We start from the raw sequence: 57,671 nt of genomic DNA, 5'->3' as shown, positions 1-57,671 counted from the left end.
TTTGACTTAAATCAAAATTGTCAATAGCCTTCATTAGACCTATGCAACCTACTTGAAATAAGTCATCTACATTTTCCCCTCTGTTATTAAATCTTTGAATTACACTTAATACTAACCTTAGATTTCCTTTTATAAAATCCTCTCTACAGCCCTTATCACCTTGCTTTATCTTGATTAGTAGTTCCCTCATTTCCTTCTCTTTTAATACAGGTAGTTTCGAAGTATTCACTCCACAAATTTCTACTTTATTAATCATCATAAGGTCTCATTCCCTTCAGAATAATTACATTAAAATTATCTCCTGATGTAGCTTTTTTATACTAAAGACAACCTTATAACATTTTATTAATTTCTTTTTTAAGTCTCTTAATTATTCTTTTTTCCAGTCTCGAAATGTAGGATTGAGATATACCAAGCATATCCGCAACTTCCTTCTGGGTTTTTTCTGTAATTCCATTTAGTCCAAATCTCAACTCTATTATTTCTTTCTCCCTACTATTTAATTTATCCATAGCAATTCCAAGAAGTTGCTTATCTACTTCTTCTTCTATATAGTTATATACTACATTACTATCAGTTCCTAATATATCTGATAATAACAATTCATTTCCATCCCAATCAATATTTAATGGCTCATAAAAAGATATTTCTGTTTTTATCTTATTATTTCTCCTTAGATACATAAGTATTTCATTTTCTATGCATCTAGAAGAATAGGTTGCTAATTTAATCTTCTTTTCTGGTGCAAAGGTGTTTACAGCTTTTATAAGTCCTATAGTGCCTACCGATATTAAATCCTCTACATTTACTCCTGTATTTTCAAATTTTCTTGCAATATAAACTACCAATCTTAAGTTACGTTCAATTAAGATGGATCTTATGCTTTCATCTCCCATTTCTAAGTTTTCTACCAATACTTCCTCTTCTTCTTTAGTCAATGGTGGTGGTAATGCATCATTTCCCCCTATGTAGTAAATTGATTTTGCAAAGCCTTTAAACTTACTTAAAAATCTACTTAGTATGCTTTGCAACCCATTTCTCACTTCTAAAAACTTTTTTGATATTTTATTCATAAAAATTCCTCCTATTCTATAATCCCCCTTGGTAAAAGTCCATTATAATCACTATGTTTGCTAAGCTTATTATCACAAAATGCCAATATCAAACTTTCTTCTTTTATATTTCCATTAATGTTTATCTTCACACTATCTGGTCTAATTCCAATAAGTTTTCCATTACATCCACTTACCACAGAATAAGGAATGTTATATATGCTATGGTTCATTAAATTTAAATCTTTGAAAAACTTCCTTTCTACAATTATTACGGGCAAATTTGTTGCTGGCTCTCTAAGTTCATTACCTGTATCTAAAAAGGCTTTTATTATAGTCTTCACATTATCGATACATATTTCAGTAGTATATACATAATTAGTTAATGAGCGTCTATCTTTTACATATACAGTCAACTTATAAATTAACATATAAATAATCATTAAAGACAATATAAGATTTTTATAGGAAAAATTATATATCATAGCACTTGATGATAAAGATGGATTATCCTTTATGGCTATATAAAAAGACATTCCTGCAAGAAGTACAGAATACAATATAAATATTCCAGTAGCTTTTAATACTTCACCCATACTTTTATCTTTAATAGATATTATCATCATCAGTAGAGCTACTACTATTTTAAAGGGCGTAGATGTAAAAAACTGTAGTTTAGGAATAAGTATAGCAAAAACATATGAAGCACCAATAGCTGAACTTAGCATTAACCTACCCATTGAAACCTTCTTTTTTATAGTTTGCATAGTTATTGTTAGCAAAAATAAATTCACTAAAAAATTTTCTAACAAGAGCATATCTAAGTACACTACCATTTTATTTACCCCCTTAAAGATTATTATATAGGTTGTTTACGGTAAAATTTGTAAAACCATATGGTAAAATTTCATATTATTACTAGAAAATTATGTCATTTTACGATTTTTTTTTTAAATTAAGTGTCTGTTCAAAAATAAACTGTGTAATTTAAACAAAAGTCCTTGAAATAATAAAAGGCTGAAATAGAATACATTTCATTCTATTTCAGCCTTTACATGGAATTTAAAAAAATTAAATAAGAAGAGGCTATTGTAAAATGATTAAAAATCATTTTACAATAGCCTCTTAATAAAATACATATTAATCTTATATTATCTCATACTTTTTCTTAGCCATGTAGGAACTGTAAAGTCTTCACTTTCATCTTTTGAAGATGTAGCAGTATCGTTTGATTGAGTTGCTGCTACCTCTGATTTAGAACCTTGACTTTTAATAGTGTCAAAACTTACTCCACTTTCCATTTTAGCTTTCTCGCAATCAAATCCAGTAGCAATAACTGTTATTCTTATCTCATCATTTAAGCTCTCATCAATTACAGCACCAAATATAATATTTGCATCTGGATCAGCTTCTTCCTGTACTATTTGTGCAGCTTCATTAATTTCTAACAAAGACAAATCAGATCCCCCAGTAACATTTAAAAGTACTCCAGTTGCTCCTATAATTGAAGTTTCTAAAAGTGGACTTGCTATTGCTTCTCTTGCAGCATCTTGTGCTCTATTATCGCCAGTTCCAATACCTACTCCCATATGAGCAAGTCCTTTATTAACCATAATAGTGCTTATATCTGCAAAGTCCAAGTTAATTAATCCTGGTATAGTTATTAAGTCAGAAATACCTTGTACACCTTGTTTTAAAACATCATCTGCTTTCCTAAAAGATTCTACAAGAGTAGTTTTTTTATCCACAAGAGATAATAATCTTTCATTTGGAATTGTTACTAATGTATCAACTGATTCCTTTAAAGCCTTAATTCCAGCTTCTGCATGAATCATTCTTTTTCTTCCTTCAAATGGGAAAGGTTTAGTTACAACACCTACAGTTAAAATCCCCATAGATTTAGCTATTTCTGCTACTACTGGTGCAGCTCCTGTACCAGTTCCTCCACCCATTCCACAAGTAACAAATACCATATCTGCACCTTTTAATGCTTCAATTATTTCTTCCTTACTTTCTTCTGCTGCTTTTCTTCCTATTTCGGGATTTGCACCTGCACCTAAGCCTCGAGTAAGCTTGTCTCCTAATTGGATTTTAAACTCAGCCTTAGATAAAACTAATGCTTGTTTATCTGTATTAATACCTATGAATTCAACATTTTTAAGTCCTTCTTCAATCATTCTATTTACAGCGTTGTTTCCACCGCCACCGCAACCTACAACTTTAATTTTACATAAATCATCATTTTGAACATCGAAATCAATCACTTTATTACCTCCTCATTAGAAAAACTCTTTAGAATTCCTTTTAGTCTTGTTATAAACTTATTTTCTTTACTTCTATTATTGCTACTACTCAACTTTTCATTACAACTTTCACAGGAACTTTTTTCTTTATTAAATATTTCTTCTTTGCTTAAAACATCTCTTATGATTCCTGTAGCTGTTGAATATATTGGGTTTGCTGCTCCAACATAATTTGGAACACCTATTCTAACTGGCTTTCCTAATATTTCTGAAGCTATAGTCGTAATATCTCTAAATAAAGATATTCCACCTCCAACAATTACGAAACTGCCAATTTGATCACTTAATTGCTCTTTTTCAATGCGCTTATTTATTATTTCAAGTAGTTCTTTAACTCTTTCACCTATTATATCTACTAACATTTCATAATTAATTTCCACTATACTATTTCCACTAGTATTAATCTTTATTTTATGATTTTCAGTTGAATTATCTTTCAATAAAGTATTACATTTAAATTTTAATCTTTCACTATCTTGTAATGATAACTTTAGGCAAATAGAAATATCATTTGTAATATTATTACCACCTAAGGGTACTGAAAAGTAATCTAAGAATCTATTATTCTTAAAAACTGTAATTTCCATATTAGAACTTCCAATATCGATAATTGCTACACCTTTAGCAAGTTCAAGATCTTCAATTATATCCTTGCTTATACCTATAGCATTAACTACCCATCCCTTTATCTCGATTCCAGTTTCTTTTAAACATTTTTTATATCCATCAACATATTTTTTACTTAGTATAAATGCGTTGCCTTCTGATTCTAGTACCTTCCCTTTCATTCCTAATGGATTAGTAATATTCTTCATAGAATCAACTATGTATTCTTCAATATCAACTTGGACAATTTCTTGCTCCTTGCCAACACAAAACTTTGCAACTTCTCCTACATTTAATATATCCTCTTTGCTAATCTCTTTCATTTCTGAGAAAGACAAAACACCTTTAGTCTTTACGATTTCACATAAAGAAATTGGTACAGATAAGTATGCTTCTTCTAATGGTGAATTTACAATTTCCTTTAAACGCTCTACTACATTGCGTAAAATATAAGAAATATCCTCTTCATCCAACATTACATTATCCTTAACTCCTTCATAATCTGAAGTAGTAATCCCCATAATTTGTATTTTGTTTTCTTGGTCTAATCTCCCAACTACTCCACATACCTTTGAAGAACTTATATCTATTCCAACAATGTAATTATTCATATAACATATTCCTCCCACATTCTACTCCCTAAGAAGTTTACAGTGTACAAAGGTATATTCAACATGAAAATTGAAATTCCTTCAAAATAGTAGAATATTTTTAGAATATATTTATACAATGCCTAGTCTCTATAACACCTTACTACCATATGTAGGTAAATAACGAAATTACCTCAATATATTATAAGTACGCCATTTAATCATTTATATTCTATCTATAGTATAAAACTTAATTAAAAAAAACACAATGGCTAAATTCCCTATACCATTGATATTATAGGTTTTCGAAGAAGCAAAGAACTCTGCTTACAGTTCTTCTTTATCAATATATCTGTTAATTTTACTTATAGCCATTTCCATAGTCTGCATACCATATTTTGATGAAGTTTCCATAGTCGATGGTATTTGATGTATTTTCCCTTCTCTAATTAAATTTTGAACTGCTGGGGTATTAACCATTACTTCAAGAGCTGCAATTCTTCCACTACCATCCATCTTCTTAAATAATCTTTGACATACTATACCTTTTAATACCGTAGAAAGCTGATTTCTTATCCTTAATTGCTGTTCTGACGGAAAATAATTTATGATTCTATCAATTGTTTTGTAGGCACTTATGGTGTGTAATGTAGAAATTACTAGATGTCCTGTCTCTGCTGCTAGAAGTACTGCTGACATAGTTTCTAAATCTCTTATTTCTCCAACTAAAATTACATCTGGATCTTCTCTAAGTATGGCTCTTAGTCCACTATCATAGCTTTCCGTATCCCTTCCTATTTCCCGTTGATTAATTAGAGATTTCTTATGATTATGTAAATACTCTATAGGATCCTCCAAAGTCACAATATGAGTTTTTTTATTTGAATTTATCTCATTTATCATAGCTGCCATAGTAGTACTCTTACCACTTCCAGTTGGACCAGTTATAAGAATTAAGCCATCCTTTTTATTTGTAAATTCCTTTATAATTGTAGGCATATTTAAATCTTCTATAGTTGGAACTTTTACCGGTATTACTCTAATTGCAATAGTATCAAAACTTCTTTCTTTATATACATTAACCCTATACCTGCCTACATCCGGTAGAGTATATAGTATATCTCTCTCCCCTATTTCATTGTATATAACGTAATCTTCTCCAAGGATTTCCTTACTATATTTCTTAACTATTTCTTCAGATAAAACTTCTTCTATTACATTTAATAATTCTCCATTTTTTCGTAGAATAGGAGGTGCTCCTACAGACAGATGCAAATCTGAACCTTGATTTTCAACCACATATTTTAAAAGTTCCTTTAGTTCCATTTTTTATCTCCTTACATATAATAAAATACATTTCCACCTACATTGTTATATTTATAATTATCTACTTTACATTAACTTTACTATAATTTTAATTAGTATATCAATTTATATAATCGTATTAAATATATTTATATTTATATAATTCTTTAACATTAGTTAAAGTTTTCTAAAAAATATGATATGTATTGATTCATATTTCTTTATGAATCAATACATATCAATACCTTTTATAATATAAATATAATTATATAGTAAATATTTAATTAATATATATTATTAGCCTTCTCCAAAATTTAACTCTTTAAGTAGTTTCTTTAATGCTCTTTTTTCTATTCTAGATACATAGGATCTTGAAATACCTAATATTGAAGCTATCTCTCTTTGAGTTTTTGGTTTCCCATCTATTAACCCGTACCTCATTTCTATTATTCTTTTCTCTCTTTCTTGAAGACATGTTTCCAGTATACAATATAATTTTTTCACTTGTATCTTATTTTCCACTACCTCTAAAATGGAATCTTTATCACTACTTAATATGTCCATAAGGGATATTTCATTTCCTTCTTTGTCTAGACCTATAGGATCTTGCAAATATACTTCACTTCTAATTTTCTTATTGTTTCTAATAAGCATAAGAATCTCATTTTCTATACATCTTGCAGCATAAGTTGCTAACCTAGTTCCCTTATCCATATCAAATGAATCTATTGCCTTAATTAATCCTACTGTTCCAATTGATATTAAATCATCCACTTCTTTCCCAGGAAATGAATATTTTTTTACTATGTGTGCTACTAATCTTAGATTTCTCTCAACTAAGACACCTTTTGCTTCAGGATCTCCATCTTTTAATCTCTGTAAATATTCTTTTTCTTCTACTTCTGTAAGTGGCTGTGGAAAAGAGTTATTTCCTGAAACATATCCTGTAAGTAAGGCATATTCGCTAATTACATTCAATAACCAACTCAAGCAAAACATTTATGCTCCCCCTAATAGTGCTTATTATTATAATATGTTTACTTTAGGGGAAAAGTGACTATATGGTAATATTTATTTGAAATAAAATTTTAAATTTTAGGTATATTATATAATGTAAAATATAAATTTAATTTAATTTCATAATATCACTCTGAATTAAATTTACTACTATATCCTTAAATACAGAACATGCAACTTGACTACTACCACTTTTTTCTTCTACCTGTGGTAAATATATAACCATGGAATAATACTTGTTATCATATTTGAAAAATCCTGCAAACCAGCCATCAGAACACTTTTTATCTCCATTTAAATATTCAGTAGTTCCAGTTTTGCCGCCGATTTCTATATTATCTATTTTAGCATTGCTTCCTGTACCAAGCTCATCATTTACTACACCCATCATACCTTCTTTAATTATATTAGCAGTACTTTCACTGAATACCTCTGTAGATTCACTTTCATACTTCTTTAAAATTTTACCTTCTTCACTTATTATTTTATTTATAATTTTAGGTTTAATATATTTACCACCATTAACTACTGTATTAGGAATGGATAATGCTGCTAGAGGTGTAGTTCTCACCGTTTGTCCTATAGATGTATTAGTAATGATATCTAGGTTGTTTTCTACTTTATATCCTTCTATAGTTCCACTTTTCTCATCTTGAAGATTTAGCGTCTTATTAAATAAACCTAATCTATTAGATAATTCATATATTCTATCCATTCCAACCTTCCATCCAATCTGAGCAAAAGTATCATTAGATGACGCTATGTATGCTTGCTCCATATTATATGAACCTAACTTTTCAATACTTTTAGGGAAAATTTCCTTTAAATAGAACTTTTCATCTCTTCCAATTAGTTGATTTTCTAAAGCTGCTTCATATAGTATAGTTTTAAAGGTAGAACCAAGTAAAAAACCATTTCCACTAGGTATTCCAATATTTACATTAGATAAATTATCATTTTTCTGCGCCATTGATAATATATCCCCAGTGCTGCTTTCCATTAATACTGCTCCAATTTGACCGTATTCTTCATAATTTTTACTTTTTAAAATTTCTTCTACTTTTTTTTGAATATTATAATCTAGGGTTGTAACTACATTATTATTACCTTTTATGTCACTAAATACTTTTTTAATAATATTACCACTAACATCCTTTTCAAGCTTTAATTGCTCTTTTTTATTATTCTTAATATATTCATATATTTCTCTTTCTAGGGTTCCCTCATCTTTCAGCTTTGAGTTATCAGAATATTTTACTCCACTAGCTAGTATATTCTTTATATTCCAATCATTATACTTTTTATATTCAGTATATTCGTATACATACATTCCTCTTACATCTTGTATATTTTTTAACTTCTCATAACACTCTTTATCAATTTCATATTGTTTATTTCCATTTTCAATTTCATATTGTAATAAAGAAATATCATAATCTCTATTAAAACTTCGCAGTATATAGGATACATTTTTCATTGAAATAAAAGCTGCTTCCTCATTTAATGTATAAAAAGTTAATGGATCTATCACTACATAATAATTTAATGTACTTTCAAAAAGATTATTGTCATTTCGATCAAGCAACTTAAAGTTAATATTATTTATATCCTCTTCATAGTAATATTGTTCATTAGCAGACACTGAAAGTGTAGGACCCTCCATTAATTGAATATGGATAAACCTAATAATTAATCCTATAAACATTAATATCATAATAGATAATAGGTAATAATTTCTCTTAGTTACCTGCCCTTTATTACTTTTTTGAAACAATAAAAACACCTCCCTTAGTATAATCTTTGACTAAAGAAAGGTGTTTAATACCAAATTTTTGAACCTTATTTACATTATCTTTACTCTTGTCTTGCTAGTATCTGGCGGATATTTCCTTTAATAACTTCTATAGCTACTTTATTATGTCCACCTTCTGGGATAATAATATCTGCATACTTCTTAGTATTCTCTGTAAATTGTTCATGCATCTGCTTAACTACAGTTAAATATTGAGTTATTACTGAATCTACAGTTCTTCCTCTTTCATTAAGATCTCTCACTAGTCTTCTTATGAATCTTACATCTGCATCAGTATCTACATAAATTTTTATATCTAACATATCTCTAAGAGATTCATCCTCAAGAACAAGTATTCCTTCTACTATTACTATTTCTCTTGGTTCTACCAGTATAGTTTCTTTTTTTCTATTATGTACCTCAAAATCATACTGAGGCTTCTCAATAGCTTTACCATCAATTAAAGATTTTAAATGATTTACTAATAAGGCTGTATCGAAGGCATATGGATGATCATAGTTTGTCTTTACTCTGTCCTCCATAGTTAAATGGCTTTGGTCCTTATAATAACAATCCTGTTCTATCATAGCTATGCAATTTCCGTCAAAACTTTTGCATATTTCCTTTGCTATGGTACTTTTTCCTGAACCAGTTCCACCTGTTATTCCTATTATAACTGGACGTTTCATTAAACTTCCTCCTTAGCCTTTATTATAATATCATTTTCTTCTAATTCTTCATTAACTTTAGCCGTATATATCATTTTTGCACTAGGTGCTGACTCAATTTTATTTCCTTTTTCATCATGAAGGTCTCTAAGAACAACTTGCTTATTTTCTCCTATTGGTCTTAAAACTTCTACTTGAGCTCCTTCAACTACTTTATTTCTATGCTCAATTGTAACTATTCCTGTTTCTTTATTATAATCCTTAACTATACCTATAATGTCATAATTTCTTACATAGGCTGAACTATCTTGAACTTGTTTATTTTCTTCATTGAAATAGAATCCAGTATAGTATTGTCTATGACTAGGTTTATTTAAGTCTTCTAACCATCTTGGATTAAACTTATAGTCTTCTGGAGACTTCATATATTCATCTATAGCTTCCCTATAAGCTTTAACAACACTTGCCACATAGTAAGTGCTCTTCATTCTACCCTCTATTTTAAATGACAATGCTCCAGTTTCCATAAGTTCTGGAATATGCTCAATCATACATAAATCCTTAGAATTCATTATATATGTTCCCTTATCATCTTCCATGATAGGATAATATTCTCCTTCACGTTTTTCCTCTACTAGATGATATTTATATCTACATGGTTGCGCACAAGACCCTCTATTAGAATCTCTCCCTACCATATAGTTAGATATAAGACATCTTCCTGAATATGCCATACACATAGAACCATGAACAAATATCTCTAAATCCATAGTTTCAGGTATTTTCTCTTGTACCTTTCTTATTTCTTCAAGGGATAATTCTCTAGCTAAAACAACTCTTTTTACCCCCATCTTATGCCAAAACTCACAAGTCTTCCAGTTAACAGTATTTGCTTGAGTACTTAAATGTAACTCCATATTTGGTACAGTTTCTCTAGCCATCAAAATTATACCAGGATCTGATACTATAATTGCATCTACTCCTGCTTCAGATAATTCCTTCAGATAATCTTCTAAACCATCTAAGTCATCATTATGTGGAAATACATTTAAAGTTACATATACTTTTTTACCTTTTGAATGAGCAAATTCTATACCTTCTAATAATTCTTCATTGCTAAAATTATCTGCAAAAGCTCTAAGATTTAACTTGCTACCACCTAGATATACTGCATCTGCTCCAAAATTTATTGCTGCTTTAAGCTTCTCCAAGTTCCCTGCTGGAGCTAATAGTTCCGGTGTTTTCATTTTCATTCCTCCTAACTGTCAGTGCTATACCATCTCCCATTGGTATTACTGTTGTAAGTAAATTTTCATCCTTTGAGATTGTTTCCATATATTTCTTCATTCTTTTTACTATAGTAATTTTTCTTCTTATCATCAAGTCTTTACATGCAACCATACCTCTAAATAATACATTATCTGATATAATTATTCCATCCTTTGATAACATTCTTATGCAATGAGGTAAAAATTCACTATAATGACCTTTACCTGCATCCATAAAAATTAGATCATACTCATCATCTAATCCTTCAAGAACTTCCAAACAATCACCTTGTATTATTGATATCTTTTCATCTAAACCTGCTTTTTTTATATTTTCAGTTGCTATGGTTACCATTTTTTCATCTCTTTCAATGGTAGTTATAGTAACATTATTTTCCGATGCTAAGGACATTAAAATGGAGGAGTATCCTATTGCTGTGCCAAGCTCAAGTATCTTTTTAGGTTTTTTTAAATTAATCATAAACTCTATTAATCTAGCAGTTTCCTTTTGAACTATAGGCACTGCATTTTCTTCTGCAAAATCTTCTAACTCTTTTAACATCCCTTTAGAATCTCCTATGAGACCTCTTAAGTACTTTTCCATATAATCATATGTAATACCGCTCATTTCTTCCTCCATATAATCCTATATAATTTAATCATTGTTTATATACTCTATTTAAAATCTCTTATACATATCATATACATATCATATACATTTACTATTAAGAATATAATAATTTTATAATACAAAGTTATAAGCTCAAAATTATTGAGCTTACAACTTTGTATTCTAAATTTAATATCTTAGTATCCTAATTCTTTTTTCTTATTCTCAAAGTCATCATAATTATCAGTAAAATAATGATGAATTTTATCCTTTTTTAAAAGATAAAATAAATAGTCAGTATCTTCAGGATTAACTGCTGCTACAATTGATGATAAGCCTGGGCTAGATATAGGACCCATTGGCAATCCATGATTTTTATAAGTATTATAAGGTGAATCTATCTCTAGATGTTTATATAAAACTGTATCTACATGCTCACCTAAAGCATAAATAACTGTAGCATCAATCTGTAGCTTCTTCATATTATCACTGTTCAACCTATTATAAATAACTGATGAAACTAATGGTCTCTCTTCATCCACTCTAGTTTCATTTTCTATAAGAGAAGCTATAGTTACTATATCATAAATATTAGTTCCTTCAGGAATAATGCTATTAATTTTAGAATTAAAAGCATTATTCATAGTAGCTATAACTTCATTAGGTTTAACTCCTGGATTAAAGAAATATGTATCAGGAAATAAAAATCCTTCTAAATCATATCTCCTTCCTTCCTTTGCTGGAATATAATCAGGAGCTGCATATTCCTTTATAGCTTTTAAGAACTCATCCTTAGTAAATAATCCCTTTTCCTCAAATAATATAGCCATTTTTTCTATATCATATCCTTCTGGAATAGTTACGGATATAGAGCCTTCATTATTTTTATTCTCTAAAACAGCAATTATCTCCTCAAAGCTTAAATTACCTGATAACTTAAATGTTCCTGGTACAAGTTCTGCTGAAGTATTATGCAACTTCATATAAATCTTGATTAATGTTTTACTTTTTATAAAACCTTGATTATCTAACCTATCTAATATGTTGTAAAGCGAATCCCCTTCATTTACAACTACGGTGATTTCCTCACCTTTTAATGGAGACTTTGTCGCATAATTGTAATAAAAACCACTGACTGTTAATATTGCTATTAACACTATTACAATTATACCTACAATTTTCTTCATATTACACCCCCATGAACGGAAATATTATTTCTTTAATGCTGCTCTTTTTCTTAGGGTTGGATCTAATATTTTCTTTCTTAATCTTATAGTTTTTGGAGTAACCTCTACAAGCTCATCAGAAGCTATAAATTCTATACATTGTTCTAATGACATATTAGGTACTGGTATTAATTTAAGTGCATCATCTGATCCTGAAGATCTTGTATTTGAAAGATGTTTCTTCTTACATACATTAACTTCGATATCTTCATTTCTTGAACATTCTCCACAAACCATTCCTTGATATACTGGAACTCCTGGTCCTATAAATAATCTTCCTCTTTCTTGTGCATTGAATAATCCATATCCAATAGACTCTCCAGATTCAAACACAACTAGAGATCCTCTGTTTCTTTCTACTATATCACCTTTGTATTTTTCATAACCAACTAAAACGTGGTTCATTATTCCATTTCCTCTAGTTTCAGTCATAAACTCATTTCTTAATCCAATTATTCCTCTTGATGGAACTTTAAATTCAAGTCTAGTGTATCCATTAACAGCACTAGTCATGTTAACCATCTCTGCTTTTCTTGGACCCATTTTTTCCATAACAACTCCCATATACTCTTCTGGTACGTCCATTGTTAAGTTTTCCATAGGTTCTAAAAGTTCTCCATTTTCATGTTTGTATATAACAGATGGCTTAGATACTTGGAATTCATATCCTTCTCTTCTCATAGTTTCAATAAGAATTGAAAGATGAAGTTCTCCTCTTCCACTAACTTTAAATGAGTCTGCTGAATCAGTTTCTTCAACTTTTAAACTTACATTAGTTTCAAGTTCTTTCATAAGTCTATCCCTTAAGTGTCTAGATGTAACAAAATCTCCATCTTGACCTGCGAAAGGTGAGTTATTAACTATAAAGTTCATACTAAGAGTTGGCTCATCAATATCAACAAATGGTAATGCTTCTGGATTTGTAGCATCTGCTATTGTTTCTCCAATATTTATACCAGGAATTCCTGATATAGCTATAATATCACCAAGTTTAGCTTCTTCTACCTCAACTCTTTTTAATCCATCGTAAGTATAAACATTTGATACTTTTACATTTTTCTTTGATCCGTCCTTTGACATTTGAGCTACGGTTTGATTCTTTCTAATAGTTCCTCTTTCAATCTTACCTATTCCAATTTTACCAACATATTCGTTGTAATCTATTGATGTTACTAGCATTTGTAATGGCTCGTCTATATAACCTTTTGGTGGGTGCACAGTTTCAATAATTGCTTCGAATAATGGAACCATATCTACAGGTTCATCTTCAAGTTCTGATATTGCAACTCCATCTCTAGCAGATGCATATATTATTTTAAAATCTAATTGCTCATCTGTAGCACCTAATTCTACAAATAAGTCAAAGATCTCATCTATAACTGCCTCTGGTCTTGCATCTTTTCTATCAATTTTATTGATAACAACCATTGGATCTAATCCAAGCTCAAGGGCCTTTTTTAGAACGAATTTAGTTTGTGGCATAGCTCCTTCATAAGCATCTACTACAAGTAAAACACTATCTACCATTTTAAGTACACGCTCAACTTCTCCACCAAAATCAGCATGGCCTGGAGTATCTATAATGTTTATTTTAACTCCATTATACATTACTGCTGTATTTTTTGAAAGAATAGTTATTCCTCTTTCTCTCTCTAAATCATTTGAGTCCATAACTCTCTCTTGCATTACTTCATTTTCTCTAAATACTTTACTCTGCTTTAAAAGCGCATCCACTAAAGTTGTCTTACCATGGTCAACGTGAGCTATTATAGCGATGTTTCTTATATCTTCTCTTGTATATAAATTCATATTTTTCCTCCAAAATTTTATTTTAATAATAAACCACAAAATAAAATTGGATACTTAAGTATCCAATTTAAATTAACTATTTCAATTCTAATATTATGTGGATAAAAAGTCAATGTTATTAAAACATTATTAAATCCCAATACAGAATAGATTTATCATTAATTACTATTTGTGTAATCTTACTTATAGCAATTAATGAAAAATGAAGCTTTTTAAACTTCCATAATTATAGGTAAAATCATTGGTCTTCTCTTAGTCTTTTCATAAAGGTACTCTCTAAGAGCTTCTCTAATTGTTGCTTTTATAGTAGGCCATTCCGTAATGTGTTTTTCTTCACAATGTGCAAGGGCCTCTTTAACAACCTCTCTAGCCTTATCCATTAAATCCTCAGATTCTCTAACATAGACAAAGCCTCTTGAAATTATATCTGGACCTGCAATAACACTTCCAGTATCTTTACCCATGGTAACTACAACAGTTAGGATACCATCTTGTGATAGATGTTTTCTATCCCTTAGAACAATATTTCCTACATCTCCAACTCCAAGTCCATCTACAAAAACTTGCCCTGAAGCTACCGTACCTGCTTTTCTTATAGATGTTCTACTTACTTCAATAAGATCTCCATTTTCTCCTATATACACATTTTTTTCCGACAAACCTAACTTAACAGCTAGTTCACCATGTTGTTTTAAATGTCTATATTCACCATGAACTGGGATGAAGAATCTCGGTTTTACTAAAGAATGCATAAGTTTTAACTCTTCCTGACATGCATGACCTGATACGTGAACTTCTGCTAGTGATTCATATACTACTTCTGCCCCTTGTTTAAACAACTGGTTTATAACCTTAGAAACTAATTTCTCATTTCCTGGTATAGGGGTTGCAGATAATATTACTAGGTCTCCCTTTTGTATATTTACCTTCTTATGTTCAGAAGCTGCCATTCTTGAAAGAGCTGCCATAGGTTCTCCTTGACTTCCAGTAGTTATCATAACTATTTCATCATCACGATATTTCCCCATAGAATCTATACTTATTAATGCATCTTCTTCTATAGTAATATATCCAAGTTCTATAGCAACAGCGATTATATTTTCCATACTTCTACCAGAAAGTGCAACTTTTCTATTATACTTTCTAGCTGCTGTTATTATCTGTTGAACCCTATGAATATTAGAAGCAAAAGTTGCAACTATAACCCTTCCCTTAGCACCATGGAAAATCTTTTCGAAACTTTCTCCAACTATGCTTTCAGACATAGTGTATCCTGGTCTCTCTACATTAGTACTGTCTGCTAAGAGTACAGTTACTCCTTTTTTCCCTAGCTCTGCAAATCTAGTTAAATCTGTAACCTTGCCATCTATAGGTGTAAAGTCAATCTTAAAATCTCCAGTATGAAGTACTACACCTAATGGTGTGTGTATAGCTATAGCTACCGAATCTGCTATACTGTGATTTGTTTTAATAAATTCTACAGATACACTAGTAAGCTTTATTATATCCTTTGGCTTAACTTCTCTTAAGTCAACCACTCCTAATAATGCATGCTCTCTTAATTTACTTTCCACAATTCCCAGTGTAAGTTTAGTCCCATAAACAGGAACATTAATTTGCTTTAATACATATGGTAAAGCACCAATATGATCTTCATGAGCATGGGTTAAAAATATTCCAGTTACTCTATCAACATTTTTAACTAGATAAGTAACATCTGGTATAACTACGTCAATTCCCAACATCTCATCATCTGGAAATTTTAATCCGCAATCGATAACAACTATATCATTCTTATATTCTATAGCCGTTAGATTTTTACCTATCTCATTTAATCCCCCTAAAGGAATTATTTTAATCTTCTCTTTTTCTTTTTTCAAAACCTACCCTCCTTTTCTACATAATTTTCTTTATGCTCTGCCTAACTTTATTAATATAAAAGATAAGGTTTTTGAGCATCTTAATCTAATCTGTACATATATACATTTAATTTCTAATAGAAATTTTAATATCATATAGTATAGATTTATATAACATCTCTACTAATAATAAAGTTATTATTGTAAAGAACAATTATCACAAATTCCATAAAACTTTAAACTATGATTTTTTATTTTAAAGTTATACTTTTTTTCTATTCCCTGCTCTAACTCCTCTAAAAGATCTCCTTCAACCTCAATGACTTTACCACAATTTTGACAAATCAAATGATGATGTTGATGACTTTCATCTTCATCACAAAGTTCGTATCTACTGCATCCATCATCTAAATCAAGTTTATATAGCACTCCCATTTCTTCTAATAACTGAACAGTTCTATACACAGTTGCAAGTCCAATTTCCGGACAATTAACCTTTACTAAATCATATATTTCTTCTGTGGTTAAGTGGCTACCTTCATTTTTAATAATTTCATCAAGTATAGACCTTCTTTGAGGTGTCAATTTATAGCCCTTTTCTTTTAGAATAAGTTTTAAATTTTCAATTTTCTCATTAGACATAAATTAACACTACTCCTTTCACCACTAGGTGAAGTATATTTATTCTATAACGCCTTCATCATATAGAGTTTCAAAAGCATCATTAACCATGTTAAACTCTTCTTCATCCTCTACTGTTGCAAAGTATTCTTCTCCATCTTCATCCTTAAGAACCTTCAATGCAATAGCATCCTCATTTTCGTCATCAATAGGCGCTACTATAAAATACTCTGTATCTTCTATTTCTAACTTGGTTATAACTTCAAACTCAACGTCATTACCTTCTTCGTCAGTTAATGTTATATTTTCTAAAAAATTTTCCATAAAAATTCCCTCCTTCTACATATTTGTAGTATTTTTTCTATATAGAAATTATCAATACTATAATTCTATTATATAAGCAATAAGTGCCTAATTAAATTTATACTATATACTATTTTATTCATGATAATACTATTTACTAAGACTATCTAAGTACCCTTGTAAAATATAAGTAGCAGCTATCTTATCAACCAAGCCTTTTCTTTTTTTTCTTGACATATCAGCTTCTAACATAGCCATATGTGCTGCCCTAGTAGTAAGTCTTTCATCCCAAAATTTAATTTCTATGTTTACGTGCTCCCTTAAAGCTTCACAAAATCTTTGTACCTTTTCTGCTTGCTCACCTATAGTACCATTCATATTCTTAGGTAGTCCTGAAATTATAGTATCAACATTATATTCGTTGCATATTTTTATAATCTCTTCTATATCTGCCTCTTCCTTTTTACGTCTTATGGTAGTAATTCCTTGAGCTGTGAAGCCTAGTGGGTCACTTATAGCTACTCCAATAGTTCTATCACCCACATCTAATCCAAGTACTCTCATGCTCTTCTCCTCACTGTATATTACAAATATAGGAGCTCCATTATGATAAACAGAGTTCTTTGCTTCAGAGGGAGTTTTTACTCCCTCTGAAGGTTACTAACAGAATTCTAAGTATCAGTATTTTCGATACTTAGAATTCGTTATCCAGGGTCGTAGCCGCTCTTTACTCCAATTTGAAGAAGATGGGAGTATTAGAGCGGGTAGTCATCGGATAAACCCCTTCTTTATCCTTATATAGGTGCTCCTTATTCTGATCATTACAAATTAATAATTATATGCTATTATAATTAACACTAATGGATAAAATCAATTTATTATTCCAACACTATATACATCTTTAACGGACCATATTACACTTTTACCTATTACATATTATGTGTAATTTTAAAATAAAAATGCCTTAAAAGGCATTTTTATTTTATATCTAGATAAGATTTTAAAACTTCTTCTAATATCTCGTCTCTCTCTAGTTTACTTACTAATGCTCTTGCGCCATTATAGTTGGTTATATAAGTTGGGTCGCCAGATATAAGATATCCTACTAACTGGTTAACTGGATTATAGCCCTTCTCTATTAGAGCATCATATACATCAGTTAGTATAACTTTTGTCATATCTTTCTTATCTTTCATTACATCAAACTGAACTGTATGTTGTTTATCCATTATATCACCTTCTCAACCTTACTTTATTTTCTATTATACCATCATTGGATGCAAAAAGTATACTATTTTACTAAAGTTTCTACTATTTGACTTACCTTTGAAATTGCTTCATCTAGTTTTTCTGGTTTCTTTCCACCTGCTTGCGCCATGTCAGGTCTTCCACCACCGCCACCACCAGTGATGATAGCTACCTCTTTAATAATCTTTCCAGCATGAGCACCCTTTGCAACTGCTTCCTTACTAGCCATTACTACAAATTGAACCTTTCCAGCAACTCTACTCCCAAGAACTACAACTGCATCTGAAACCTTATTTCTAAGTTTATCACATAAGTTTCTAAGTGCATCCCCTTCAATATCATCTAGTGCAGCTGCAATTACATTAATTCCTTTAATATTTTCAGCTTTATTAATTATTTCATCTTCAATACCACTAGCTAATTTTTCCTTTAATCCTTGTATTTCTTTTTCTTTTTCTTTTAAATTAGAAAGTAATCCATTTAACTTATTTAATAAATCTTTTTCTCCACACTTTAAAGTTGCAGATATTTCTTTTAATAATTCCTCTTTTTCATTAACATAGCTTTCAGATTTAATACCTGTAACAGCTTCAATTCTTCTGATTCCTGCTGCTACTCCACTCTCACTTAGAATCTTAAACAGCCCTATTTCCCCAGAATTCTTAACATGAATTCCACCGCATAGTTCCTTGCTATATTCACCTACAGATACAACTCTAACATCCTCTTTATACTTATCATCAAATAAAGCCACAGCTCCCTTTTCTTTAGCTTCATCTATTGTCATAATCTCTGTGTTTACATCATAAGCCTTAAGAATTTCACTATTTAAACTTTCTTCTACTTCTTTAAGTTGTTCTGCAGTCATAGCTGAAAAGTGGGTAAAGTCAAATCTTAATCTATCTCCATCTACATAAGATCCTGCTTGATTTACATGGTCTCCTAAAACTTCCTTTAAAGCTTCATGAAGCATATGAGTAGCAGTATGATTTTTGCATATATTACTTCTCACAGTGGAATCTACTAACAATTCAACAATATCATCTATCTTAAGTTCTCCTTTAATAGCTTCTACAAAGTGAAGTATATGACCTCTGGTACTCTTTTTACAATCAAAAACTTTTCCTTGGAATTTATCCGTGTATATAGTTCCAATGTCTCCTACTTGCCCCCCCATTTCTGCATAAAATGGAGTTTTTTCAGTAACAACTACAAATTTTTCTCCCTCTCCTGCTTTGCTTACAAACTCATCATCTTTTATCATAGATAAAACTTTACCCTTACTACTTATAGTGCCATATCCTAAAAACTCAGTAGTTATTTCCATTGGAATATTGTTTAAAGCACCTTCATCATTTCCCATGTAGTTTGATGTACCTCTTGCAGCTCTTGCTGTATTCCTTTGATTTTCCATTTCCTTATGGAAAGCATCAAAATCAATTTTCATTCCCTTTTCAACTAAAATTTCTTCGGTAAGTTCAACTGGGAATCCAAAAGTATCGTATAGTTTAAATGCTTTTTCTCCACTTAATACTTTTATTTTTTCAGTATTCATTTCATCGATATAGGATTTTAATATATCCATACCTTGATCTATGGTTTCTGCAAATCTTTCTTCTTCTAAGCTAATGACCTTCTTAATATAGTCTTTTTTCTCTTCTAATTCTTCATAAGCTCCCTTTGAACTATCAATAACTACATTACAAAGTTCATTTAGGAATGTACCTGTTATTCCTAAAATTCTTCCATGTCTTGCAGCTCTTCTAAGAAGTCTTCTTAATACATATCCTCTACCTTCGTTAGATGGTAATATTCCATCTCCAATCATAAAGGTAATACTTCTTACATGGTCAGTTATTATTCTTATAGACACATCTAAATCTTTATTTTCGCCATAGGTTTTTCCAGCTTTTTTACAAACTGCATTTAAAACATCCTTAATTGTATCTACTTCAAAGATATTATCTACACCTTGCATTATAGTAGATATTCTCTCAAGTCCCATTCCTGTATCTATATTAGGATTTGCTAATCTCTCATATCCACCCTTACCATCTCCGTCAAACTGTGTGAAAACTAAATTCCAAAATTCAATTACTCTATCTTCATCACCAGCTTTAATAAATTCTTCAGTAGTTTCTATTTGTGGAAGATCTGATTTTCTGTCATAGTGAATTTCTGTACAAGGACCACATGGACCAGCACCATGTTCCCAGAAGTTATCTTCTTTACCTAATCTAAAGATCCTACTTGGCTCTATATCAGTTTTCTTAGTCCAAATATCAAAAGCCTCATCATCTTCAAGATATATAGTTACATATAGTTTATCCTTAGATATTTTTAAAACCTCTGTTATATACTCCCAAGCCCATACTATAATTTCTTCTTTGAAATAATCTCCAAAAGAAAAATTTCCTAACATCTCAAAAAAAGTACCATGTCTTGAGGTTTTTCCTACATTCTCAATATCACCAGTTCTTATACACTTTTGACAAGTTGTTACTCTTTTACTTGGTGGCATCTGAATACCAGTAAAATATGGCTTCAATGGAGCCATCCCCGCATTTATTAGTAAAAGACTCTTATCATTCTTAGGCACTAAAGAAAAGCTATTAAGTCTTAAATGTTCTTTGCTTTCAAAGAACTTTAAAAAGCTTTCTCTTATTTCATTTAAACCCATATTATTCATATTACATTCCTCCTAATTCTTTCTAATAACAATGACTTTTATTCAATTTTTCTAAAATAAAATAAAAAAATAAAAACTTCCATCCCTGAAAAGGGACGAAAGTTTTCCGCGTTACCACCCTAATTATACTAGATTAACTAGTATCTCTTAATTAATTATAGCTCCAAGACAGCTTCAATATGTTTCACTGAAAGTTTTCACCTACCACTTTCTCTCTGAAAGCTTCCCATATCTACTAATTCTTATCATAACTTCATATTTAATTGAAACTCGACTCACTGCGTTCGCTGAGTAAGTGATTCACACCAAATCATAGATTTGGGTTCTCTACTTAATTGAAACTCGACTCACTACCTTCGCTGAGTAAGTGATTCACACCAAATCATAGATTTGAGTTCTCTACTTATATGATAAATTATATTTAGCATTTCAGTAATTGTCAACAATTCTAAACTAAAATAAATAATAATCTATTTCTCCTACCACTATTTTAATCATTACCCATACTGGAATTACAATAATCATACCTAAAATTCCACCTATACTACCACCTATTATAAGTAATAGTAATATGGTTACTGGATGAGAATCTACAGTTTCACCTAAAATTTTAGGGCATATAATATCTCCTTCTAGCTGTTGAATTACAAATAACCAAAATACAACAATTACAGCTTTCTTAGTTGATGTTAAAAGTGCTATTAAAATTATTGGAATAGCTCCTATAACTGGCCCAAAGTATGGTATTATATTAAACACTGCATTTACTAAAGATAATATTAAAGCATATTTTATACCACTTACCTTTAGTGCTATAAAGGTTAATACACCAATTATTCCACACAATTCAAACTGAGTTATTATATACCTTTCCATTACCTTATCCATATGATTTAAAGCTCTTCTAATGGCATATTTATTGCTCAAAGGCATATACTTCATGATTCCCTTTGAAATACTATCTCCGTCACTTAAAAAGAAATACACTAAAGTTGGTATTATAAATAACAACAGCATATTTTCAGCTATAGATACAATTTTTGATAAAAAATTCGATACAATTACCATAAGAGCATCTTTGAACTTTTCATAGGAACTATATAACACTTCCTTAACGAAAGGACTATCAGTAACATATTTAATATCTCCAGTAATTCTTTCATAATAACTTTTCATCTCACCTATGACTTCAGCAAAATTAGAGCTTTCATTATATATCCATGGAACTAAAATAGAAAATATTATAATTACAAACAATATAATAGATAGAATTACTATTAAAGCACTTAACTTTCTATTAATTCCCCTTTCCGTAAAGAACTTATGAAAAGGTCTAATACTATATGAAATTATAAAGGATATTATCACTACTCCTAAAACCTCAGTAAAAATAGGAAACTTCCATAATAAAAATATTATTATCCCTATAATTAATAAAGCTATTGCTAACCTACCTAGGATATTCCAATTCCAATCAATCTTTTTCATAATATACATCCTTATTAGTAGCTTTTTTCTTTCCTACATTAGGCATACATTCCAAAGCTATATTAGTGTTTTCAGCTGTATATAATATATATTCGTCTCCTAGTATCAAGTATGGTTTTAATAAAATACTTCTACTTTTAAACATGCTGAATATATTATAATCTTTTACTGCAAGTCCTTTTATTTTAAAATCATCATCACCGAATATAATCTCACTTACTAAACCTAATATATTAGAACATTTATCTATAACATGCATATTCAGAATACTTGAGAATTCTAAGTATTTATCTTTAACTATATTGTTAATTACTAACTGAGACTTATAATATACTATATTCTCTTTTAGTACATTAAACTCCTTACCCAATAACCTGTATGGACTAACTTTAAATCCTATCACTTCCCCCTTATTAAAATCAACTAATAAATCCTTTATATATCCTATCTTTTTTCCTTGGATATTCATTACATCCATATAGATGTAATCTCTACTTTTAGCCATAAAATAAACTCCCTTCATAGGAAATGATATTTCTATCCTTGCCTATTTAAAGAGAGTTTATACTAATATTAATGTGGACTAAGTTGTATAACCAAAATATCATCTATTCATTGTTATACTTATCATTCCACTTTTCAAGTCCATGAGATTCTCTATAGTTATTAATAGCCTTGTGTATAGTTTGTTCTGCAAGTACGGAGCAATGAATTTTAGAAGATGGTAATCCATCTAAAGCTTCTATAACAGATTCATTAGTAAGATTCCAGGCTTCTTCTAGAGTCTTTCCAATAATAAGTTCTGTGGCAATACTGGATGATGCAATAGCAGATCCACAACCAAAGGTCATAAATTTAGCATTTTTAATCATATTACCTTCTATAATTAAATATATCTTCATAACATCTCCACATCTTACATCTCCACATTCACCTATGCCATCAGCATCAGGTAAAGTACCTACATTTCTTGGTGAATAAAAATGTTCTAGAACTTTATCACTGTAATCCATAAAAATCCCTCCTAGAATGACTTCAAGGATTGTCTTAGAGATTGCTAAACTTATATCACTAAATCTAGCTAATTCTCTTTAAGACAACCCTAAAATATCATTCAATCTTTTTATTGTACTTTAAAATTATATTTAATTTACTATTTTATAACTCTTTCAATAATTCCTCCACCAACAACAAGGTCACCTTGGTAGCAAACGACAGATTGACCCTTAGTTATAGCCCGTTGAGGGGTTTCAAAGTCTAACTTAATATGATTTTCATCTATTTGAGTTAGTTTTGCAGGAGATGGTTTAGCTGAATATCTTACCTTAGCCTCAACCATAAGGTCCCCTTCTATTTTATCCATAGGAATTAAATTTATGTTTTTAGCAATAAGCGTAGTATTAAAGATTTCTGATTCTTCGCCTAAAACTACTTCATTTCTTTCTGGGATTATGTTAGTTACAAATACAGGCTTTCCAAGAGCAATTCCAAGACCTTTTCTCTGTCCTATAGTATAGTATACTATGCCCTTATGCTTTCCTAAAACTTTTCCAGTACTATCTACAAAATTTCCTGGTACAACTTCTCTTCCACTAAATCTAGAAAGATAATTACCATGATTGTTATCAGGTATAAAGCAAATTTCTTGAGAATCCTTCTTTCTAAATACTTCCAAACCTATTTTTTCAGCGATAGCCCTGATTTCTGTTTTAGAATAAGCTCCACAAGGCATCAAAGTATGTGCCAATTGATCTTGTGTTAGAGTATATAGGGCGTAGGTTTGGTCTTTTCTATCATCTTCTGAACGCTTCAATCTATATCTTCCATCTTTGAAATCTATAGTAGCATAATGGCCAGTAGCAATATAATCAGCGCCTAACCCTTGAACTTTTCTCAAAAATTCTTCAAACTTAATTTTTCTATTACATTCTATACAAGGATTTGGGGTTCTCCCACTAAAATATTCCTCTATAAAATTGTCTACTACATGCTCTTTAAAAGGAGCTTTAAAATTCATAACATAGAAGGGTATATCTAAAACATCTGCTACTCGTCTTGCATCATTAACTGCTGAAAGAGAACAACAACCACCTTCATTTTCTGCATATTCAGGGTTATCTGGAGATAACTTCATCATTATTCCAGTGACATCATATCCTTGTTCTTTTAAAAGATATGCTGCTACAGAACTGTCAACGCCTCCACTCATCCCTATTACAACTTTTTTCTTCATCTAAGTATCACACCTATTCTCCATGAACTTGATCATGTATATCATCATGTTCTTCGTAATCCCAAGGCTGTAATCCTTGTTTCTCTCTGTAATCATTTATAGCTTTATGAATAGCTTCTTCTGCAAGAACTGAGCAATGCATTTTAACTGGTGGAAGTCCATCTAAAGCTTCTGCTACAGCTACATTGGTAAGTGTCCATGCTTCATCTAAAGTTTTTCCTTTTATTAACTCTGTAGCCATACTAGAAGATGCTATGGCAGATCCACATCCAAAAGTCTTAAATTTACAATCTACGATTTTATCATCTTCAACTTTTAAATAAACTCTCATTATATCTCCACATTTAGCATTCCCAACTTCTCCAATTCCGCTAGCATTTTCTATTTCTCCAACGTTTCTTGGGTTTGTAAAATGATCCATTACTTTTTCACTATATATCATAATTATTTGTCCTCCTTGTTAAAAAAACTTTTAATTTTTCCATTTAAGAAACTGTCATATAATGGTGACATATCTCTAAGCCTTTGTACTATTGCAGGTACAGTTTCTATTACATAATCTACTTCTTCTTCAGTTGTTTTAGCACCCATTGTAAGTCTTAACGAACCATGGGCAACTTCATGAGGAAGTCCTATAGACAATAATACGTGAGATGGATCTAAAGATCCAGATGTGCAAGCACTTCCACTTGATGCACATATTCCTTTAGCATCAAGCATTAAAAGCACTGACTCTCCTTCTATAAATTCAAAACTAATATTTACGTTTCCTGGCAGCCTTTTATCTCCTACTGAACCATTAAGTTTAGAATATGGGATCTCTAGTAATCCCTTTATAAGCTTATCTCTTAAATAAGTTAATCTTTCTTTTTCTTCAGTTAGATTTTCCATAGCTAGTTCTATAGCCTTTCCTAATCCAACTATTCCAGCTACATTCTCTGTTCCAGCTCTTCTATTTCTTTCTTGAGCTCCACCATGAACTAAGTTGTGGATTTTTATGCCTTTTCTTAGGTATAAAACTCCAACACCTTTAGGACCATAAATTTTATGTCCTGATAGAGATAATGCATCTATATCCATATTTTTAACATCCATATCTATATGACCTATAGCTTGAACTGCATCTGTATGGAAGAAAACTTTTCTTTCTTTACATATAGCGCCTATTTCTTTAATAGGTTGTACAGTTCCAATCTCATTGTTAGCAGTCATTATAGTCACTAATATAGTACTTGGCTTTATAGCATTTTTTAGTTCTTCTAATCTAATAGCCCCTTCTTCATCCACATCTAAATAAGTTACTTCAAATCCTTGTTTTTCAAGATATTCACAAGTGTGAAGTACAGCATGATGCTCTATTTTAGTAGTTATAATATGATTTCCTTTATTTTTGTTAGCAAGGGCTATTCCCTTAATTGCCCAGTTATCTGCTTCTGATCCACCACCAGTGAAATATATCTCTGCTGGATCCGCATTAATAGCTTTTGCTATTCTATTTCTTGCTTTATCTATAGCTTTTTTAGTTTCCCTTGAAATCGAATATATAGATGATGGGTTACCATAAAACTCCGTAAAGTAAGGTATCATATCCTCTAATACTTCTGGTTTTGTGTATGTTGTTGCCGCATAATCCATATAAACTGTTTTATTCATTTAGGTTCACTCCTTTAATTTTCAATATGTTAGAATAATCGTCTACAATATCCTGTAAAGTTATTGCCATTGTTACAGAATCAATGCTATCCTTAATTTTTTTCCATACTATTCTAGTTGCGCAACAATCAATATTATTGCAGCCATCACTATCTAAGCAGGTTGAAATTTCGATAGGTCCTTCTAGCACCTCTAATACTTGGTATACTGTAATTTCCTTTGGATCCTTGGCTAGAATGTATCCTCCATTGGCTCCTCTTATACTCTTTATTAGCTCTGCTTTTCTTAACACAGAAAATAACTGTTCAAGATAATATTCTGAAATATTTTGTCTACTTGAAATACTCTTAATAGATATAGGGCTTTTTCCGTAGTTAATAGCTAGGTCAACCATAGCTTTAACCCCGTATCTTCCCTTAGTTGATAACTTCATAAAAATCATTCCTTAATGTTGAGTACTTTACTATGGTTTAATAATATCAAATCAGAGTATTTATGTCAACTATTCTTTTAATATCTGCACCAATAAAATATATCTTTAATATTATATAATAACAAGTATTTAATTAAGGAGGTAAAAAATGAGTAACTTTAGGGATAATCCATATCGAGACTTAGTTTATGGAGTAGATATTAAAGTCCCATTGATAGATAAATCATATTGCATAGGTATCAATTTCGATAATGCAGCTACAACGCCTCCACTAAAATCTGTAATTGATGAAGTAGTAAATTTTTCTCCTTATTACTCCTCAATACATCGAGGAGATGGATATAAATCTCAGTTATCCACCTATATGTATGAAACTTCAAGGGAAATTGTGAAATTTTTCATTAATGATTATAGTGATATGATGGATGTTATATATGTAAAAAACTGTACTGAAGCTATAAATAAGCTAGCTGGTATATTAGCTAATCAAGATAAGGAATCAATTATTCTATCCACTTCTATGGAGCATCATTCTAATGATTTACCATGGAGAAAAAATTTTGAAGTGAAATATATAGAAGTAGATGATGAAGGTTATTTAGATATGGATGATTTAAAATCTAAACTAGAACTATATAATGGAAGAATTTCTTTAGTTGCAATAACCGGAGCTTCAAATGTTACTGGCATTAAAAATCCTATATATACCATAGCAAATTTAGCTCACAGTTATGGAGCTAAAATTTTAGTGGATGGAGCTCAACTGATTCCTCACAGTAAATTTTCTATAGGCCTTCAACTCCCTTTAGGACCTATTGACTTTGTTGCTTTTTCAGCACATAAGATGTATGCACCCTTTGGTTGTGGTGTATTAATTGGACCTAAAGATTTTTTTAATGAGTATGAACCTGACCATACCGGCGGAGGAACCATTAAATTCGTATCTCACCATAAAGTAATATGGACTGGTTCCCCTGATAAGGAAGAAGCTGGTTCCCCAAACCTTATTGGTTCAATAACTTTAGGTGCTGCTATAAATGAGCTTTCAAAAATTGGAATGTCTAATATAGATGAATATGAAAAATATTTAACTGTATATACTACAAAACATCTTCAATCTATACATTCAGTAAAAATATATAGTAATTATTCCGATTTTCAAAATAAAGTTAGTATTATTCCATTTAATATAGAAGGAATACACCATACTATAGTGGCTAAAATACTAGCCTATGAATTTGGCATTGCTGTAAGAAGTGGATGTTTCTGTGCTCATCCATATCTACAAAGGCTTTTAAAAATTCCTAAATCTATGATAGAAGAAATGACTCTTGCATCTAAAGATATTCAGCCTGGTATGGTTAGAATTAGTTTTGGTATTTACAATACAATAGATGAAATTGATAAATTCTTATATGCCATAAAGAAAATTGTAGATAATAAGGGTTATTACACAAAAAAATATAGCTCAATGAGAGGTAGCTTAATATAATTTATTAATGTTTTTGAAAATCAAAGACTCCTCAAACCCGCATGAATAAAACAACTATTTAAATAGTTTTATATTTACCTAGTTTCCTATATAAATATTTATATAGGAAACTAGGTAAAGTTTTCATACTTAAAAAAAGAATTTTTAATTTAAATTAGATGATTAAACTTATAATAGTTGAAATCATACTAATTAAGAAGTTTATTTATAGCAGACACATCCTTATCCCCTCGACCTGAAAGATTTACTACTATTATTTCATTTTTCCGTAGGGTTTTGGCTAATTTAATAGTATAGGCAATGGCATGAGCACTTTCAATGGCTGGTATTATCCCCTCTAACTTTGATAAAAGCATAAAAGCTTTTATAGCTTCATCATCTGTAATATATTTATAGTTTGCTCTACCAATATCACTTAAAAATGCATGTTCAGGTCCAACTCCTGGATAGTCAAGTCCAGGGGAAATAGAATAGGCTTCCTTAACATCTCCACTATCATCCTTTAAAACAAGGGTATTCATACCGTGAATAATAGCCTCTCTTCCTTTTGTTATTGTAGCTGCATGCATTTCTGTTTCTACTCCATAACCTGCTGCCTCTACTCCAACAAGATTAACACCTTTATCTTCTAGGAACGCGGTAAATATTCCAATGGCATTACTTCCTCCCCCAACACATGCAACTACATAATTAGGAAGTTTGTTTTCCTTTTCTAATATTTGTTTTCTAGCCTCTTCACCAATTATTTTCTGAAATTCCTTAACAATTTTTGGATAAGGATGAGGTCCCACAGCGGAACCAAGGACATAAAAAGTATCTGAAATATTTTTTACCCATTTTTCTAAAGCTTCATTCACTGCATCATTTAATGTTTTAGTACCACTAGTTGCTGGAGTAACTTTTGCTCCTAATATTTTCATTCTAAATACATTGAGCTCTTGTCTTTTTATATCTTCCTCTCCCATTACAATTTCACATTCCATTCCAAATTTTGCAGCTAAAGTTGCTGTAGCTACTCCATGCTGACCAGCTCCCGTTTCTGCAATTACTTTATTTTTTCCCATTCTTTTAGCCAATAGAATTTGTCCTAAAACATTATTTATTTTATGTGCCCCTGTATGATTTAAATCTTCTCTTTTCAAATATACCTTAGGGCCTCCACAAAACTTTGTTAGGTTCTCAGCAAAATATAAGGGTGTTTCTCTGCCACTATAATCCTTTAAATAGTAATTATACTCCCTCATAAACTCCTTATCTTCAATAGCTTTTTCAAAAGCTTCTTCTAACTCATTTAAAGCTTTTTTCACCTGATCTGAAACAAATGCTCCACCATACTTACCAAAATATCCTTTCATGATAAAATCTCCTTCTCTCCAAAAATATTTCTATAATTTTCATTAAATATATTAAGTTTTGTTTTTAATTCTTCGCACTTTCACTTCATACATACCACCACCTAAAACAATTGAAATACTTCCATACAACAATAAAAAGATAAAAAAACTCCGTCCTATAAAAATAGGACGGAGATACTTCCGTGGTGCCACCTAAATTGCCATTGATAAATACACTAATACAAATTTATCAATATGCCTCTTAATTTCAAGTACTTACATACTCTATCTACTGTAACGTGTAGCCTACGATATCAGGTACTCTCACCAATAATTTTCCCTTACTTCTCAAAGGTCCATTCATCTAATTCCTTCATGCTAGGATTCCACCATCCCCAACTCTCTTTATCAAAGCTAAATTAAACTACTCTTCCTTATCATCAAATTAAATTATATTTATTTTTACCATTGTATGTTTTTACTATTATATATTTTATAAAGTGGATATGTCAACACTATATTTAAAAGATTCTGTTGAAAATTACAGTGATAAAATATATAAATTATGTTGATACACCTTTACATTACCGCATAGAACTATTTATTCTACGATATAAGTTGTAACTCACATAAACTTTTAATATAATGCATATTTTAACATAATATGGATATATTTCTTTGTGAGGTGTTATTTTATGAATTTTATTAAATTTACAACTAAATCAGAAGTTACAACTTCAAAGCCTATAAGAAAAAAATTACTCTTTATTCTTTTTTTAAATATTAGTGATTTGCTTTTTACTTGGCTCTTTGTGGGTAAGTACAGTGGTATATTTTACGAGGCTAATGCTATTGCAAAAGGCATTGTGACTAATCTTCCTCTATGTTTCTTTTTAAAAATATCTATAGTATTATTAGTTATCCTTTACTGGAACTATAGGCTTAAAGGCGCAACCTTAAAAGGGCTTTTCATTTCAAATGTCACTGCTAATTTAGTGCTTATAATGTATATATTAATCAATGCTCTTCACCTATTTAATCTCTTAGTTTTATTATATACAAAAGGATTACTATCTTAAATGCACTTATAACTAATTATCCATTTTTCATTACCATCTTCTACTTTTTATTTTATCATTAAATTTTTCATATAATTTTATCATATTAGGTTCATTACTATGTTTGTGAATTTCATCAATAGGAAGCCATTTAACACCACTATTTTCATCTTCTTTAATTTTAACTTTTTCCGCTTCATCAGCTTCTAGCAAATATGCAAGAGATAAATGAAGATGGGCTGAGACGTATTTACCTCTTTTAAAATGTCCAATAACCTCTATTATATCTAGAGATAATATCTCTGGAGTAATAGCTCTTATATCTTCTACTCCTGTTTCTTCCTTTGCTTCCTTTATTGCTACATGAAGTAAATCTTCATCCCCATCAGCATGTCCACCTGTCCAACACCAAGTTTTATAAATATTATGATGAACCATTAAAACTTTAGTTCTATTTTTATTTACAATATATCCTGAACTGGTTACATGAATTAATGGATTTTCTCTAGTTAACAAATTATTAAATTTACTTATACTTAATAAAGCTACATTTTTATCCTGTGCCTCTTCCTCATTATGTGGAATATAATTTTTTATATCTTCAATCCATCCCATGATTAACTCTCCTTTATAACACGCTATGATTTAAAATTTATATATTTAATAGTAACATAAAGGTTCAATACAGTGTAGAAATACTGCATTGAACCTATTATTAATCTAATTTTATATGGCAATATCCATTAGGATTTTTCTTTAAATACTTTTGATGATATTCTTCTGCTCTATAATAATTTTCTAAAGTTTTTACTTCTGTAACTATTTTCTTTATATAATTTTTCTGTATTTTTTCTATATTTTTTCGAATTTTTTCTTCATCTAATTTATCAACATAATAAACTCCAGTTCTATATTGACTTCCTATGTCATTTCCCTGTCTATTCAGTGCGGTTGGGTCTATTATTCCCCAAAATTTATTTAGTATTTCCTCTAAGGAAATTATACTTTCATCATAATCTATCACACATACTTCTGCAAAATATGTATTCCCGTAGCACACATCTTCGTAGGTAGGATTTGCTGTTCTACCATTGGCATATCCTACTTCTGTATTTGTTACACCGTGAATTCTAGAAAAAAATTCTTCTACACCCCAAAAGCATCCTCCTGCTAATACAATCCTTTTCATCTTGTTAACTCCTTTATATTTTTCTTTAATCTATATTTTATATTACCATTACATATGCCGTATATTATTATTAAAGTCTTCATATAGATTCAATATAGATTCTATATTTTCCTTCTTAACATTTTCATTTTTCCCATATACTATTAATACTTTATATCCTACCTGTATCACATATTTATTATTAATTGCTATAAATTTATTAATCTCATCATCATTGTATTGAAGATTTCTCATATATAATTTTTGACATAAAAGGGTAGAATGGATAATCAAATCTCTTATTTCATGAATCTGCTTATTACTTTGTAAAAATTCCATACTATCTTCTATAAGCTTTTTATTCAACCTAGCAATTTTATCTATAAGTTGTTCTACTCCATCCTCTAGCCTATATGGGAAAACAACTCTATTGACTATGACCACTACAACTACCCCTATAATCACGTATACTATTCTATATAAAATCAATACATTTATATTTTCTGTTAAAGAGGCTATACATATAGATGCCATAGCTGCAAATAGTGATATTTTATAGTATTCCTTAAAGGCGTAGATTAGATAAAGAGATATAACTAAAATTCCCAGGGTAATTATTTGAGAATCTGCTACATTAATAAGTATACCTGTAAATAGAATTCCTAATATATTCCCTATAACTCTATCTTTAGCCTTTTTAATAGTATCTTCATAATAAGGTTGCATAATAGACATTATTGTTATTGCTGCCCATATTATTTTATAAAATCCTAAAAACCCTCCTATTAGTAATGCTATAGTAAGAGTTATTGCCATTCTAATAGCAAATTTAAACCTTATAGTGTTAGGTCTGAAATATTCTTTAAAGGTTACTCTAGTTTTATCTATGTCAGCTCTAGCCCACTCTTTATATACCTTATTAGAACCTGTTTTTTCTATGGAGTTCAATTCCTTAATACTACCAAGAAGGTTTTCTAGTATTAGGGATATCTCTAAATGATATTCCTCACCTTTACTCCATTCTCTTCTAAAGTTATCAGTAGATTCTTTTATAGTTTGAAACTCTATATTATCTTTGCATAACTCTATTATATCTTCTACTATTTCTTTTAACTTTTCTACATATTCCTTGGAAATACTTAGGTTTTTAATACCTCCATACAGTTGAATCATATATAAATTAAAGTATTCTACATTAATAAATATTTGAAATTGAACCTTTCCTAAATTAGTGGTCAAATATCTTCTATGTCTTGTTACATATACTTTATAAGCAATATCTCTCATTATTTTAGAACATTTATCTTCTATGGTATGATCATACTCTTCCTTTAAGATATTTTTAAATTGATTATTTATTAAAATAAAGGCCTCTTGCATGCTTTTTCCTAAAACAGATCTTTCGTTCACTCTATTTATATAACTTGCCCCTACTACTATTAAAACTCCAAAGATTACAGATAAAATCCTAAAAGGAAGTTCTCCTAATGATACCTGTGCATATTGAGTAAATACATATAGCATTATAAAGGGTTTATAAAAAGTTAAATCATAGGGCGATACTATAGTATACATTATAAGAAAAATAGCAAAAAAGTTTATAGGTATCCCCCAAAATATATTCATGGATGAAAAATATGCTGTTAAAACAATGATTAAATCAATAAGGATTATTTTAATTGCTTTATTAAAGGTCTTAACCTGAAAATTTTGTCTTCCCATAACTGTTGAAGTAAGAGCTATTGGAAAAGCAATCATTATATTCTTTACTCCAAATAATATACCTACTCCAAATAGAGTTATTACAGCTACTGAGCCATGCTTTATCATGGAATATGTATTTATATTGAATTTCTTTACTAGTTTATTATACATGACAATAACATCCTTATTATAAATATTTATTTACTTATTATTAGCTAATTTAATTTAGGTATTCTATATAATATCCTAGTATTTCTCTACTTGTTATATATCATGCTCTATTTCATTAAGTCTATAACCTCTTCCTCAGTAAGATACCTCCACATACCTTCTTCAATTCCTTCTATATTTATAGAACAAATTCTTATTCTTTTTAAATCTACCACATTATATCCTAGTGCCTTACTCATTCTCCTAATTTGTCTATTTAATCCTTGAGTTAATATAATTTTAAATGTACATTCATCTACTTTTATGATGCTACAAGGTCTAGTTTTTTCTCCTAGTATATATACTCCTGCAGACATATTCTTAAGAAAATTATCATCTATAGGTTTATCTACTTTTACTTCATATTCCTTTTCGTGGTAATTATCTGAATTTAATATTTTATTTGCTAGTTCACCATCATTAGTCATGAGAATTAATCCATGAGATTCTTTATCTAATCTTCCTACTGGAAATATATATTCTTCATAGTTTATAAAATCAATGATGTTATTTTCCACATCACTAGCTGCAGTGCATGTAACTCCCATGGGCTTATTAAAAGCTATGTAAATTTTCTTTTTAGCTATGATAGGCTTATCATCAATTAAAATTTCATCCTCTAGTTCTACCCACTGCCCAGGAATAGACAGTTCTCCATTTACTTTTACTCTTCCTTCTTCAATAAGCCTATTAGTCTCTTTTCTTGAGCAAATTCCAAGATTACTAAATAATTTATTAATCCTCATGTATTGTCCTTTCCTTTGTCCTACTAATATTTATTAAATAGATTAATTTAAAAAAATATGATTACCATATATTTCAACATAGTAATCATATTTAAAACAATTATATCATTTTATATTTATATTTTTCTAAAGTTTTTTAATGAAATATCAAAGGCTTTTACAGAATGGGTTAATTCTCCAGAGGAAATATAATCTACTCCTGTTTTGCCGTAGTCTGTAACAGTATCTAAGGTGATATTTCCTGAGCACTCTGTTAATGCTCTTCCATTAATTAGTTTAACCATATCCCTTGCTAAGTCTGGACTCATATTATCAAGCATAATTATATCGGCTCCTGCTTCTAGAGCCTCCAAAACCTGCTCTTTAGTTTCAGTTTCAACTTCTATTTTTCTTACAAAAGAAGAATTCTTTTTAGCGAGCTCAATGGCTTCCTTTATGCCACCTGCATATCCAATATGATTATCTTTAATAAGTATTCCATCGGATAAGGAAAATCTATGATTTACTCCTCCTCCAATTTTAACTGCATACTTTTCAAGTATCCTTAAATTAGGTGTAGTTTTTCTAGTATCTAATATTTTTGTATTAGCTCCCTCTAGCTTCTTTACATATTTGTTGGTTAATGTAGCAATACCACTCATTCTTTGAAGTAAATTGAGGGCTATTCTTTCTCCTACTAATATATTGCCAGCATTTCCTGTTACTTTACCGATAACCATAGTATTCTTAACTAAGTCTCCATCTTTAACAAACAGATTCACTTCAACTTCTCCTAAGATTTCAAATACCCTTTTAAAAATATCCAATCCACAAATTATCCCATCCTCTTTAGCTATTAAATCAACCTCAGCTCTTTCTAGGGGAGAAACTATAGCTGATACAGTTACATCTCCATAGGGACTATCTTCTTTTAAAGCCCTCTTAATAATATCATCAACAATTAAAAAGTTTAACATATTCACCATTTACCTTTCCCTTCAAATAACTAATAAACTTATACTTATATTCTTCATTTGCATTTTTAACATCACTTATAGCCTTAAGATTAATTCTTTCAACTAATTCTCCACTTAGTTTATCATCACCTTCATCTACAAGTAAATTAATATGCTGCGCTGCCTTTCTACTGAAAACTAAGCCCTCTAATAAAGAATTACTAGCTAGTCTATTGCTACCATGTACCCCAGTACAACTAACTTCTCCTATAGCATATAAATCTTTCATAGATGTTTTTGAATTCAAATCAACCTGAATTCCTCCCATGCAATAATGATGAGCTGGAGCAATTGGTAATAAATCCTTCTCCATCCTATAACCACGTTTTAAACATTGCTCATAAATATATGGGAATCTATTTATTAAAAACTCCTTAGATTTATTAGTCATATCTAAAAAAACATAGGGTGTTTGTGGAGTCTTACATATTTCCTTTAAAATCTCTCTTGAGACTATATCTCTAGGTAGTAAAGGGTTTACAAATTTTTCTCCCAATGCATTTCTTATTACTCCCCCTTCTCCTCTAAGGGATTCTGATAGTAATAACTTTCGCCCCCTTACTTCTTCTTCATATAATGCGGTGGGATGAAGTTGAAGATAGGATATATCCTTCATAAGAATATTGTGCTTTAATGCAATACTAAGTCCATCACCTGTGATAGTTTCTATATTTGTTGTAGAATTAAAAATCCCCCCAATGCCACCAGTAGCTAATACTGTCGCCTTAGCATTTATAGTTATAATCTCATTTGAGTGTTCTATAATTCCACCTATACATCTATTTTTATATTGAATTATATCTAGTAGTGTAGTGTCTTCCAATATAGTTATATTTTCTTTACTAGAAACATTATTTATTAGTTTTTCTATTACTTCCTTACCTGTTTCATCTTTAGAATGCACTATTCTAAACTTACTATGACCACCTTCTCTAGTATAGTTTAATTCATCAATGTCCTTATCAAAATCTACTCCTAAACTCAATAATCTATTAATATTATCAGTAGAATTTTCAACTATCTGAGTAACAGCCTCCACTTTATTTTTATAATTGCCAGCTTTTAAAGTATCCTCTATAAAAGCTTCCTTGTCTCCAATATCCCTTAGGGTTGAAATGCCACCTTGAGCTAAATAACTGTTGCAATCTCTTAGCTTATTTTTAGTTATTATTAAAACTCTAAGATTATCCTTCAAATTACAAGCAGTGTAAAGTCCTGCAATACCTGTCCCTATAATTAATACATCATATTTTTTATTCATTTTACTTATTAGATAGAAGATGCATATTTTCTAAAGATTTATGAGCTTTCAATCTTAGCTCCTCTTCAATATGCACTTCAAACTCCTCATTAATTAAGCAATTATATAAATCTTTCATTGATATTTTTTTCATATTGGGACAAATCATTCCGTTTTCAATAGGGATAAAGGTTTTATTGGGACTTTTTTCTTTCATCTGATAAAGAACGCCTTCCTCTGTTACTACTATAAATCCATTAGTTCCATCTTGAACACTATAATCTATAAGTTCAGAAGTACTTCCTATAAAATCTCCTAAATCTCTTACTTTTTTAGAGCACTCTGGATGAACTAGCACCTTAAAATTTGGATACCTATTCTTTAAAGTTAAAACCTCTTCCTCTTCAACTCTCTCATGAACTGGACAAAACCCATCATAAAGTATAAACTTCTTGTTCTGTATATTTTCTTGCAAATAACTACCTAGATTTCTATCTGGAAGGAATATTATTTCTTCTTCTTCTATGTTATTTAAAATTGACTTAGCAGAGGATGATGTAACACAAACGTCAGATAACGCTTTAATATCTCCATTTGAATTTATATATGTTACTACCTTTGCTTTAGGATTTCTTAATTTCATAGCTTTTAATTTATCTACTGTAGCCATATCTGCCATTGGACATGTAGTATCATTTACTGGAATTAATATTCTTTTATTAGGTGATAATATTTTGGCACTCTCAGCCATAAATTTTACTCCACAAAATACTATTATATCTTTAGAACTTTCCATAGCTTTCTTGCTTAAAAAATATGAGTCTCCTACTATGTCTGCAACTTCCTGTATTTCTGCTTTTTCATAAAGATGAGCTAAAACTAAAGCATTCTTCTCTTTTTTTAACTTTAATATGTCTTCTTTTAAACCCAAATTTTACACACCTCCGTCATGTAACTATACATCTGTATATACACCTAGTATAGCACCATCTTGGAGCTTGTCAATAATATGTGAAGTTATATTAGAAAATATTTATATGAATTTTCCACCCCCTAGTACTTCTTATAATAATTTAATAATCTAGTTTTATTTCTGAATATGTTATATACTATTAATACATTTCTAATTGTTGTAAAAATATAGATATATTTGAAAGTGGAACGGAGGAATAACTTTGAGTACTCAAATTATAATTGTTTTAGTTTTGAATTTTATAATTGCCATAATAGGAACATTAGCTTACTCTGTAAGACTTGTAGGTGTTAGAACAGGTAAAATAGCAATAACCTTTGCTGTATTTAATATATTATCTTTAGTATCAAGAACAGCCTTAACTTTTCAAGCTCCCCTATTAACAAAGTTTGTTGAGAATAGTACAGGTGGAAATGATGTATTAAACCTTTTTAAGTTAATTATAATAGTATCTGGTATAGCTACCCTAGTAGGCGCCTTTCTAATTCCTACTTTTCAAAGATTATTTTATAAAGGTGTAATCCGATTTTCTATTGATAAATCTATACCCAAGCTAATTATGCACAGTTTTTCAAAGGCAGGTGTCCATTATATGAGGGACTGTATTTCAATTCCAGTGAAAGAAAGTGTAACTAAAATTAATTTTAAAAAGCTACCTTTAAAAATAATAATTTATAATATAATTGCAGTTGCAATATTAACTGTAGGAGCCTTAGCACCAATTTATGCTGGTACCATAGTTCCTGACTTAAGGGCAACTTGTATAACCTTATCCTCAGTAATAAATGGATTTGCTACAATCCTAATGTCTATTTTTATAGATCCACAACTATCCATTATGACTGATGATGTAATAGACGGTAAGTGTCCTGAAGAAGATTTTCGTAGCTGTGTTATTGCCATGATAGGAAGTAAGACTATTGGAACCTTCGCCGCTCTTCCTCTGCTTATACCAGCTTCTTATATAATAGTATTTGTAGCTAAAGTTCTTTAATTTCTCAATGTAAAAATAGCTAGGCTTGTATGAATACAAACCTAGCTACTTTACATCTTTTTATTAATTTCCTTTAATCATTTTTTTACTTCCAGAATAGGTGGCTAAGAAGTATCCACCATAAACTATTACTAATACCACCGATGCAACTACTATATGATCCACCATGCTTGCACCTCCAAATATAGCTACTATATCTGAAGCCAATTTTAATCCTACTATAGAGTGAACTATAGCTAAAGATAAGGGCATCATAAAGTAAATTGCTACTTGGGTTAATACAGAGTGATTTATCATAGATTCATCTACTCCAACTTTTCTTAGAAGATTATATCTTTCTGTGTTATCTGCAGATTCTGATAACTGTTGAAGGGCTAATACCGCTGCTGAAGTAATTAGGAATATGATTCCCATGTATATGGCAAGGTATGATGCTAAAGCTCCTATTCCTGTAGACTGCTCCTTAATTTCTTCCTTAGTAATATATCTAGTATTTAAATCATCATTGCCATTATATTCTCTAATATTAACATCTAAAGCTTCTCTTATTTTACTACCATCTCCACTATAGTTTAAATTCAAATATCCCCTAGTGGGAGTTAGACCTTCTACTATAGAATCTTCTACTAAAAATACACAAATATTTTGCTTCATCATAGAAGAATAAGTTACTACCTCTAAAACATTACCATGATATGGTTTTAGTTTATTACCACCTATAGTAATTTCTTTTCCACTATCTACAGTTTCTTGTAAACTTTTAATCATATCGCTTATATCACCAAAGACCGCATATTCTCCAACCTTAAGTTTTACTTCCTCTCTATTTAACATTTTCATTATTTTATTAAAATCTGATACCTTCATAACACTAATTGGTAAATTCTTAAATACAGGATAATATTTATTTCCATCTTCTAAGCTTTTTTCACTTAAAAAATCTCTATAGTTAACTCCACTATCATATTCCTTATAGCTTACATAGTTATCTTCATATTTTGATATATCTACATTATATTTTTTTAACACAGTGTCTACATCTTCTCCTTCATTGTCCCAAAAACTCATATCGAATTGAGTTAAATCCTCAATTTCAGTATTCATAGCGGTACTAATTCCAAGTCCTCCTGAAAGAGTACATATAGCTACAAATAGCATCAAACATATAAAGGTCATAGATATAAAGGTAGTGTTAATTTTACTATTTATTTGTCTTAACACAAACATATTTAAATTTCTTAAATAAAACTTCTTACTACTTTGAACTACCTTGAGTAAGAATCCTGCAAGGGAAAAGAAAAATAGAAATGTTCCTACAGCTCCAAGTGCAATGGCTATTAATATATTTTTATCAAAACTAGATATTCCATTTTTAAGCACTATGTAATATCCACTTCCTATGGTTATTACACTAATTATAAATATAACTACAGAAGTCCATATATTTTTTATTTTCATTTTTTCATTAAACTTAGCAGAAGTTAATAGATTTATTAGTTTTACTTTTCTTACTATAATGGAATTAAAAATAAGAATTATAAGGTATATAACGCCGAAGCAAAGGATAGTTTTTATAAAGGCATCCATAGAAAATATAAATCTAAACCCTGTTAAATCCACTTTAAAAAGTTTTGCTGTAACTACAGATAGGCCTTGTGATAAAAATATTCCTAATATAAGACCTAATGCTAAAGAAATTACTCCTATCATCATAGTCTCTATAAATAATAAGGAGGATAATCTAGAGTTTTCCATACCTAAGGTCATATAAACTCCAAATTCCTTTTTTCTTCTTTTAATTAAGTAATTATTGGCATAGACTATCAAAAATCCTAATATAAAGGAAATAAATATTGATGCCACCCCCATAATTTTACTTATTAAGTGAAACATATTTTTATGCATTTCACTAACTTCCATTAAAATACTTTGAGCTTCAATGGAGTTAAAGGTGTAAAATATACATACCCCAAATACTAGAGTTAAGAAATATATAGTATAATCCTTAAAACTTCTTTTTAGATTCCTAGCAGCTAATTTAAAATACATCTCTTTGGTCACCTCCAAGTAGAGTTACCACTTCAATTATCTTATTAAAGAATTCCTTCCTTGAATCCTTTCCTCTAATTAACTCATTAAATATTTTACCATCCTTTATAAACAGAATTCTACTAGCATAGCTAGCTGTAAAGGCGTCATGAGTTACCATCATAATAGTAGCTCCTAAATTAGTATTAAGCTCCTCCAAGCTTTCTAGTAACATCTTTGCTGATTTTGAATCTAAAGCACCTGTAGGCTCATCTGCAAGAACTAAAGATGGATTTGTAATTATAGCTCTAGCTGATGCTACTCTTTGTTTTTGACCACCTGACATTTCATAGGGATATTTATTTAAGACTTCCTCTATATTTAAACTCTTAGCAACCTCTTCAACTCTTCTATTAATCTCTTTGTGATTTACCTTTCCAATAGTTAGTGCTAATGCAATATTTTCATAGGCAGTTAAGGTATCTAAAAGATTAAAGTCTTGAAATATAAAACCTAAATTTTCTCGTCTAAATCTAGCTAATCCCTTAGAATTTATTGAAGTTACATCCTTTCCTTCAATATGTATATGACCACTAGTTACCTTATCTATGGTGGATATACAATTTAGCAAAGTTGTTTTTCCACTACCGGAAGCCCCCATTATTCCTATGAATTCTCCTTCTTCCACAGAGAAACTAATATTATTTATGGCCTTAGTTATATTACCATTACTTCCATAGTACTTTTCTATATTACTTACTTTTAATACTTCTTTATTCATTTTCTTTCCTCCTGTTCTCTATACCTATATATTACATGTATAGAAAATATCCATCCATAGAAAAACCTAACAGAAATCTTACATTTTTGTTAGGTTAATCTTTTAATATGAACATTTTATTTATAGGAAACAAGATAGATACTGTAGTACCTTTATAAGCTTTAGACCTTATCTTTATACCAAGTCCTAATTTTTCACAGAGATTTTTACAAAGATATAAGCCTATTCCTGTTGATTTTCCAAAGATTCTTCCATTTTCTCCAGTATACCCTTTTTCAAATACTTTACCAATAGAGCTTTCGCCAATACCTATACCATTATCTTCTATGCTTAAAATAATGTCCTCCGCCTTTTCTATGCAATATATTTTAATAGTGTCTTGTTTTTTATTCTCTTCATCTAATGAGTTTTCTCTACTCCTCTTAGGGAATTTCATATATTTAATAGAATTTGATATAATCTGATTTAATATAAATTCTACCCATTTACTATCAGCATAAACAGTTTTATCTACATTATCAATTTCAATTTTAATTCCTTTCTCAATAAGAACTCTAGCATTTCTTTTTATTGTTGCATTAATACAGTTTTTAAGACTAATCTCTCTAATCATATAATCCTTCTCAATATTATTACTTCTAGTATAAAAAAGAGCTTGCTCTATATAATTTTCTACCTTATCTAAATCTTCCTCTATACTCTTTGTAATGGGAGATGGGTTATTTTCTATGGTTAATCTACTAGATGCAATAGGTGTTTTAATTTCATGAACCCACAACTCTATATAATCTTTATATTCACTATTTTTAATGGTTAATGTAGATATTTCATCATTCATAGCCTTATCTGTCTCTTGAATTACTTCGTATAAAATTCTTCCCTCTAAGAAGTTAGGCTCCTCTATAACTTCAGAAATAAGATATTTCTTATCTAGATTATTTAAGCCTTGCAAAAGATTATTATAAAATTTTCTTTTTGTAAAATAATCAAATATATAAAACAGGGATGAGCCTATAAAATTCAGAACCTCCACAAAAAAAATGGCATAGATATCTACCTTTAATGCTTTTAACAATATTCCTGTAAATAGAAAAATTATTGCATTTATAATCAAAAAAACAATTTTTTCTTTTATATACTCTTTAAAACTCATTAAAATTTCCTTCCTTTAGGTTTAACTTATTTTAATGTTCTAAGCTAAAATATATCCCTGACCTCTTTTAGTTTGTAAATAGCCAACAGCTCCTATTTCCTCTAATTTTTTTCTTAGTCTATTTATGTTTACAGTTAAAGTATTATCATCTACAAACTCATCAGATTGCCATAGACATTTCATAAGTTCATCTCTAGATACTATCTTTTCCTTACTTTTAATTAATGTATAGAGAATTTTACTTTCATTTTTAGTTAATTCTTGTTTTTTATCATCAAACTCTATTTCACTGGTAGAAAGATTATATTTAAGTCCTCTACAATCAAAAATCTCCATATCATTACTTCTATAAGTTCTTCTAATAATTGATGCAATCCTAGCTAATAATATTTCAGTGTTATATGGTTTAGTAATAAAATCATCAGCCCCTAGATTCATACTCATTAATTCGTCCATATCACTATCTCTACTAGTTACAACAATAATAGGCACACTAGAAGTTTTTCTTATTTCTCTACAGATATAGTACCCATCATAATAAGGTAAATTAATATCTAACAATACTAAATTAGGTTCTGTCTCTAAAGCCTCCTCTACTATGTTCTCAAAATTATCAGAGGTTATAATGTCATACCCATATCTATTTAAAAAAGTACTTAGTTCTCTTCTAATCTTTTCTTCATCTTCAATAATAAAAATCTTTTCTTTCATAAGTTAACCACCTCATCTATGATTATATGTAATTTGGTTTATTTTAACAAAATCTATTATGTTTTTTCAAAGAAAATTTTTATCTTATTCTAAGACTTCCATACTCTCTTAATATCTACAATACTTTTTATATCCTTAGTTTCAAATCTCAATAAATATACATCTGGATTACTTAAGTTCTTCCAAAAATCAAAACCTGAAATCTTATCAAAGTACCTCATTATTAAAGAAAATAACTCTCCATGGGTGACTATTGCTACATTTTCCTCTTCTAGCTTTAAAATATCAGTTAAAGCTTCAATGGCCCTTTTAGTAGCTTCATTTGAAGATTCTCCTCCATGAAAGGTTATATCCATATCTTCATAGGCTGCTAATAAATAAGGTGTGTAATCATCTACCACATAAGGTAGCAATAACTTTTCTCTTACTCTTTCATCAATATTTACTTCTAACCCTAAATGCTTTGCAAAGGGTGTTATTGTCTTTATAGCCCTTACATAGGGACTAGATACAATATAATTAATATTATACTTTAATAAATAGTCCTTTAATTCTAATGCTTGATCTATACCAACCTCTGTTAACTCTGCCTCAGCTGGCTGTCCATATGCCTTACAATGTCTAATTAAATAAATGTTCTTCATGCTATCTCTCCTATATTGTCATTTTAAATTACTTATTCTCATCTATTAAAATTTGAATTTGTCCTAAAGCTTTTTCTTCTTTATCTATCCCGCATCTTGTCATTATGTATATCTCATAAAAACTTCCACTAACTATTATATTATTTTTTTCAATATACTCAACTAACTTTCTGTAATATTTGCTTGTATCTTTATAATCGTCATCAAAGTTTATTGTAATATAATTTCCTGATTTTAGTGTAATTACTTTCTTTTCATCTATATCCATGTTTTCATTTATACTTATCATTAAATTATTATAAGTTAACTTTTCTTGATTTTTAAAGTCTTCATAGGATGTTGGAAAAACTAACTCTTTATTAGTGCTTCCGTATTTTTTTTCTATATATCCTAAGGTTTTAGATAGATTTATTTCAAATTCTTCTGTATATCTATGGGTATTACTATATTTTATAAATTTTCTCTCAGTACAATATTTTATAAAAGGCTCATTTATTCCTTCTTTTAATACTGTTTGAATTCTATCCTCTAAGAAACATATATTATTTTTTATGCTATCTAACTCTTTTATCTTTTCTTCTACTATTTCTTTTTGCTTTGTTATTATATCTAAAATAGAGTTAATGGAGGTGTAATTATTAACTAGTATTTTTATTTCATCTAAGGATAACCCCATAGCTTTACATTGTTTTATCAAATCTAAAATTATAAAGTGTTTTACTGAGTAGTATCTATACTTACTCTTTTCATTTACATAGGCAGGCTTTAACAATCCAATTTTGTCATAATGCCTCAATGTTTGTATAGAAATATTATGTAATTTAGATACTTCACCAATTGAAAATCTTGTATCCATATACTCTCACCCCATTATTATTATATCCTAAATTTCAAAAATAGGCTGTCCAAAAATCCTTAAATTTTGGACAGCCCTCTACTATTCTAAATTCTATGCACTTAAAACTTCTTTAGTAGATACTCTTATATTAGCCACTATACTTATAGTTATAAATGTAAGGCTTTCTGATAATATTGTACCTGCCCAAATTCCATTTGTTCCAAAGACTTTATAAAGTATCATTAGTGAAATTGGCAAGTATATAACAGACCTTAAAAGACAACTTAAATTTGAGTATTTTGGCATCTCTAAGGCTTGGAAATAAACTAATGTATTTAAATTTATTCCAACGGCAAAATAACTTACACTTGCTATTCTAAGTGCTATATATGCAAGATTTGCAATTACAGGATCTGCTGTAAATATACCTATAAGTGCTGGACCAAATATAAAACATATTATAACAGAGAAACCACTAATTATTGTTGAAGATATACATGTTATCTTGAAAAATCCTAGCATTTGTTCTCCATCTTTTTTACCAAAATTATAGCTAATAAGAGGTTGTACTCCTAAAGTCAAGCCATAAAGAACCATATATATATTTGTTGTTATATAGTTAATTATACTATAGGCTGAAATTCCTTTTTCTCCAATAAACATAACTAAAACAATATTATGTATTAATACCATTATTGAATAACTTCCTTGAGCAAAAAAAGACGGAAATCCAATTAAACAAAATTCTTTTAAATCACTTTTATTTATTTTTACATTACCAAAGGTTAAATAACCTTTCTTCATAAGAAAATGTGGCAATAACACAGATACTGTAATAATTTGACCAAGACCTGTAGCTATTGCAGCTCCCTTTATGCCTAATCCAAATTTAAATATAAATATATAATCTAAGATAATATTAGTTACTGCTCCTGCAATTGTTGATATCATGGCAAGCTTTGGCCTTCCATCATTTCTTACAAAACTACTTAGTACTATTCCTATCAAGTTAGGGATACAAAAGATTGCATAAAATCTTAAATATTCCACTGCTAATCCTTTTAAACTAGTTGTTGCTCCTAAAATAGTTACTATTTGTTCTGTGAATATAATACAGGTAATACTTATAATACTACTGGCTATTAAAAGAAACTTAAATACTTGTCTAAAAATAACTACTGCTCTATCTATATTCTTTGCACCTATGTTTTTAGACACTAAAGTTCCTCCACCTATGGCAAACATTGAAGCAAGTCCAAATAACATCACGGTAAAGGGAAGTACAATATTTACTGATGCCAATGCTAAATCACCAACACCTTGACCAACAAATATTCCATCTACTACTGTATATAAAGATGATATGAACATGGCAAGGGCAGAAGGCACTGCATATTTAAAAAACTCTTTCAATCTATTCTTTTTTTCCATAATTTATCTCCTTTGTTTTTTATACTACCTTATACATAATAAAGTCTATCCTTAGTATAGAGTCAATAGTTTTTTTCATATATATCCATAAATTTTATATCTATCTAATGAATAGATTATTATTATCTTTGTAAATATTTTATACACCTGCATATGTTAATTGCATAAAATAAGGGTCTAAAGAAAAATAATTAATTTTATTGTTGCAATTTATATTTTACTTATGATAATATTGCTTCTTGTATATCAAAAAAGGAGAGAAGTAGAATGAATAAAAAGAATGTATTAACAAAAACCATATTATTTATTGCTATTATCTTATTCATTAATGTTTTTACTGGTATTTTTGGTGATGCCAATAAACTTCTTGGAGTTGGAATAATAACAGTAGCCTTATGTTTATTAGAAAGAGATTTAACAACATGTCTATGGGCTAATTTAAGTAAATTATTAGTTATAAATTTAATTTTAGGAATATCCGCATTTTTATCATGTGGCAATATATGGATAGGTATAATTGTAAATTTTCTAGTATTATTTACCCTAGGATATCTATTCAGTTATAATTTAAGAAAATCTATGGTTGCCCCTTTTGGACTACAATACTTATTTATGCTATATACGCCAGTATATGGTAATGATTTTTCAAAGAGAATATTAGCATTAGCTTTTGGAGCATTATTTACCATGGCCATTCAATTGTTAGTTAATAAGGATAAATTGTCCAAAGTAGGTATAAAAAAAATAGACAACATTTTAGAAAATGTATTATTAAAACTTAATCTATTAAAAGAAAACTTAGATTTAAACACTATCAGCTTAAGTATAGAAGAGTCTATAGAAACTTTAAAAAAGATGGTGTATGATAAAAGAGTAAAGAACTTTTATTTAACTAATGATGGAAAGATTATAACTAATATAATATGTACAATAGAACGATTTAATATTTTATTAGATAAATTAAAACTTGAAAATAAAAACGAAAACTATATATATTTTTTAGGAGATTTATACACTTCCTTGAAAAATATAAAAAATAAAAACTATAATTCTAATAATTTATGTGTAAATTACTTAAATATTGACTCAAATATGCTATATGTACAAGAATTTAAAAACATAATAGAAACACTAAGCAGCCTAATGTGCCAAATGGAAAATTTAAATAAAAAAAATAAAATTTCTATAGACTATAGCGAAAGAATACCAAATCACTTTCAAAATTTATATATTCGAAAAAGAAATTTCAATATATGGGACTTAAGAGTATCCTATGGAGTAAAATTAGGTATTGCTGGTGCTTTAACAGCTTTTATAACTGAATATTTTAAGCTACCAGAAGGAAGATGGCTTACTTATACTATATTTGCCTTAATTCAACCATACTCAGAGAACTGTAAGATAAAATCAAGGCAAAGAATAGAAGGAACATTAATAGGAGCTTTATTAATAATTATTTTATTTACTTTAATAAAAAATCCTAATGCTAGATTTTTAATAATTCTTTTAACTGGGTATTTAAATCCTTTTGCAACAAATTACAAATACTTAGTTATATGCATTACAGTATCATCAATAGCTACAATTGCATTATCTGGTGCTCTTGTTAAAATTACCTTGATAAGAATAATGTTTGTTATAATGGGAACTGGAATAGCATTATTAGTTAATAAGTACATACTCCCTTATAAAATTAAGGATGGTAGTGAAAAGTTAGTAAAAACCTATAATGGACTTGTTAATCAAATGATTACTGATATAAAGGATATGGAAAGCGAACATGGCATAATGAATCTATTTTTATTACCTGCCTTTATACAAGATAGAATGGAACTAATTAACTTTGGAAAAGACTGCAGTAAAGAAAAAAATTTCATAAATAATCAAAGAATATTAGTAAACAGCATATATTATAATCACTTATCATTTAATATGGAAAAATGCATTAGTGAACTTTAATATAGTTGATAATTTTTTAAACACATAATAGCAATTTTTATATTGCAATAAAAAATAAAGATGATTTCAAAGTACATAATTACTTTAAAATCATCTTTATTTACTATTATAACCTAAAAAATCTTAATATATTTTAAGTCACTTTCCAATATTCCAAGTATAATATTTCTTATAATTCTTTTTCAAGCATAGCCAAAAGTTCATCAAATCTATTAATAGTATCTTCTAAAGGCTTTGGTGTAGTCATATCTACCCCAGCTTTTTTTAGTATTTCAATTGGATAGTCACTACATCCAGCTTTTAAGAAGCCTTTATATTTTTCAACTGCCTCTTCCCCTTCATTAAGAATTTTTTCATAGAAAGAGTTAGCTGCTGCAAAACCTGTTACATATTGATATACATAGAAATCTCTATAAAAATGAGGAATCCTTGCCCATTCAATGTCAATTTCACTATCCACTACCATAGTATCTCCAAAGTAGTTAACATTTAAGTCATGATAAATCTTGCATAAATCATCACTAGATAAAGCTTCACCCTGCTCCATTTTTTCATGGACAATCATTTCGAACTCTGCAAACATGGTCTGTCTGAATACAGTAGTTCTAATTCCTTCAAGTTGTTGATTTATTAAATATAATCTTTTAGCTTTATCTTTTTCATTTTTTATTAAATAGTCTATCAATAAACACTCATTAGTAGTAGATGCCACTTCAGCACAGAATAATTCATAATCAGCATAGGTATATGGTTGATTGTTTCTTGAATAATAGGAGTGTATGCTATGCCCCATTTCATGAATTAAGGTAGACACATCATTCACTTGATTTTTATAGTTTAACAAGATATATGGCATAGAGGTATAGCTACCACTAGAGTAAGCTCCTCCTCTTTTTCCCTTGTTCTCATAAACATCAATCCAACCTTCTTTAACACCTTTACTAAAGATATCAATATACTCTTTCCCCATTGGTTCTAGCGCTTTTTCACAAAGAGCTACTCCTTCTTCAAAAGCTATATTAAACTTTGGTGCATCAATAATTGGCACATATAAATCATACATATGAATTTCATCTAAGTTAAGTAATTTCTTTTTTAACTCTACATATCTATGAAGGGAATCTATTCTTTTATTCACTGTGTTTACTACATTTTTATATACTTCCACAGGAATTTTATTAGGTTTTAAAGATGCTTCAAGACAAGAGTTATATTTTCTAATTTTACTTTCAAAAATAAAGTTCTTAACAGAAGCAGTATACGAAGTTGACACCGTATTTTCATAATTCTTATAAGTTTTAAATAGTACCTCAAAGGCTTCTTTTCTGACTTTTCTGTCTTTACTTGTGATAAATACTGAATAATTTGAAGCTGTAAGCTCTACTTCGTTACCATCTTCATCCTTTATTTTTGGAAAGGTTATATCAGCATTAGTAAGCATAGTGAATATATTACTTGGCGCACTTAGACAATCACTAACATTTGCTAATATATTCTCTTCTGCTTCACTTAAAATATGAGGTTTACCTTCAAATATATTTGTAATATATCTTTCATAATGTTTTAATCCAGAAGTATTTTCTATAAGCTTCTTAATATCTTCCACTTCCATAGTTAAAAGTTCTGGAAGGAAAAATGAAATTATTCCACTAAATTCAGCTCCAAAAGTAGATATTTTATCCATCATAACCTGATATTTAGAGTTAGATTTATTTTCATCACTTCTTAAGTGAGCATATACTACTAAATCCTCATATAAACTTGCCATCTCTTCATATTGATGTAAGTAATCTAATAGTTTAGCTCCTATACTAAGATGTCCCTTAAATTCTAAAAGACTTGGAGATTTTTCCTTTAATTTTTTAAAATCTTCTTCCCACTTTTCATCAGTGGCGTACATTTTATCTACTTTCCATTTATATTTTTCTTCTACTTCTTCTCTTGTCTTTATCTTTTCCATTGTTGCCATATTGCACCTCCATATTACTATTTAATGATAAAATTTTCCTTAATCAATATTATACCCTAATATATTTTTTTGTAAAATATCTACTTACTTTTGCAGAAGTTTCTAGTGTTTTCGATAACAGCTGCTCTAATTTTCTCCTTTATGCATGGATTATTATATATATGATCAGCGTTAAATTTACAACTATTCATTAATGAAATAAAAGTAATTCTTCTATTTCCTTTATTTAATCTAACTATGGCTCTATCTATTTTTTTATCTATAGCTTGAATTTCCTTTTCAAACTTTATTTTTTCTAAAATATATCCTCTTAATTCAGGATACTTAAAAACAGTTATATTAGTAATATCAGCTACCTTTACTACACTGGCAAAAACTAATCTATCTTCCTTAGAAATTATAGCTTTGATTGCTTCATCTATGTCTAATTTATACTTACTTAAATTATCTGCATTCTCCACATTATTATAAAATTCATTATCTTTAGTTATGTAGTTTTCCATCTTAAGCTCCTTTTTAATCCTCTTATGTGTTTGCTTTTTAACTTATCATACTAATAAAAAGAACTAACAATATAGCTATTAAATCTTCATATTTTAGCATGTTTTTAATCCTCTATTTAAATGACAAACTCCTGAAACCCGCATGAACAGAACAACTATTTAAATAGTTATATATTTATATAGTTATATAGTTACCTATTTAAATAGGTATATTTTAAAATAGATTCATATTTAAATAGTTTAAATTATCATTACTAATAATCATTATAACTTATTTTATTAATACTTTAAAACCTGAATTTAATTGTAAGCTTAATATAAAAGGATATCTTAGCTAACTTACTCAATAGCCTTAAGATATCCTTTTAATTAATTTTAATTTCTCTCATTTATATTACAATCTTACTTGCAAGGCAAATTTTTTTCACCCCACAAAACCATTTGCTCAATAGTTGGAAGTAAGGATTTCCCTTTAGGTGTAAGATAATAAACTGACTCTACTTGATTGTTGTTTATCTCTTTTTCATTATCTATGATCTCGCTGTTTATAAGAATTTCTAGCTGCTGAGATAGCATTTTCTTACTACAACCCTTCATTCGACGATTTAATTCTCCAAATCTTTTACTATCCTTACTTAGTGACCAAATTATATTAGTTACCCACTTCTTACCTAAAATATTTGCTAAAGCTTCTACTGGGCAGTGATATTCTTCATTATTTGCTACAAACATAACTTCTCTCCTTTAGTATATACCTGTAAAAACTTTTATATAATTAAATAAGTATACGCTATTAAGTATATATTATACCTGTATCATTTTTCTTTAGCTACTCTTAATACACTTTTTTCACTAATTATTAATAGTTTTATCTATTTCTTAATTCTCTCTATCATAGCATCTAAAAACTCTTCATTGACTATTCCAATTCTCTCCATAGTGATGAATCCTTCCTTATCTATAAAAACAGTTCTTGGTATATTTGAAACATTGTATTTATTAGCAAAGTCTAAATCCTTATCATATAAAGTGAGCATATCATATCCATTATCCACCATGAACTTTTTAGCACTTTCTACAGTTTCTCTTTGCCCATCTGTCATATTTATCATTAATATTTTAACATTATCTCCATATTTATCATTTGATTCCTTAAATAGAGGCATTTCACTCTGGCAAGGTCCACACCAACTAGCCCAATAGTTTAGTACCAATGGTGTACCCTTGTAATCTGATAGTTTAACTTCCTTTCCATCTTCATCATATACTGTAAAATCTATAGCTTTGGCCTTTGTATCCTCTGTATTCCCTTCCTCACCAGTGATAAGACTATCACTTATTCCTTTATTGTTATTTTTCTCATTTTTATTATATCGAGATGATAGTTCATTATATCCTAAATAAACCAATATAAAAAATATAACGAAACCTATAATCCATATAATTATATTTTTATTTTTCATAACTTCCTCCTAAAAACTTAAAATTGAAAGTATTTTATTTAAATATCCTGTCATCATTGCAATTCCTATAACTACAAGAATTATTCCAGAAATCCTATTAATTATTTTATAATTTCTTTTTATAAAATCTAAGGTTTCCTTTAATTTTCCTATCAAAATAGCAGATATAATAAAGGGGATTCCTAATCCTATACTATAAACAAATAGCATTAAAGCACCCTTTAAAACCTGCTGACTATTAGCAGCAATCATCAGGGCTGATCCTAAAAATGTACCTACACATGGTGTCCATCCAATGGCAAAAACTACTCCAAATAAGATTGAAGAGATAAATTTTAGAGATTTAATCTTCATATCCATCTTAAAGCTTCTCTCCAAAAATGGAATTCTAAGTAAACCCATGTAGTTTAGACCAAATATAACTATTATTGTTCCACCTATTATATTAAGTAGTGTATAGTAATTTCTAATAAAGCTTCCAAAAGTTCCAGCTAAGGTTCCTAATAGGGTAAATATTATTGTAAAACCAATTACAAATCCTAAAGCATTTATTAAAGTATTATTTTTCTTTCCATCTTCTAAATTATTATCTCCCGCAAAGTAAGAAATATATATAGGCAACATTGGTAAAATACATGGAGATATGAAGGTTATAATTCCTTCTAAAAATAATAAAATATATTCCATATCTTACTCCTTTCAAAGTTATTTACACTAAATATATCAATATACACTTAACCTTTCAATTGGTCACCTTTTAGTAACCTTTATTATGATATACCTATATGTAATATTTAATTCTTATTAATGTTAAACTTTATAAATTCATTGAAACATATTAAATAAACTTAAATACACTAATATTAAGTAATGAATAGGAGAGTATTTATGAGTGATTTCAAAGAATCTTGCGTAGATTTATATCCAGCTCTAACAAATACACAAAAAGGAAGCCTATATGGATATATTAATTCTAAAGGAAATTTTATTATATCACCTAGCTTTTCTACAGCATCAAGCTTCACTGAAAATAGATTAGCTATAGTTTGCAAAAATAATAATTGTGGTGTTATTAACATTAATGGGGAATATGTAATTCCACCTATATATAATTCTATAGAACCCTTTGTTGAATCTAGAGCTGTATATGTACAAGGAGACATTATGGGTGTTATAGATGAAGGCGGAAAAATAATTACTAAAAATCCATATAACTTTATCTCTAGCTATAGTGATTCTCTAGCCCTTGTTAGTATTAAAACTTCTTCAGATGACCAACTATATGGTTATATAGATATGGATGGTAATGAAGTACTACCACCAAATTATTTGGAAGGTAGTGACTTTAAAAATAACTATGCACTAGTTAAATCTCGTGATGGTACCTATCAAGTCATTGATAAAAGTGGAACTGTTATTACAACCTTTCCTTATAAATTTGTAGGTAATTATAATGAAGGTGTATTTACTTTTTCCGAAAGCCTAGGAGGGCTTATTGGTTATGTAGACATATATGGTGGTGTTCTTATAAAGCCTAAATTTACATCTGCTTCTCCTGTAAATGATGGATACATGGTAGTAAGCACCTCACCTAATTATAAAGGTAATTATGGAGTTATAACTTTATCTGATCATATTCTATATCCTTTCATTTATGACGACATAAGATATGTTGGAGATAATAGATTTGCCCTAGGCATTTATCGTGGTAATAATGTTAATACTTCTTTTAATAGTATCTACGCGTTAGGAGACAACAAGGGGAATACCCTTACAGATTTTAAATTTTTAGATATTCAAGAATTTAAAAATGGATTAGCCTCTGCTTATAATCTTGAAAATAGTTTCTTTATAGACCTTAGTGGTAGAATGGTTAGAAACCTACCTGTAGTTAAAGGAACTGGCACCTTAGATCTTCAATGTGACATTGTTTATGCCGATATAGACTATATTCCTTATTATATGAATAAGAAGGGTGATATAATCTATAAACCCAATAATCGAATTAAATTAAATAATGAATATACTATACTAAAACTGAAATATAAGCCTAATGTAGATTATTTAGTATATTATCCTCAAATTAATCAATCTACTCCATCTACAGTAATTGAAAATATAAATTTAAAATTAAGGGAATTATGTGCCCTTAAGATAGTTGATAGTAATGAAGTTTTGGATTATAATCTCTATGGAAATTTTGAAACTTTATTCTTTAAAAAAGACTTATATATTCCAGAAATAAATACCTATTATTATCCTTTTGGCGCTGCTCATGGAATGACAACTAGAAGCACACCAAGTATTAACTTAAAAACTGGAGAGTTTTATTCTTTATCTGATTTATTTAGTTGTACTACGCGTTGGGTAGATGAAATAAATAAAATCATAGAAAATATGATAAAAACTGACCCTCAATATTCTTATGTATATGAAGATGGCTTTAAAGGTATTACTAGTATCCAGAGCTTTTATGTAGATGAAGATAATCTATATATATTTTTTGCACCTTATGAGATTGCACCTTATGCTGCTGGTTTTGTTACCTTCAAAATTCCTTTTGCAGATATAGATTCTCTACTTTGTAAAAAGGGAAGTTTTTATAACTCATTTAATTGATGAATAAGGGTGTCTCCAAAGCCTTACCTTAAGTTTATTTTAGTAAACTTACACTTTGGAGACACCCTTTCATATCCTTAAATTTTAATGTTTATATTAATATTTATCAGTTCCTGTATATATGAATATAGCATCCCTTAAAAAAGCTGCCATTCCTGGTTGTTTAGCATCATAATATGCTGTAAATCTTTCATCATCCACATACATTTGGGCAAGTCCTGCATGGGCTTCTTTACTGTAACTGCTCCAGTAATATTCTATCCATTTGCGATGTAATTCTGCTGTTTTCTGAGCTAGTTCTCCAGCTGGATTACCTGTTTTAAAAGCTGCTGCTAAAGTATTCATAATTTCTTCTGCCAGGTTTGTTACTTCCTCATATTCTTTTTCTGACATAGCTTTTACTTTTGCATTAGATTTATTTACTTCCTCATCACCATATTTTGCTCTTATTTCTTTACCGTATTTCTTCTCATTTTTATCTATTAGTTTTTGTTTGAACCCTTCAAACTTTTCTTTATTGCTCATCTTAATTCCTCCTTTTTTGTTAGCTATGGTCTTTTCAACATTAGCTATTAACAAATCTATTTGTCTTCTTTTATCAAGGAGTTTAAGGCGATGTTCTATAAGTGCATTAATCCCATCAAAGGAAGGTTCATTTATTATATTTTTTATATCTATTAAACTAACCCCTAATTCTCTATAAAACAGTATTTGTTGCAGTCTATCAAGTTCTGCTTGCCCATAAATTCTATATCCTGATGAATTAATTCTTGCCGGCTTAAGAATACCTATTTCATCATAGTATCTAAGGGTTCTTGTACTTATCCCTGCTAACTTACCTAATTTTTGCACTGTATATTCCATATTCTCACTCCTCTTAATATTTAATATACAGCTTTACGTAACGTGAATGTCAACAGTTTTATTAAAATTATTCCCCTTATAATTTTAATATACTTATCTCATGCCTTTCTTCTAGGTTATGTTGGAAATTATAGTGATAGAGTATTTTTATAATTCGCTTACTTTACTATAGCTTATTTTTTCTTCAACTAATTTGTATACAGTTCCAAATACTATACCAATTAGTGCTGGTACCACCCATCCTAATCCTTTAGAATAGAGAGGTAACTTGCTAAATAAATTCAAAAAAAAGTTCCATTGCATTCCAACTTGTCCTAATGCATCAACGACACTTACAATTCCTGTAAATAGTATTGTTAATCCATATACCACTGTACTTCCATTAAAAAACTTATCTAGCATTGCAAGGACTATAAGCATTATTGCTATTGGATAAATTGCATTTAATACTGGTACTGATATAGCAAGAATTTTTGTTAATCCCATATTGGCAAGAATCATACTAGAAAGTGATAATATTCTAACCCAATTTTTATATGATAGTTTATTAGTTAATGCGGAAAAATATTGACTACAGGAAGTTATAAGTCCAACACAGGTTGTAAGACAAGCTAATGTAAATATCACTGCTAATAGTATAGCACCTGGTTTTCCAAATATATAAGTCATGATATTTGTTAAAGTTTGTGCTCCATTTTCTGTAGCTCCAAATCTTCCTCCACTAGTTGCTCCTAGATGTGCTAGTATAGAATAAACTACTACTAATAATCCGCCTGCACCTACACCAGCCTTTACAGATGTGGAGATAATTGCTTTTTCATCCTTAACGCCTTTAGATTTTATAGCTAAAGCTATAACTATTCCAAAATTTAAAGCGGCTATGGTATCCATAGTTAAATATCCATCTAAAAAGCCTTTAACAAAAGGTGAATTTACATACTCTTCTGTGGCTACCCCATAACTACCTAATGGTCTAAAAATTGATGCTATAAAAATTAGTGAAATTAGTACTAATAAGATTGGTGTCAAAAACTTACCCATACGATCCACTAATTTAGCAGGGGTTAATGAAAGCCAATAAGCCACTGAAAAGAATATTAAAGTAAATATAAAAAGTGCCCAGATTTTTGATATACTTTCTGGCAAATATGGTGCTACAGCCATCTCAAAAGGTAAACTTCCAGCTCTTGGAATGCCTAAACAAGGACCAATAGATAAATATATAAGTACTGTAAATATACTTGCAAATAACGGATTAACTCTTTTGGTTAAATTATGTAGTCCCCCTGATTTCGCCACTGCAACTACTCCTAAAATAGGAAATCCTACTGCTGTTACAAAAAATCCTGCCATAGAAATCCAAGTTGCTCCCCCTGCTAATTGTCCTAGAAATGGTGGAAATATTAAATTTCCGGCTCCAAAGAATAATGAGAAAAGCATTAAGCTTATTAATACTAAATCTTTTTTTGATAAGTTGTTCATTTTTATTCCCCCTCGTTTATGCTGTGAATTTTCTACTAGCTAATAATATCACCTTGAATATCCATAATATTCCCCCTTTTCAGTTTATTAGCGCCTTATTTCCCTTCCTTTAGCACTGATATACATCCAAAAGATCTTCTATGCCTTTACTTACTTACATTTTTAATTCTAATGTAAAATAAAAAACCCGTCCCTTGAAAAACAAGGGACGGGTTAAACCGCGTTACCACCCTAATTCTGTAAACAAATCTAAAAACACTACATTAATAGATTCAATTACAACACTTAGATACGTATCTAACAATACGCTTTTCTTTTAACGGTGAAAGACTCCGGCAAAACCTACTAAAATATTTCGGCGTTGCTTCTCAGAGATGATTTTCAGTTGTATATTGAACATTGGCTTTCAGCAAAATGCCAACTCTCTTTGGAACAAAAATACTACTTACTTTTTCTCTTCATAGAATTTCTTGAATTTATATGCTATTAATATTATATGCATATTGAACTTATGTCAATACTTTTTAATATTTTTTAAT

Annotated in this window: 53 protein-coding genes and 3 other annotated features (1 of these 56 running past the window's edge); of the genes, 5 read left to right on the top strand and 48 right to left on the bottom strand. The window is 29.5% G+C overall.

Annotated features, from left to right (window positions below; all coding sequences use genetic code 11):
- The 26 genes from sigG to B3J31_RS01695 form a co-directional block, all read right to left on the bottom strand.
- Positions 1–259, bottom strand: partial view of an RNA polymerase sporulation sigma factor SigG gene (gene sigG, locus B3J31_RS01820; protein ID WP_035132671.1) — the beginning only. 515 nt of this gene lie to the left of the window's left edge; the window shows 259 of its 774 coding nt (coding positions 1–259); it begins with the start codon at positions 257–259; the stop codon falls past the left edge of the window.
- A 73-nt stretch (positions 260–332) separates the two neighbouring features.
- Positions 333–1,073 carry an RNA polymerase sporulation sigma factor SigE gene (gene sigE / locus B3J31_RS01815; protein WP_346848319.1) on the bottom strand — a complete coding sequence of 247 codons (741 nt, stop codon included), beginning with the start codon at positions 1,071–1,073 and terminating at the stop codon, positions 333–335.
- Positions 1,074–1,084: 11 nt separating this feature from the next.
- Complete coding sequence (gene spoIIGA / locus B3J31_RS01810; RefSeq protein ID WP_346867321.1) at positions 1,085–1,888, bottom strand: sigma-E processing peptidase SpoIIGA; 804 nt, start codon at positions 1,886–1,888, stop codon at positions 1,085–1,087.
- Between the two features lie 315 nt (positions 1,889–2,203).
- A complete protein-coding gene (gene ftsZ / locus B3J31_RS01805; RefSeq protein WP_150843628.1) occupies positions 2,204–3,316 on the bottom strand; it encodes a cell division protein FtsZ in 1,113 nt (370 codons plus the stop codon).
- Positions 3,313–4,572 (bottom strand): cell division protein FtsA, encoded by a 1,260-nt coding sequence (ftsA, locus tag B3J31_RS01800; RefSeq protein ID WP_150843627.1) that lies wholly within the window; start codon positions 4,570–4,572, stop codon positions 3,313–3,315. The genes ftsZ and ftsA overlap by 4 nt, the downstream gene beginning before the upstream one ends.
- A gap of 306 nt (positions 4,573–4,878) precedes the next feature.
- Positions 4,879–5,877, bottom strand: a complete 999-nt coding sequence (locus B3J31_RS01795; RefSeq protein ID WP_150843626.1) for a PilT/PilU family type 4a pilus ATPase — start codon at positions 5,875–5,877, stop codon at positions 4,879–4,881.
- A gap of 276 nt (positions 5,878–6,153) precedes the next feature.
- Positions 6,154–6,855 (bottom strand): RNA polymerase sporulation sigma factor SigK, encoded by a 702-nt coding sequence (gene sigK / locus B3J31_RS01790; protein WP_150843625.1) that lies wholly within the window; start codon positions 6,853–6,855, stop codon positions 6,154–6,156.
- A gap of 127 nt (positions 6,856–6,982) precedes the next feature.
- A complete protein-coding gene (locus tag B3J31_RS01785; RefSeq protein WP_346867320.1) occupies positions 6,983–8,647 on the bottom strand; it encodes a penicillin-binding transpeptidase domain-containing protein in 1,665 nt (554 codons plus the stop codon).
- 80 nt (positions 8,648–8,727) lie between these two features.
- Positions 8,728–9,354 carry a uridine kinase gene (gene udk, locus B3J31_RS01780; protein WP_346867319.1) on the bottom strand — a complete coding sequence of 209 codons (627 nt, stop codon included), beginning with the start codon at positions 9,352–9,354 and terminating at the stop codon, positions 8,728–8,730.
- Positions 9,354–10,580, bottom strand: coding sequence for a U32 family peptidase (locus B3J31_RS01775; RefSeq protein ID WP_346867318.1), 1,227 nt, complete (start codon positions 10,578–10,580; stop codon positions 9,354–9,356). The genes udk and B3J31_RS01775 overlap by 1 nt, the downstream gene beginning before the upstream one ends.
- A complete protein-coding gene (locus B3J31_RS01770; RefSeq protein ID WP_035133263.1) occupies positions 10,531–11,229 on the bottom strand; it encodes an O-methyltransferase in 699 nt (232 codons plus the stop codon). Before B3J31_RS01770 ends, B3J31_RS01775 begins: the two co-directional genes overlap by 50 nt.
- 179 nt (positions 11,230–11,408) lie before the next feature.
- Positions 11,409–12,398, bottom strand: coding sequence for an endolytic transglycosylase MltG (mltG, locus tag B3J31_RS01765; protein WP_346867317.1), 990 nt, complete (start codon positions 12,396–12,398; stop codon positions 11,409–11,411).
- 24 nt (positions 12,399–12,422) lie between these two features.
- The gene (gene typA, locus B3J31_RS01760) at positions 12,423–14,246 is read right to left on the bottom strand and encodes a translational GTPase TypA (RefSeq protein WP_346867316.1); all 1,824 of its coding nucleotides are present in this window, start codon (positions 14,244–14,246) and stop codon (positions 12,423–12,425) included.
- 212 nt (positions 14,247–14,458) lie between these two features.
- The gene (locus tag B3J31_RS01755) at positions 14,459–16,126 is read right to left on the bottom strand and encodes an RNase J family beta-CASP ribonuclease (protein ID WP_150843618.1); all 1,668 of its coding nucleotides are present in this window, start codon (positions 16,124–16,126) and stop codon (positions 14,459–14,461) included.
- Between the two features lie 177 nt (positions 16,127–16,303).
- Positions 16,304–16,747: a Fur family transcriptional regulator gene (locus B3J31_RS01750; RefSeq protein WP_035133257.1), complete on the bottom strand. Its 444-nt coding sequence runs from the start codon at positions 16,745–16,747 to the stop codon at positions 16,304–16,306.
- A gap of 39 nt (positions 16,748–16,786) precedes the next feature.
- Entirely contained in the window at positions 16,787–17,050 is a 264-nt protein-coding gene (locus B3J31_RS01745) for a DUF1292 domain-containing protein (RefSeq protein ID WP_035133255.1), read from the bottom strand.
- A gap of 129 nt (positions 17,051–17,179) precedes the next feature.
- Positions 17,180–17,593, bottom strand: coding sequence for a Holliday junction resolvase RuvX (gene ruvX, locus B3J31_RS01740; RefSeq protein WP_035133253.1), 414 nt, complete (start codon positions 17,591–17,593; stop codon positions 17,180–17,182).
- A gap of 413 nt (positions 17,594–18,006) precedes the next feature.
- Positions 18,007–18,258, bottom strand: a complete 252-nt coding sequence (locus B3J31_RS01735; RefSeq protein WP_035133250.1) for an IreB family regulatory phosphoprotein — start codon at positions 18,256–18,258, stop codon at positions 18,007–18,009.
- A gap of 62 nt (positions 18,259–18,320) precedes the next feature.
- On the bottom strand, positions 18,321–20,966 hold the full coding sequence (gene alaS / locus B3J31_RS01730; protein WP_346867315.1) for an alanine--tRNA ligase: 2,646 nt from the start codon (positions 20,964–20,966) through the stop codon (positions 18,321–18,323).
- Positions 20,967–21,054: 88 nt separating this feature from the next.
- Positions 21,055–21,224: a binding site (T-box leader), on the bottom strand.
- A 195-nt stretch (positions 21,225–21,419) separates the two neighbouring features.
- Entirely contained in the window at positions 21,420–22,454 is a 1,035-nt protein-coding gene (locus B3J31_RS01725) for an AI-2E family transporter (protein WP_346867314.1), read from the bottom strand.
- Complete coding sequence (locus B3J31_RS01720) at positions 22,441–22,959, bottom strand: PRC-barrel domain-containing protein (RefSeq protein ID WP_346867313.1); 519 nt, start codon at positions 22,957–22,959, stop codon at positions 22,441–22,443. Before B3J31_RS01720 ends, B3J31_RS01725 begins: the two co-directional genes overlap by 14 nt.
- Before the next feature lie 103 nt (positions 22,960–23,062).
- On the bottom strand, positions 23,063–23,467 hold the full coding sequence (nifU, locus tag B3J31_RS01715) for a Fe-S cluster assembly scaffold protein NifU (protein ID WP_150844726.1): 405 nt from the start codon (positions 23,465–23,467) through the stop codon (positions 23,063–23,065).
- A 140-nt stretch (positions 23,468–23,607) separates the two neighbouring features.
- Positions 23,608–24,687, bottom strand: a complete 1,080-nt coding sequence (gene mnmA / locus B3J31_RS01710; RefSeq protein WP_150844725.1) for a tRNA 2-thiouridine(34) synthase MnmA — start codon at positions 24,685–24,687, stop codon at positions 23,608–23,610.
- 13 nt (positions 24,688–24,700) lie between these two features.
- The gene (gene nifU, locus B3J31_RS01705) at positions 24,701–25,129 is read right to left on the bottom strand and encodes a Fe-S cluster assembly scaffold protein NifU (protein WP_150844724.1); all 429 of its coding nucleotides are present in this window, start codon (positions 25,127–25,129) and stop codon (positions 24,701–24,703) included.
- Between the two features lie 2 nt (positions 25,130–25,131).
- Positions 25,132–26,340, bottom strand: a complete 1,209-nt coding sequence (nifS, locus tag B3J31_RS01700; protein WP_150844723.1) for a cysteine desulfurase NifS — start codon at positions 26,338–26,340, stop codon at positions 25,132–25,134.
- Positions 26,333–26,773, bottom strand: coding sequence for an RrF2 family transcriptional regulator (locus tag B3J31_RS01695; RefSeq protein WP_035133236.1), 441 nt, complete (start codon positions 26,771–26,773; stop codon positions 26,333–26,335). Before B3J31_RS01695 ends, nifS begins: the two co-directional genes overlap by 8 nt.
- Before the next feature lie 148 nt (positions 26,774–26,921).
- Here B3J31_RS01695 and B3J31_RS01690 point away from each other — a divergent pair, with 148 nt between their 5' ends.
- Positions 26,922–28,265 (top strand): aminotransferase class V-fold PLP-dependent enzyme, encoded by a 1,344-nt coding sequence (locus B3J31_RS01690; protein WP_346867312.1) that lies wholly within the window; start codon positions 26,922–26,924, stop codon positions 28,263–28,265.
- Between the two features lie 188 nt (positions 28,266–28,453).
- Here B3J31_RS01690 and trpB read toward each other — a convergent pair whose 3' ends face one another.
- Entirely contained in the window at positions 28,454–29,620 is a 1,167-nt protein-coding gene (gene trpB, locus B3J31_RS01685) for a tryptophan synthase subunit beta (protein WP_346867311.1), read from the bottom strand.
- 161 nt (positions 29,621–29,781) lie between these two features.
- Positions 29,782–30,049: a binding site (T-box leader), on the bottom strand.
- A 245-nt stretch (positions 30,050–30,294) separates the two neighbouring features.
- Between trpB and B3J31_RS01680 the strand changes: the two genes are divergently transcribed.
- Complete coding sequence (locus B3J31_RS01680; protein WP_346867310.1) at positions 30,295–30,678, top strand: DUF5658 family protein; 384 nt, start codon at positions 30,295–30,297, stop codon at positions 30,676–30,678.
- 30 nt (positions 30,679–30,708) lie between these two features.
- On the opposite strand, the gene B3J31_RS01675 is transcribed toward B3J31_RS01680, so the two are convergent.
- The 7 genes from B3J31_RS01675 to nadA all read right to left on the bottom strand — a co-directional run bounded on the left by B3J31_RS01675 (position 30,709) and on the right by nadA (position 37,651).
- Positions 30,709–31,272, bottom strand: coding sequence for an NUDIX domain-containing protein (locus B3J31_RS01675; RefSeq protein WP_150844719.1), 564 nt, complete (start codon positions 31,270–31,272; stop codon positions 30,709–30,711).
- A gap of 100 nt (positions 31,273–31,372) precedes the next feature.
- Complete coding sequence (msrA, locus tag B3J31_RS01670; RefSeq protein ID WP_150844718.1) at positions 31,373–31,846, bottom strand: peptide-methionine (S)-S-oxide reductase MsrA; 474 nt, start codon at positions 31,844–31,846, stop codon at positions 31,373–31,375.
- Positions 31,847–31,894: 48 nt separating this feature from the next.
- Positions 31,895–33,700 carry an FUSC family protein gene (locus B3J31_RS01665; RefSeq protein ID WP_346867309.1) on the bottom strand — a complete coding sequence of 602 codons (1,806 nt, stop codon included), beginning with the start codon at positions 33,698–33,700 and terminating at the stop codon, positions 31,895–31,897.
- Positions 33,701–33,807: 107 nt separating this feature from the next.
- A complete protein-coding gene (locus B3J31_RS01660) occupies positions 33,808–34,485 on the bottom strand; it encodes a pseudouridine synthase (RefSeq protein ID WP_346867308.1) in 678 nt (225 codons plus the stop codon).
- Between the two features lie 116 nt (positions 34,486–34,601).
- Positions 34,602–35,441 carry a carboxylating nicotinate-nucleotide diphosphorylase gene (gene nadC / locus B3J31_RS01655; protein ID WP_346867343.1) on the bottom strand — a complete coding sequence of 280 codons (840 nt, stop codon included), beginning with the start codon at positions 35,439–35,441 and terminating at the stop codon, positions 34,602–34,604.
- Complete coding sequence (locus B3J31_RS01650; RefSeq protein ID WP_346867307.1) at positions 35,419–36,741, bottom strand: L-aspartate oxidase; 1,323 nt, start codon at positions 36,739–36,741, stop codon at positions 35,419–35,421. The genes nadC and B3J31_RS01650 overlap by 23 nt, the downstream gene beginning before the upstream one ends.
- 1 nt (position 36,742) lies before the next feature.
- Positions 36,743–37,651: a quinolinate synthase NadA gene (nadA, locus tag B3J31_RS01645; RefSeq protein WP_346867306.1), complete on the bottom strand. Its 909-nt coding sequence runs from the start codon at positions 37,649–37,651 to the stop codon at positions 36,743–36,745.
- Between the two features lie 244 nt (positions 37,652–37,895).
- Here nadA and B3J31_RS01640 point away from each other — a divergent pair, with 244 nt between their 5' ends.
- Positions 37,896–38,687, top strand: coding sequence for a lipid II flippase family protein (locus tag B3J31_RS01640; protein ID WP_150843860.1), 792 nt, complete (start codon positions 37,896–37,898; stop codon positions 38,685–38,687).
- A gap of 63 nt (positions 38,688–38,750) precedes the next feature.
- Here the strand turns inward: B3J31_RS01640 and B3J31_RS01635 are convergent, their stop codons facing one another.
- The 7 genes from B3J31_RS01635 to B3J31_RS01605 form a co-directional block, all read right to left on the bottom strand.
- Positions 38,751–40,736 (bottom strand): FtsX-like permease family protein, encoded by a 1,986-nt coding sequence (locus B3J31_RS01635; protein ID WP_150843861.1) that lies wholly within the window; start codon positions 40,734–40,736, stop codon positions 38,751–38,753.
- Complete coding sequence (locus B3J31_RS01630; protein ID WP_035133213.1) at positions 40,726–41,496, bottom strand: ABC transporter ATP-binding protein; 771 nt, start codon at positions 41,494–41,496, stop codon at positions 40,726–40,728. The genes B3J31_RS01635 and B3J31_RS01630 overlap by 11 nt, the downstream gene beginning before the upstream one ends.
- 94 nt (positions 41,497–41,590) lie before the next feature.
- The gene (locus B3J31_RS01625) at positions 41,591–42,649 is read right to left on the bottom strand and encodes a sensor histidine kinase (protein ID WP_346867305.1); all 1,059 of its coding nucleotides are present in this window, start codon (positions 42,647–42,649) and stop codon (positions 41,591–41,593) included.
- Positions 42,650–42,688: 39 nt separating this feature from the next.
- Positions 42,689–43,360 (bottom strand): response regulator transcription factor, encoded by a 672-nt coding sequence (locus B3J31_RS01620; protein ID WP_346867304.1) that lies wholly within the window; start codon positions 43,358–43,360, stop codon positions 42,689–42,691.
- An 89-nt stretch (positions 43,361–43,449) separates the two neighbouring features.
- On the bottom strand, positions 43,450–44,004 hold the full coding sequence (locus tag B3J31_RS01615; RefSeq protein WP_150843864.1) for a histidine phosphatase family protein: 555 nt from the start codon (positions 44,002–44,004) through the stop codon (positions 43,450–43,452).
- A 28-nt stretch (positions 44,005–44,032) separates the two neighbouring features.
- A complete protein-coding gene (locus B3J31_RS01610) occupies positions 44,033–44,860 on the bottom strand; it encodes a MerR family transcriptional regulator (protein ID WP_346867303.1) in 828 nt (275 codons plus the stop codon).
- A gap of 93 nt (positions 44,861–44,953) precedes the next feature.
- Positions 44,954–46,273, bottom strand: coding sequence for an MATE family efflux transporter (locus B3J31_RS01605; protein WP_346867302.1), 1,320 nt, complete (start codon positions 46,271–46,273; stop codon positions 44,954–44,956).
- A 267-nt stretch (positions 46,274–46,540) separates the two neighbouring features.
- Here B3J31_RS01605 and B3J31_RS01600 point away from each other — a divergent pair, with 267 nt between their 5' ends.
- The gene (locus B3J31_RS01600) at positions 46,541–48,232 is read left to right on the top strand and encodes an FUSC family protein (protein WP_167402982.1); all 1,692 of its coding nucleotides are present in this window, start codon (positions 46,541–46,543) and stop codon (positions 48,230–48,232) included.
- Positions 48,233–48,401: 169 nt separating this feature from the next.
- Here the strand turns inward: B3J31_RS01600 and pepF are convergent, their stop codons facing one another.
- The 5 genes from pepF to B3J31_RS01575 form a co-directional block, all read right to left on the bottom strand.
- Positions 48,402–50,201 (bottom strand): oligoendopeptidase F, encoded by a 1,800-nt coding sequence (pepF, locus tag B3J31_RS01595; protein ID WP_150843868.1) that lies wholly within the window; start codon positions 50,199–50,201, stop codon positions 48,402–48,404.
- Positions 50,202–50,281: 80 nt separating this feature from the next.
- On the bottom strand, positions 50,282–50,704 hold the full coding sequence (locus B3J31_RS01590; RefSeq protein WP_150843869.1) for a hypothetical protein: 423 nt from the start codon (positions 50,702–50,704) through the stop codon (positions 50,282–50,284).
- Positions 50,705–51,106: 402 nt separating this feature from the next.
- Positions 51,107–51,436 (bottom strand): winged helix-turn-helix transcriptional regulator, encoded by a 330-nt coding sequence (locus B3J31_RS01585; RefSeq protein WP_150843870.1) that lies wholly within the window; start codon positions 51,434–51,436, stop codon positions 51,107–51,109.
- A gap of 140 nt (positions 51,437–51,576) precedes the next feature.
- The gene (locus tag B3J31_RS01580) at positions 51,577–52,167 is read right to left on the bottom strand and encodes a TlpA disulfide reductase family protein (RefSeq protein ID WP_346867301.1); all 591 of its coding nucleotides are present in this window, start codon (positions 52,165–52,167) and stop codon (positions 51,577–51,579) included.
- Between the two features lie 9 nt (positions 52,168–52,176).
- Positions 52,177–52,854: a cytochrome c biogenesis protein CcdA gene (locus B3J31_RS01575; protein ID WP_150843872.1), complete on the bottom strand. Its 678-nt coding sequence runs from the start codon at positions 52,852–52,854 to the stop codon at positions 52,177–52,179.
- Positions 52,855–53,055: 201 nt separating this feature from the next.
- On the opposite strand from B3J31_RS01575, the gene B3J31_RS01570 reads away from it, so the two are divergent.
- Positions 53,056–54,786: a WG repeat-containing protein gene (locus tag B3J31_RS01570; protein ID WP_346867300.1), complete on the top strand. Its 1,731-nt coding sequence runs from the start codon at positions 53,056–53,058 to the stop codon at positions 54,784–54,786.
- Positions 54,787–54,882: 96 nt separating this feature from the next.
- Here B3J31_RS01570 and B3J31_RS01565 read toward each other — a convergent pair whose 3' ends face one another.
- Complete coding sequence (locus B3J31_RS01565; protein ID WP_346867299.1) at positions 54,883–55,650, bottom strand: MerR family transcriptional regulator; 768 nt, start codon at positions 55,648–55,650, stop codon at positions 54,883–54,885.
- 147 nt (positions 55,651–55,797) lie between these two features.
- On the bottom strand, positions 55,798–57,132 hold the full coding sequence (brnQ, locus tag B3J31_RS01560) for a branched-chain amino acid transport system II carrier protein (protein ID WP_346867298.1): 1,335 nt from the start codon (positions 57,130–57,132) through the stop codon (positions 55,798–55,800).
- 201 nt (positions 57,133–57,333) lie between these two features.
- Positions 57,334–57,603 (bottom strand) — a binding site (T-box leader).
- Between the last annotated feature and the right edge of the window lie 68 nt (positions 57,604–57,671).

The sequence above is a fragment of the Clostridium sp. UBA5988 genome, assembly GCF_002435615.1.
In the GTDB taxonomy this organism is placed as follows: domain Bacteria; phylum Bacillota; class Clostridia; order Clostridiales; family Clostridiaceae; genus Clostridium_J; species Clostridium_J sulfidigenes.
Note: the sequence above shows the minus strand (reverse complement) of the source record. Positions and strands in the feature narration are given on the sequence as shown.

Bases quoted from the DNA above. Each gene is read 5' to 3' on its own strand.
- B3J31_RS01615 (WP_150843864.1), bottom strand. From the start codon at position 44,004: ATGAAGAACATTTATTTAATTAGACATTGTAAGGCATATGGACAGCCA.
- B3J31_RS01575 (WP_150843872.1), bottom strand. From the start codon at position 52,854: ATGGAATATATTTTATTATTTTTAGAAGGAATTATAACCTTCATATCT.
- brnQ (WP_346867298.1), bottom strand. From the start codon at position 57,132: ATGAACAACTTATCAAAAAAAGATTTAGTATTAATAAGCTTAATGCTT.
- mltG (WP_346867317.1), bottom strand. From the start codon at position 12,398: ATGAAGAAAATTGTAGGTATAATTGTAATAGTGTTAATAGCAATATTA.
- nadC (WP_346867343.1), bottom strand. From the start codon at position 35,441: ATGTTAAACTTTTTAATTGTTGATGATATTATTAAGAGGGCTTTAAAA.
- sigK (WP_150843625.1), bottom strand. From the start codon at position 6,855: ATGTTTTGCTTGAGTTGGTTATTGAATGTAATTAGCGAATATGCCTTA.
- B3J31_RS01590 (WP_150843869.1), bottom strand. From the start codon at position 50,704: ATGGAAAACTACATAACTAAAGATAATGAATTTTATAATAATGTGGAG.
- B3J31_RS01660 (WP_346867308.1), bottom strand. From the start codon at position 34,485: ATGAGGATTAATAAATTATTTAGTAATCTTGGAATTTGCTCAAGAAAA.
- B3J31_RS01680 (WP_346867310.1), top strand. From the start codon at position 30,295: ATGAATTTTATTAAATTTACAACTAAATCAGAAGTTACAACTTCAAAG.
- mnmA (WP_150844725.1), bottom strand. From the start codon at position 24,687: ATGAAGAAAAAAGTTGTAATAGGGATGAGTGGAGGCGTTGACAGTTCT.
- B3J31_RS01605 (WP_346867302.1), bottom strand. From the start codon at position 46,273: ATGGAAAAAAAGAATAGATTGAAAGAGTTTTTTAAATATGCAGTGCCT.
- B3J31_RS01770 (WP_035133263.1), bottom strand. From the start codon at position 11,229: ATGAGCGGTATTACATATGATTATATGGAAAAGTACTTAAGAGGTCTC.
- B3J31_RS01735 (WP_035133250.1), bottom strand. From the start codon at position 18,258: ATGGATAAACAACATACAGTTCAGTTTGATGTAATGAAAGATAAGAAA.
- udk (WP_346867319.1), bottom strand. From the start codon at position 9,354: ATGAAACGTCCAGTTATAATAGGAATAACAGGTGGAACTGGTTCAGGA.
- B3J31_RS01630 (WP_035133213.1), bottom strand. From the start codon at position 41,496: ATGAATAAAGAAGTATTAAAAGTAAGTAATATAGAAAAGTACTATGGA.
- ruvX (WP_035133253.1), bottom strand. From the start codon at position 17,593: ATGAGAGTACTTGGATTAGATGTGGGTGATAGAACTATTGGAGTAGCT.
- nifU (WP_150844724.1), bottom strand. From the start codon at position 25,129: ATGATATATAGTGAAAAAGTAATGGATCATTTTACAAACCCAAGAAAC.
- B3J31_RS01600 (WP_167402982.1), top strand. From the start codon at position 46,541: ATGAATAAAAAGAATGTATTAACAAAAACCATATTATTTATTGCTATT.
- B3J31_RS01665 (WP_346867309.1), bottom strand. From the start codon at position 33,700: ATGTATAATAAACTAGTAAAGAAATTCAATATAAATACATATTCCATG.
- B3J31_RS01620 (WP_346867304.1), bottom strand. From the start codon at position 43,360: ATGAAAGAAAAGATTTTTATTATTGAAGATGAAGAAAAGATTAGAAGA.
- B3J31_RS01625 (WP_346867305.1), bottom strand. From the start codon at position 42,649: ATGAGTTTTAAAGAGTATATAAAAGAAAAAATTGTTTTTTTGATTATA.
- sigE (WP_346848319.1), bottom strand. From the start codon at position 1,073: ATGAATAAAATATCAAAAAAGTTTTTAGAAGTGAGAAATGGGTTGCAA.
- ftsA (WP_150843627.1), bottom strand. From the start codon at position 4,572: ATGAATAATTACATTGTTGGAATAGATATAAGTTCTTCAAAGGTATGT.
- spoIIGA (WP_346867321.1), bottom strand. From the start codon at position 1,888: ATGGTAGTGTACTTAGATATGCTCTTGTTAGAAAATTTTTTAGTGAAT.
- B3J31_RS01585 (WP_150843870.1), bottom strand. From the start codon at position 51,436: ATGTTTGTAGCAAATAATGAAGAATATCACTGCCCAGTAGAAGCTTTA.
- B3J31_RS01675 (WP_150844719.1), bottom strand. From the start codon at position 31,272: ATGGGATGGATTGAAGATATAAAAAATTATATTCCACATAATGAGGAA.
- B3J31_RS01775 (WP_346867318.1), bottom strand. From the start codon at position 10,580: ATGAAAACACCGGAACTATTAGCTCCAGCAGGGAACTTGGAGAAGCTT.
- B3J31_RS01750 (WP_035133257.1), bottom strand. From the start codon at position 16,747: ATGTCTAATGAGAAAATTGAAAATTTAAAACTTATTCTAAAAGAAAAG.
- alaS (WP_346867315.1), bottom strand. From the start codon at position 20,966: ATGAATAATATGGGTTTAAATGAAATAAGAGAAAGCTTTTTAAAGTTC.
- nifU (WP_150844726.1), bottom strand. From the start codon at position 23,467: ATGGATTACAGTGATAAAGTTCTAGAACATTTTTATTCACCAAGAAAT.
- B3J31_RS01720 (WP_346867313.1), bottom strand. From the start codon at position 22,959: ATGGCTAAAAGTAGAGATTACATCTATATGGATGTAATGAATATCCAA.
- B3J31_RS01650 (WP_346867307.1), bottom strand. From the start codon at position 36,741: ATGAATAAAAAATATGATGTATTAATTATAGGGACAGGTATTGCAGGA.
- msrA (WP_150844718.1), bottom strand. From the start codon at position 31,846: ATGAAAAGGATTGTATTAGCAGGAGGATGCTTTTGGGGTGTAGAAGAA.
- typA (WP_346867316.1), bottom strand. From the start codon at position 14,246: ATGAATTTATATACAAGAGAAGATATAAGAAACATCGCTATAATAGCT.
- pepF (WP_150843868.1), bottom strand. From the start codon at position 50,201: ATGGCAACAATGGAAAAGATAAAGACAAGAGAAGAAGTAGAAGAAAAA.
- B3J31_RS01610 (WP_346867303.1), bottom strand. From the start codon at position 44,860: ATGGATACAAGATTTTCAATTGGTGAAGTATCTAAATTACATAATATT.
- nifS (WP_150844723.1), bottom strand. From the start codon at position 26,340: ATGAATAAAACAGTTTATATGGATTATGCGGCAACAACATACACAAAA.
- B3J31_RS01690 (WP_346867312.1), top strand. From the start codon at position 26,922: ATGAGTAACTTTAGGGATAATCCATATCGAGACTTAGTTTATGGAGTA.
- B3J31_RS01795 (WP_150843626.1), bottom strand. From the start codon at position 5,877: ATGGAACTAAAGGAACTTTTAAAATATGTGGTTGAAAATCAAGGTTCA.
- B3J31_RS01695 (WP_035133236.1), bottom strand. From the start codon at position 26,773: ATGAAGTTATCAACTAAGGGAAGATACGGGGTTAAAGCTATGGTTGAC.
- B3J31_RS01745 (WP_035133255.1), bottom strand. From the start codon at position 17,050: ATGGAAAATTTTTTAGAAAATATAACATTAACTGACGAAGAAGGTAAT.
- trpB (WP_346867311.1), bottom strand. From the start codon at position 29,620: ATGAAAGGATATTTTGGTAAGTATGGTGGAGCATTTGTTTCAGATCAG.
- B3J31_RS01635 (WP_150843861.1), bottom strand. From the start codon at position 40,736: ATGTATTTTAAATTAGCTGCTAGGAATCTAAAAAGAAGTTTTAAGGAT.
- B3J31_RS01570 (WP_346867300.1), top strand. From the start codon at position 53,056: ATGAGTGATTTCAAAGAATCTTGCGTAGATTTATATCCAGCTCTAACA.
- B3J31_RS01565 (WP_346867299.1), bottom strand. From the start codon at position 55,650: ATGGAATATACAGTGCAAAAATTAGGTAAGTTAGCAGGGATAAGTACA.
- B3J31_RS01725 (WP_346867314.1), bottom strand. From the start codon at position 22,454: ATGAAAAAGATTGATTGGAATTGGAATATCCTAGGTAGGTTAGCAATA.
- B3J31_RS01580 (WP_346867301.1), bottom strand. From the start codon at position 52,167: ATGAAAAATAAAAATATAATTATATGGATTATAGGTTTCGTTATATTT.